The sequence below is a fragment of the Corynebacterium sp. H113 genome, from assembly GCF_037572315.1.
Classification (GTDB): Bacteria; Actinomycetota; Actinomycetes; order Mycobacteriales; family Mycobacteriaceae; genus Corynebacterium.
The window spans coordinates 229395-287065 of record NZ_JBBHKZ010000003.1 but is presented as its reverse complement, the minus strand read 5'-3'; the positions used below and the strand labels follow the sequence as shown (position 1 = coordinate 287065).

The 57671-nt window shown below is 56.6% G+C and carries 49 protein-coding genes (2 of these 49 cut by a window edge); 19 read left to right on the top strand and 30 right to left on the bottom strand.

The genetic code is table 11. The features are described 5' to 3' along the window. From recO to WG938_RS07925, 11 genes are all read right to left on the bottom strand, one after another. Positions 1 to 628, bottom strand: the 5' portion of a protein-coding gene (recO, locus tag WG938_RS07975; RefSeq protein WP_339979511.1) for a DNA repair protein RecO. Its footprint begins 83 nt before the window's first position; the window shows 628 of its 711 coding nt (coding positions 1-628); the start codon lies at positions 626 to 628; its stop codon lies off the left edge, out of view. A 38-nt stretch (positions 629 to 666) separates the two neighbouring features. Next, the gene (era, locus tag WG938_RS07970) at positions 667 to 1590 is read right to left on the bottom strand and encodes a GTPase Era (RefSeq protein ID WP_339979648.1); all 924 of its coding nucleotides are present in this window, start codon (positions 1588 to 1590) and stop codon (positions 667 to 669) included. Between the two features lie 22 nt (positions 1591 to 1612). Continuing rightward, positions 1613 to 2932 (bottom strand): hemolysin family protein, encoded by a 1320-nt coding sequence (locus WG938_RS07965; RefSeq protein WP_339979509.1) that lies wholly within the window; start codon positions 2930 to 2932, stop codon positions 1613 to 1615. After that, complete coding sequence (gene ybeY, locus WG938_RS07960) at positions 2929 to 3462, bottom strand: rRNA maturation RNase YbeY (RefSeq protein ID WP_339979506.1); 534 nt, start codon at positions 3460 to 3462, stop codon at positions 2929 to 2931. Before ybeY ends, WG938_RS07965 begins: the two co-directional genes overlap by 4 nt. Next, a complete protein-coding gene (locus WG938_RS07955; protein ID WP_339979504.1) occupies positions 3459 to 4445 on the bottom strand; it encodes a PhoH family protein in 987 nt (328 codons plus the stop codon). Before WG938_RS07955 ends, ybeY begins: the two co-directional genes overlap by 4 nt. A 72-nt stretch (positions 4446 to 4517) precedes the next feature. Then, complete coding sequence (locus WG938_RS07950; RefSeq protein ID WP_339979501.1) at positions 4518 to 5285, bottom strand: 16S rRNA (uracil(1498)-N(3))-methyltransferase; 768 nt, start codon at positions 5283 to 5285, stop codon at positions 4518 to 4520. A 24-nt stretch (positions 5286 to 5309) separates the two neighbouring features. Then, positions 5310 to 6443, bottom strand: a complete 1134-nt coding sequence (gene dnaJ, locus WG938_RS07945) for a molecular chaperone DnaJ (RefSeq protein WP_339979498.1) — start codon at positions 6441 to 6443, stop codon at positions 5310 to 5312. Positions 6444 to 6544: 101 nt separating this feature from the next. After that, entirely contained in the window at positions 6545 to 7576 is a 1032-nt protein-coding gene (gene hrcA / locus WG938_RS07940; RefSeq protein ID WP_339979496.1) for a heat-inducible transcriptional repressor HrcA, read from the bottom strand. Positions 7577 to 7681: 105 nt separating this feature from the next. Further along, complete coding sequence (gene hemW / locus WG938_RS07935; RefSeq protein WP_445292913.1) at positions 7682 to 8824, bottom strand: radical SAM family heme chaperone HemW; 1143 nt, start codon at positions 8822 to 8824, stop codon at positions 7682 to 7684. A gap of 5 nt (positions 8825 to 8829) precedes the next feature. Further along, entirely contained in the window at positions 8830 to 9510 is a 681-nt protein-coding gene (locus WG938_RS07930; protein WP_339979491.1) for a hypothetical protein, read from the bottom strand. Between the two features lie 114 nt (positions 9511 to 9624). After that, positions 9625 to 11457: an AMP-dependent synthetase/ligase gene (locus WG938_RS07925; protein WP_339979489.1), complete on the bottom strand. Its 1833-nt coding sequence runs from the start codon at positions 11455 to 11457 to the stop codon at positions 9625 to 9627. Between the two features lie 240 nt (positions 11458 to 11697). Here WG938_RS07925 and malQ point away from each other — a divergent pair, with 240 nt between their 5' ends. Both malQ and brnQ read left to right on the top strand, forming a co-directional pair. Beyond that, entirely contained in the window at positions 11698 to 13917 is a 2220-nt protein-coding gene (gene malQ, locus WG938_RS07920; RefSeq protein WP_339979487.1) for a 4-alpha-glucanotransferase, read from the top strand. A 114-nt stretch (positions 13918 to 14031) separates the two neighbouring features. Continuing rightward, complete coding sequence (gene brnQ / locus WG938_RS07915; protein ID WP_339979485.1) at positions 14032 to 15444, top strand: branched-chain amino acid transport system II carrier protein; 1413 nt, start codon at positions 14032 to 14034, stop codon at positions 15442 to 15444. A 260-nt stretch (positions 15445 to 15704) separates the two neighbouring features. Here the strand turns inward: brnQ and WG938_RS07910 are convergent, their stop codons facing one another. Together WG938_RS07910 and WG938_RS07905 are read right to left on the bottom strand one after the other, a co-directional pair. Beyond that, positions 15705 to 15938, bottom strand: coding sequence for a hypothetical protein (locus tag WG938_RS07910; protein WP_339979483.1), 234 nt, complete (start codon positions 15936 to 15938; stop codon positions 15705 to 15707). 74 nt (positions 15939 to 16012) lie between these two features. Next, positions 16013 to 18139: a M3 family metallopeptidase gene (locus tag WG938_RS07905; protein ID WP_339979481.1), complete on the bottom strand. Its 2127-nt coding sequence runs from the start codon at positions 18137 to 18139 to the stop codon at positions 16013 to 16015. 53 nt (positions 18140 to 18192) lie between these two features. Here WG938_RS07905 and WG938_RS07900 point away from each other — a divergent pair, with 53 nt between their 5' ends. Continuing rightward, complete coding sequence (locus tag WG938_RS07900; protein ID WP_339979479.1) at positions 18193 to 19533, top strand: carboxylesterase family protein; 1341 nt, start codon at positions 18193 to 18195, stop codon at positions 19531 to 19533. Between the two features lie 33 nt (positions 19534 to 19566). Here the strand turns inward: WG938_RS07900 and WG938_RS07895 are convergent, their stop codons facing one another. Then, positions 19567 to 19746, bottom strand: a complete 180-nt coding sequence (locus tag WG938_RS07895) for a hypothetical protein (RefSeq protein ID WP_339979477.1) — start codon at positions 19744 to 19746, stop codon at positions 19567 to 19569. 74 nt (positions 19747 to 19820) lie between these two features. On the opposite strand from WG938_RS07895, the gene WG938_RS07890 reads away from it, so the two are divergent. From WG938_RS07890 to WG938_RS07865, 6 genes are all read left to right on the top strand, one after another. Further along, positions 19821 to 20357, top strand: a complete 537-nt coding sequence (locus tag WG938_RS07890) for a PH domain-containing protein (protein ID WP_339979474.1) — start codon at positions 19821 to 19823, stop codon at positions 20355 to 20357. After that, complete coding sequence (locus WG938_RS07885; protein WP_339979647.1) at positions 20357 to 21817, top strand: PH domain-containing protein; 1461 nt, start codon at positions 20357 to 20359, stop codon at positions 21815 to 21817. Before WG938_RS07890 ends, WG938_RS07885 begins: the two co-directional genes overlap by 1 nt. Before the next feature lie 98 nt (positions 21818 to 21915). Further along, a complete protein-coding gene (gene treS / locus WG938_RS07880) occupies positions 21916 to 23688 on the top strand; it encodes a maltose alpha-D-glucosyltransferase (RefSeq protein WP_339979472.1) in 1773 nt (590 codons plus the stop codon). 5 nt (positions 23689 to 23693) lie between these two features. Further along, positions 23694 to 25136 (top strand): maltokinase N-terminal cap-like domain-containing protein, encoded by a 1443-nt coding sequence (locus WG938_RS07875; RefSeq protein WP_339979471.1) that lies wholly within the window; start codon positions 23694 to 23696, stop codon positions 25134 to 25136. A gap of 186 nt (positions 25137 to 25322) precedes the next feature. Further along, positions 25323 to 25670 (top strand): hypothetical protein, encoded by a 348-nt coding sequence (locus WG938_RS07870; RefSeq protein ID WP_339979469.1) that lies wholly within the window; start codon positions 25323 to 25325, stop codon positions 25668 to 25670. A 75-nt stretch (positions 25671 to 25745) separates the two neighbouring features. Further along, a complete protein-coding gene (locus WG938_RS07865; protein WP_339979466.1) occupies positions 25746 to 27692 on the top strand; it encodes an ABC transporter ATP-binding protein in 1947 nt (648 codons plus the stop codon). Between the two features lie 22 nt (positions 27693 to 27714). Here the strand turns inward: WG938_RS07865 and WG938_RS07860 are convergent, their stop codons facing one another. After that, positions 27715 to 28671 (bottom strand): diacylglycerol kinase, encoded by a 957-nt coding sequence (locus tag WG938_RS07860; RefSeq protein ID WP_445292912.1) that lies wholly within the window; start codon positions 28669 to 28671, stop codon positions 27715 to 27717. Between the two features lie 260 nt (positions 28672 to 28931). Between WG938_RS07860 and WG938_RS07855 the strand changes: the two genes are divergently transcribed. Continuing rightward, a complete protein-coding gene (locus WG938_RS07855; RefSeq protein ID WP_339979463.1) occupies positions 28932 to 30632 on the top strand; it encodes an FAD-binding oxidoreductase in 1701 nt (566 codons plus the stop codon). A 10-nt stretch (positions 30633 to 30642) separates the two neighbouring features. On the opposite strand, the gene WG938_RS07850 is transcribed toward WG938_RS07855, so the two are convergent. Continuing rightward, positions 30643 to 30792, bottom strand: coding sequence for a hypothetical protein (locus tag WG938_RS07850; RefSeq protein WP_339979461.1), 150 nt, complete (start codon positions 30790 to 30792; stop codon positions 30643 to 30645). A 291-nt stretch (positions 30793 to 31083) separates the two neighbouring features. Here WG938_RS07850 and WG938_RS07845 point away from each other — a divergent pair, with 291 nt between their 5' ends. Continuing rightward, positions 31084 to 32775, top strand: a complete 1692-nt coding sequence (locus WG938_RS07845; protein ID WP_339979458.1) for a glycerol-3-phosphate dehydrogenase/oxidase — start codon at positions 31084 to 31086, stop codon at positions 32773 to 32775. A 46-nt stretch (positions 32776 to 32821) separates the two neighbouring features. After that, a complete protein-coding gene (locus tag WG938_RS07840) occupies positions 32822 to 33988 on the top strand; it encodes a MalY/PatB family protein (protein WP_339979456.1) in 1167 nt (388 codons plus the stop codon). Here the strand turns inward: WG938_RS07840 and WG938_RS07835 are convergent. From WG938_RS07835 to WG938_RS07825, 3 genes are all read right to left on the bottom strand, one after another. Continuing rightward, entirely contained in the window at positions 33985 to 35301 is a 1317-nt protein-coding gene (locus tag WG938_RS07835; protein ID WP_339979454.1) for a phosphatase PAP2 family protein, read from the bottom strand. The two genes, WG938_RS07840 and WG938_RS07835, sit on opposite strands and share 4 nt — an antisense overlap. Before the next feature lie 222 nt (positions 35302 to 35523). Then, positions 35524 to 36390 carry a 3-hydroxybutyryl-CoA dehydrogenase gene (locus WG938_RS07830; protein WP_339979452.1) on the bottom strand — a complete coding sequence of 289 codons (867 nt, stop codon included), beginning with the start codon at positions 36388 to 36390 and terminating at the stop codon, positions 35524 to 35526. A gap of 165 nt (positions 36391 to 36555) precedes the next feature. Next, positions 36556 to 36879: a putative quinol monooxygenase gene (locus tag WG938_RS07825; protein WP_339979450.1), complete on the bottom strand. Its 324-nt coding sequence runs from the start codon at positions 36877 to 36879 to the stop codon at positions 36556 to 36558. 71 nt (positions 36880 to 36950) lie between these two features. On the opposite strand from WG938_RS07825, the gene WG938_RS07820 reads away from it, so the two are divergent. Further along, on the top strand, positions 36951 to 37523 hold the full coding sequence (locus WG938_RS07820; RefSeq protein ID WP_339979448.1) for a gamma carbonic anhydrase family protein: 573 nt from the start codon (positions 36951 to 36953) through the stop codon (positions 37521 to 37523). A gap of 21 nt (positions 37524 to 37544) precedes the next feature. Here WG938_RS07820 and WG938_RS07815 read toward each other — a convergent pair whose 3' ends face one another. Beyond that, positions 37545 to 38273 carry an isochorismatase family protein gene (locus tag WG938_RS07815; RefSeq protein WP_339979446.1) on the bottom strand — a complete coding sequence of 243 codons (729 nt, stop codon included), beginning with the start codon at positions 38271 to 38273 and terminating at the stop codon, positions 37545 to 37547. A gap of 129 nt (positions 38274 to 38402) precedes the next feature. Between WG938_RS07815 and WG938_RS07810 the strand changes: the two genes are divergently transcribed. After that, positions 38403 to 39467 (top strand): DUF808 domain-containing protein, encoded by a 1065-nt coding sequence (locus WG938_RS07810; protein ID WP_339979443.1) that lies wholly within the window; start codon positions 38403 to 38405, stop codon positions 39465 to 39467. A gap of 24 nt (positions 39468 to 39491) precedes the next feature. Here WG938_RS07810 and WG938_RS07805 read toward each other — a convergent pair whose 3' ends face one another. From WG938_RS07805 to WG938_RS07790, 4 genes are all read right to left on the bottom strand, one after another. After that, a complete protein-coding gene (locus tag WG938_RS07805; RefSeq protein ID WP_339979441.1) occupies positions 39492 to 39971 on the bottom strand; it encodes a YchJ family protein in 480 nt (159 codons plus the stop codon). Positions 39972 to 40094: 123 nt separating this feature from the next. Then, positions 40095 to 40895: a zinc transporter ZupT gene (zupT, locus tag WG938_RS07800; protein WP_339979439.1), complete on the bottom strand. Its 801-nt coding sequence runs from the start codon at positions 40893 to 40895 to the stop codon at positions 40095 to 40097. A gap of 30 nt (positions 40896 to 40925) precedes the next feature. Then, positions 40926 to 42362, bottom strand: coding sequence for a GuaB1 family IMP dehydrogenase-related protein (locus WG938_RS07795; protein WP_339979437.1), 1437 nt, complete (start codon positions 42360 to 42362; stop codon positions 40926 to 40928). Between the two features lie 40 nt (positions 42363 to 42402). Then, entirely contained in the window at positions 42403 to 45906 is a 3504-nt protein-coding gene (locus WG938_RS07790; RefSeq protein ID WP_339979434.1) for an indolepyruvate ferredoxin oxidoreductase family protein, read from the bottom strand. Positions 45907 to 46199: 293 nt separating this feature from the next. Here WG938_RS07790 and WG938_RS07785 point away from each other — a divergent pair, with 293 nt between their 5' ends. After that, positions 46200 to 46706: a SixA phosphatase family protein gene (locus WG938_RS07785; protein ID WP_339979432.1), complete on the top strand. Its 507-nt coding sequence runs from the start codon at positions 46200 to 46202 to the stop codon at positions 46704 to 46706. Between the two features lie 603 nt (positions 46707 to 47309). Here the strand turns inward: WG938_RS07785 and WG938_RS07780 are convergent. The 4 genes from WG938_RS07780 to WG938_RS07765 all read right to left on the bottom strand — a co-directional run bounded on the left by WG938_RS07780 (position 47310) and on the right by WG938_RS07765 (position 51115). Then, the gene (locus WG938_RS07780) at positions 47310 to 48923 is read right to left on the bottom strand and encodes a solute symporter family protein (protein ID WP_339979431.1); all 1614 of its coding nucleotides are present in this window, start codon (positions 48921 to 48923) and stop codon (positions 47310 to 47312) included. 1 nt (position 48924) lies between these two features. After that, positions 48925 to 49284: a DUF485 domain-containing protein gene (locus WG938_RS07775; RefSeq protein WP_339979430.1), complete on the bottom strand. Its 360-nt coding sequence runs from the start codon at positions 49282 to 49284 to the stop codon at positions 48925 to 48927. 433 nt (positions 49285 to 49717) lie between these two features. Next, positions 49718 to 50215 carry a 2'-5' RNA ligase family protein gene (locus WG938_RS07770; protein WP_339979427.1) on the bottom strand — a complete coding sequence of 166 codons (498 nt, stop codon included), beginning with the start codon at positions 50213 to 50215 and terminating at the stop codon, positions 49718 to 49720. A gap of 3 nt (positions 50216 to 50218) precedes the next feature. Then, complete coding sequence (locus WG938_RS07765; RefSeq protein ID WP_339979425.1) at positions 50219 to 51115, bottom strand: SDR family NAD(P)-dependent oxidoreductase; 897 nt, start codon at positions 51113 to 51115, stop codon at positions 50219 to 50221. On the opposite strand from WG938_RS07765, the gene WG938_RS07760 reads away from it, so the two are divergent. From WG938_RS07760 to WG938_RS07750, 3 genes are all read left to right on the top strand, one after another. Beyond that, a complete protein-coding gene (locus tag WG938_RS07760) occupies positions 51102 to 51962 on the top strand; it encodes a DUF1295 domain-containing protein (protein ID WP_339979423.1) in 861 nt (286 codons plus the stop codon). The genes WG938_RS07765 and WG938_RS07760 overlap by 14 nt on opposite strands. A 175-nt stretch (positions 51963 to 52137) precedes the next feature. After that, positions 52138 to 53943, top strand: a complete 1806-nt coding sequence (locus tag WG938_RS07755) for a serine hydrolase domain-containing protein (RefSeq protein ID WP_339979420.1) — start codon at positions 52138 to 52140, stop codon at positions 53941 to 53943. 97 nt (positions 53944 to 54040) lie between these two features. Next, positions 54041 to 54787: a hypothetical protein gene (locus WG938_RS07750; protein WP_339979417.1), complete on the top strand. Its 747-nt coding sequence runs from the start codon at positions 54041 to 54043 to the stop codon at positions 54785 to 54787. 187 nt (positions 54788 to 54974) lie between these two features. On the opposite strand, the gene WG938_RS07745 is transcribed toward WG938_RS07750, so the two are convergent. Together WG938_RS07745 and ychF are read right to left on the bottom strand one after the other, a co-directional pair. Next, the gene (locus tag WG938_RS07745) at positions 54975 to 55379 is read right to left on the bottom strand and encodes a hypothetical protein (protein ID WP_339979415.1); all 405 of its coding nucleotides are present in this window, start codon (positions 55377 to 55379) and stop codon (positions 54975 to 54977) included. A gap of 168 nt (positions 55380 to 55547) precedes the next feature. Beyond that, entirely contained in the window at positions 55548 to 56627 is a 1080-nt protein-coding gene (gene ychF / locus WG938_RS07740) for a redox-regulated ATPase YchF (protein WP_339979412.1), read from the bottom strand. Between the two features lie 338 nt (positions 56628 to 56965). Here ychF and WG938_RS07735 point away from each other — a divergent pair, with 338 nt between their 5' ends. After that, on the top strand, positions 56966 to 57671 hold the start of the coding sequence (locus tag WG938_RS07735; protein ID WP_339979410.1) for a sodium-dependent transporter. It continues 959 nt past the right edge of the window; 706 of the gene's 1665 nt are visible here — the first part of the coding sequence; the start codon lies at positions 56966 to 56968; the stop codon falls past the right edge of the window.

Genomic DNA, 57671 nt, shown 5'->3' with positions numbered 1-57671 from the left:
CCCGTGATCCCACATGAGCATCAGTAGTCGACAGGTCTCCCCTACTTAGATGCCACATCAGTCGCAGCACCTCAGTATCCACGCCTGTTCCAGGTGGCCTGCAGTTCGTACACACTGCCCCGCCCAACGCCGGTGAAAAGGCATGATGAGGTCCCGCCTTGCCACAGTTCGCGCACTCAAAAAGGCTCGGCGCCCAGCCCGTATGTTGCATGGCCTGCAAAATATAAGATGTCAGGGCAAGCCCTGGCGTATACGTCGTGACGTTGTCCAACGCTCCAACCGTCATGTCCCACAATTGCGGGTCCGGCTCCAGCACTAAACGCTCGGCGACTTCCAACACTGCACAGGCGCAGGTGTATCGGGCGTAGTCGTCGACAAGCGGAGCAGCCCAGGTGCGAATCGTGTCGACGCTGTTGATCGTGCCAAGGTTCCGCCCCGGATAAATCAGCGCGTCAATTTCCACGAATGGCGATAGGCGCGATCCGAATCTTGACTTCGCTCGTCGGACTCCCTTTGCGACGGCTCTCACCAAGCCGTGCTCCCGAGTGAAAAGGACGATAATCCGATCGGCTTCACCGAGGTCATGCCGGCGCACCACAATGGCGCGATCGCGAAATGGTTCAGCCACGAAGCAGCTCCCCTACCCAGGCGCACATACGCCAGAGGCTAGAAGCCCAGGCGTCCAAGCTGCTTCGGATCGGACTGCCAATCCTTCAACACCTTGATGCGCAGGTCCAGAAAGACGTTGGTGCCCATCAGCTCGATGAGTTCCTTACGCGCTTTCTGGATAGTCGACTTCAAACGACGACCATCGCGGCCTTGCAGAATCATCTTCTGGCCGGGACGCTCCACATAAATGACTGCGTGAACATCGGTGCAGTTAGGACGATCGCTTGGCAGAATTTCATCAATCTCGACCGCCACAGAGTGCGGAAGTTCGTCACGTAGGCCACCAAGAGCAGCCTCACGAATCAGCTCGGCCATGCGGGTGCGCTGATCCTCATCAGTGACATGCCCATCTGGGTACAACTTCGGACCTTCAGGCAGCTGCGAACCAATGACCTTCGCCAACGTCTCCAGGTTCTCCCCCGACGTAGCCGAAACTGGCACCAACTCGACGTCGCCAAGCAAAGCATGCAATTCGAGTAGACGCTCCATCACTTGGTCGCGCGAAGCCTTATCGACCTTCGTCACGATGCCCATCAGCGGCGTATTCGGACACGCTTCTTTCACGGAATCGAGAATCCAGCGGTCACCTGGGCCGATCTTTTCATCAGCAGGAACGGCCAGCGCAATGAGATCGACATCGGCATATGCCTCCGCCACCATGTCGTTCAGACGCTGACCGATGAGCTTGCGTGGCTTATGCAGACCCGGCGTATCGACGACCACAATCTGGCATTCCGGACGATGCACGACACCACGAACAACGTGGCGAGTCGTTTCCGGCTGGTCCGCGGTGATGGCGATCTTCTCGCCCACCAGCGCATTCGTCAGCGTTGACTTGCCAGTATTCGGGCGGCCAACGATGGACACGAAACCGGAACGAAAACCCTCTGGTGCCGAGTAGTCGTCAGCAGATCCGCCCATTCCGGCTGACGCCAGCATGTCCTCAAGATTCGCCATTAATGTCCTTTCCAGACTGCACTGGTTCCACAATTACCGCATGCACACGCATGCGACCACGACGATCGCGAGAACCTTCTGCCGTGAGTTTAAGGCCTGCGACCTCAACTTCCACACCCGGCAACGGGACTCGCCCTAATTCGTACGCAAGCAAACCGGAAACGGTGTCGACTTCTTCTTCCATCTCCGGTGAGAATTCCAGTTCGATGTCGTGCGCTTCGTGATACAACTCAGCCAACTCATGGATCCCCAGCCGCGCAACCACGCGGTACTTCGTGCCACCGAGTTCTTCAACTGGTGCGCGTTCCGCATCGTCATATTCGTCGGCAATCTCGCCGACGATCTCTTCCAAAATGTCTTCAATGGAAATGAGACCCGCGACGCCACCGTATTCATCGACAAGAATGGCGATGTGGTTGCGATCTCGCTGCATTTCGTCGAGCAGATCATCAAGTGGCTTCGAATCCGGAACGAACACAGCCTTACGCATCACCGCAGTCACCGGCACCCCTCGACCACCATCTGTGCGGTCATAGGTCTGCTGCACCAGATCCTTCAAGTACACGACACCGATGATGTCATCAACGCTGTCGCCAATAATCGGAATACGCGAATGTCCTGACCGCACGCACAGCGTCACCGCCTGACCACAGTGCTTATCCGCTTCGATCCACACCATCTCCGGGCGTGGCACCATCACGGAGCGTGCCGACGTCGATGCCAAATCAAACACCGACTGAATCATGCGACGCTCGTCGTACTCCACGATGCCGCGTTCCTGCGCAATATCGACCATCTCGCGCAGCTCAACTTCGCCTGAGAACGGCCCGTCCTGGAAACCGCCGCCTGGAGTGACAATATTGCCGACACCAATCAGCAGTTTTTCCACCGGGCCAAACAGCTTTGCGACGAACTCCACCGGAAGCGCCGACCCCAAAGAAATGGAGTACGGATTTCGCTTACCCAAAGTCCGCGACGTCACACCCAGCACGACGTAGGTAAACAAGCTCATGACCGTAATGGCGGCGAAAATTGCCCTCACATCGGACTCGATGAATTCAGACGCTACGACCGCAACGAGAATCGCAGCTGACACTTCGCACAACGTCCGAAGCAGCACAAGCACGTTCACATGCCGTGGACGATTATCCAACACCCGCAGGAGGGCTTTTGCCCCGGCGACTTCGTCGCGAAGCATTTCCATGACTCGGGCGCGAGAGATCTGCGAAAGAGCAGTTTCAACGGTGCTAAGCACACTGGCAATAACCAGGAGAACTACAACAATAACGATGACCCAAGGGCTCACCGGCCGTCAGCTCCCGAAGGGAAAGCTGCGGGAGTGATGGGCTTGGCTGGGAACTCGACGCCACGGGTTTCAATGTCGTCGTACCAATCGGCCAGCAGGCCGTTTTGGATCTTGAACATCTCGTGTTCTTCTTCAGCCGTGACGTGGTCATAGCCCAACAGATGCAACACACCGTGGACGGTCAGCAATACAAGTTCATGGCTCAGTGGGTGGCCAGCCTTTTCCGCCTGCTTCGCAGCAAACGTTGGGCACAGCACGATATCTCCGAGCATGGCAGGTCCAGGCGTGGCTGCATCGGGGCGACCAGAGCCGGGGGTCAGCTCGTCCATGGGGAAGCTCATGACATCGGTTGGACCTGGCAGATCCAACCAACGGACGTGCAAGTCCTCGATGGTGGCTTCATCGACGATGTGCAGCGACAGCTCAGCTGCTGGGTGTACATCCATGCGACCAAGTGCGTACTTGGCAACGTCAATGAGCGATTCCTCGTTAACACCAACACCGGACTCGTTAAAAACCTCAATAGTCACTTCCGTGCCTCCGATTTTTGTGCTTCGTATGCGTCGAAGTCGTCATATGCCTCCACGATCGAGGTGACTAGGGGGTTTCGCACCACGTCGGTCGATCCGAGTGCCGGGAAGGCAATACCTGGTACTCCATGCAGAACCTTACGGGCAACGGCCAGGCCGGACTTGGTGCCTCGCGGCAAGTCCACCTGGCTTGCGTCGCCGGTAATGACCATCTTGGAGCTAAACCCGAGTCGGGTTAGGAACATCTTCATCTGCGCTGGTGTCGTATTTTGCGCCTCATCGAGAATGATGAACGCGTTATTCAACGTGCGACCGCGCATGTACGCCAGCGGTGCCACCTCAATGACACCGGATTCCATGAGTTTAGGAATCATTTCGGGTTCCACCATGTCCCGCAGAGCGTCGTGAAGCGGGCGCAAGTATGGGTCGATCTTTTCGTGCAATGTGCCAGGCAGAAAGCCAAGATTCTCGCCAGCTTCGACGGCAGGGCGAGTCAGAATAATGCGCTCAACGCTTTTGTTTCGTAGCGCCTGGACTGCCTTGGCCATTGCCAAATAGGTCTTGCCGGTCCCCGCAGGGCCGATGCCGAACACAATTGAAAACTGGTCAATGGCATCGACGTAGCGCTTCTGGCCCTCGGTCTTTGGGCGCACTGTCTTTCCTCGATGCGACACAATCTCCGCCGCCAGAGTGCTGGTCGCATTACCGCCACGATCAACAATGCCAATCGCCCGGCGGACGGACTCTACGGACAGCTCATGTCCTCGGCTTGCCATTGATTCAAGCTCTTTAAAAGCCTGCGCAGCAGTCGCAACCTCATTCGGACGGCCCTTCACCGTGACCGTCGCGCCGCGAACATGCAGATCTGCGCCCAGCAGCTCGCCGAGCAGTCGCAAGTTTCGATCCGCCTCGCCCAGAACTATCGGGGCGAACTCAGGATCCAATTCGATAACTGCTGACGTGCGATAATCAATACTTTTCATTAGCCGTTAATCCTAGCCCTAAAACATGTGGCCCGGCGCGCTATATACGTCACGCGCATTACCTCTCGCCCACTACGGCCAACGATTCGTCAGCGGTCCTAGCGCACTAATCGCGCTCGCTCCCGCCAACGCCGTCCGCAGTACCGTCGGTCCCAACACCAGTGTGTGAGCACCGATCTCTGCGAACTGCTCGACCTCAGTCGGATCCACGCCACCTTCTGGCCCGACAATGAACATCACTTCGTCGCAATCGCGCGCCTGCGCCGCGAACTCTGCAAACGGGGCTGACGCGGACTCGTGCAGAACTGCAACCATGCCACCGCCTGCAATACACTCCTGTGCTCGCTTGACGACGCCGTGAGTATCGTGCAGCTCCAATACCGGTGGGATCCACGCCCGGCGCGCTTGCTTTGCCGCCTCACGCGCTGAGTGTGCCCACTTCTGGCGCGCCTTTTCCTGTTTGTTTCCTACCCACTTTGCGACGCAGTTTCGCGCCGACCACGGAATGATGCAGTCGACACCGACTTCTGTCATGAGGTCAACGGCAAGTTCCGCCCGATCAGATTTGGGTAGTGCTTGCACCACAGTGACGTGTGGCCCAGGGCGCTGCGCGATGCTGGACACTGCGACGTCGCACGCCACGGTCATCGAGTTGCCAGAGCCAGCGATACTGCGGATCTCCGCTTCGAGATACCCATCCGCACCATTGGTGAGCCCGATGAGCTCCCCGATGCCCAGGCGACGCACACCAATGTGCTTCGCCTCTGGGCCGTCGATGGTCACTGTGGCACCGACCTCAGGAAGCTCCGTGAAGTCGATGAGAAAGACAGGCAGCGTCATGGTTATCCGCAGGTGTGCTCGGTGCTATCGGCGGTTACGGAATCGAGAGAAGAAACCTCTGGAAGAGGTTTCATCTGCCACCTGGGTGTCTTCGCCACGGTGGTCGCGCAGCTTCTCCAGCAGTTCCCGGGACTTGCCGTCGAGCTTAGTTGGTACTTCCACATCGACATGAGCGATGAGGTTGCCGGCACCTTCACCACGCAGGCGTGGCATACCGCGGCCCTCCACACGAATGCTCTGCGCTGGCTGAGTGCCTGGCTCCACGTCAATGGAGAACGTCTCGCCAACAAGGTCCTCGACCTCGAAATCTGCGCCCAATGCAGCGTCGACCATGGGGACGCGCACAGTCATGTGCAAGTCGTCGCCTTCACGACGGAAGACTGGATGCGGTTCAGCATGAACTTCGACGTACAGGTCACCAGCTGGGCCACCACCTGGCCCAACTTCACCCTGACCAGCCATGCGGATACGCATGCCGTCGCCAATACCTGCCGGGATGTTGACCGTGAGGTCGCGACGAGAACGAACACGTCCGTCACCACTGCAGTTCGAGCATGGATCTGGAATGATCTCGCCAGTACCCGCACAGGTTGAACATGGGCGCGATGTCATGACATTGCCAAGGAACGAACGCTGCACCTGCTGAATTTCACCAGTGCCGTTACAGGTCTTACATGGCTGTGGCTTGGCCTTCGTCTTCGATCCAGTACCTTCACAGACGTCACACAACACAGCGGTGTCTACGGTGATGGGCTTACGAACACCGGTGAAGCACTCATCCAAACCGAGCGAGATGCGCAGCAGTGCATCAGCACCAGGCTGCACGCGCGAACGACGCTGACGTTGTCCGCCTGCGCCACCAAAGAATGCTTCGAAGACATCACCGAGTCCACCGCCACCAAAGCCACCGAACCCGCCACCGGCCATACCTCCAGTTGGATCCAATGGGTCGCCACCCAGGTCGACGATGCGTCGCTTTTCGGGATCAGACAGCACTTCATGTGCTTCCGATGCTTCGCGGAACTTTTCGGCAGCAGTTTCATCGTCCGGATTGCGGTCCGGGTGATACTTCAGCGCGAGCTTTCGGTACGCCTTCTTAATTTCTGCGTCCGAGGCATCTTTTTCTACTCCGAGAATGCCGTAGTAATCACGAGCCACCGTCAGATACTCCCTTAGGACCTATGCGATAAAACGAATATGGACAAAGTACAGATGAATGTACAAGCTAAATGAACAAACAAGCATTGTACGGGCTAGCTTCAATCTCCTAAAACCCGACCCACGTACTGTGCAACAGCAGCGACCGATGCGATTGTTCCCGGATAGTCCATATACGTCGGGCCAACAACACCCAGTCCACCCAAAATCGCCGAGCCCGTGCCATAGCCAGTCGACACAATCGAGGTGCCACGAAGCTCTTCATCTTCGTTTTCCTCACCGATGGATACCTGGACTCGGTGCAGGTCTTGCGCAGCCGACAACAGCTTCAAAACGACGACCTGCTCTTCCAACGCCTCCAACACCTGTGGCAACGTCGACGGCAAGGCTCCACGCATTGGCCCACGGGTCAGATTCGATGCACCTGCCAAGATCAAGCGGTCATTCGGGCGCTCGATCAGCGATTCCACGAGTACCGTCGCGCACCGAATCACAACATCACGCATCTCGGCTGGTGCGTTCGCAGCCAAGTCAGACATGGCAACTGCTGCTTCATTCAGCGTCTTGCCATCCATCGCGCGGTTGAGCTGCTCCCGCAATGCTGGAACTAACTCGGCATCCATAGGCGTTGCCAACTCGACATTGCGCTGCTCCACACGACCGGTGTCAGTAATAACAACCAGCAATAGGCGCACATCCGCCAACTGCACGACCTCGCAGTGTCGCACCCGAGACACCTGCAACGTCGGCACCTGCACCACGGCTACCTGTCGCGTGAGCTGGCTGAGCAGCTGCACGCTGCGTCGTAAGACGTCCTCCAAGTCGACGCCACCTTCAAGGAACTCCAAGATGGCACGGCGTTCCGGGACCGACAACGGTTTGACCTGAGAGATCGCATCCACGAACCGGCGGTAGCCCTTTTCCGTGGGAATGCGCCCCGACGAGGCATGCTCCTGCGTGATGTACCCCTCAGCCTCCAACACGGCCATGTCATTACGAATGGTTGCGGAGGACACCCCGAGGTTGTGGCGCTCGACAAGTGCTTTCGAACCGACAGGCTCCTGCGACGACACGAAATCGGCCACGATTGCTCGCAAAACTTCTTGACGACGACGTTCAGTCTGACTCGACATAGTGCGGTGACCTCCCCACTCGACCTGGCACGTGTGCATGAACTCCCTACATACTAGCGAGGAGACGCGCCAGGTGAGACGCACACAGATGACAACGCCTGTGCGTTAGCTCAACACATCAAGAATGATTGCGTCTGCCAGCAGCCGGCCAGCTTCTGTGAGCATCACCCGATTGTCGCGACGCTGCAGCATACCCGCTGCTACCTGCGCATCGACTCGACGAGTCTCGTCCGCCGTGAGCACCTCGGCTGCAATGCCTTCGTGGAGACGCAACCCAAGCATGATGTGCTCGACGTGCCGGTCTTCAACAGATAGTTCTTCCCGATCTGCGATCGGCAGCTCACCACCGGAAATCGTGGCTGCGTACCGCGCCGGGTGCTTCACGTTATAAAAACGCGTGCCGCCGAGATGCGAATGTGCCCCGGGACCTGCTCCCCACCAGTCGCCGTCACGCCAATAGAGCATGTTGTGTCGGCACTGCCCACCTGGTTTCGACCAATTCGATACCTCGTACCAGCCGAAGCCTGCACCGCTTAATGCCCGATCGATACGTTCGTAGCGGTCGGCGAGGTCGTCGTCGTCAGGCATTGGCAGCTCACCCTTGCGAACCTTGCGGAACATCGCAGTGCCCGGCTCCACAATGAGCGAATACGCAGAGACATGATCAACGTCGGCGGACAACACCGCATCGAGGGACGCGTCGAGATCAGACATCGACTCCCCCGGAGTGCCGTAAATAATGTCTAGGTTGACGTGCTCGAACCCAGCAGCCCGCGCCTCCCGCGCAGCCTCGACCGGACGACCCGGGGTGTGCGTGCGATCCAATGTCGCCAACACATGCGGAGCCACCGACTGCATTCCCAAACTCAACCGCGTGAAACCAGCTTCACGAATACCCGCAAAAAACTCCGGCGACGTCGACTCCGGATTCGACTCAGTCGTCACCTCGGCCCCATCGGCGAGGCCATAGGTGTTTCGGACCGCATCCAACAATCGCGCCAACCCCGACGCACCAAGAAGTGATGGCGTGCCACCACCTATGAACACGGTGTCGGCGGGACGAATATCGTCGCCACGCTCGGACTGCTTTGCGACGGCCATCTCTAGCTCATGAGCGATCGCATCAAGGTATGAGCCAGTTGAGGTCGACGAACCAAGCTCGCCCGCCGTGTAGGTGTTGAAATCGCAATAGCCACAACGGGTAGCGCAAAACGGAACGTGCACATACACGCCGAAAGCGTCAGTCACTGAACTCACGCGTGTTCCATAGTCTGGCGAGCAGCGCGCTTCTGGTTGATGCGACGCACGACGTCGTCGATACGTGAACGTTCAATGAGGAACGCTGGTGGCTTCCTGCCACGCAACGTCCGGGCGACTGCCGGATGCGTTTCGGGAACGGTCACACACCACGAGGCTGCGGCGCTCAACGCGCGACGGCCACAGTGCGCATACAGGTGTGGAAGCATCACTGCGCCAAGGTTTTCTACACCGCGAATGTTTTCGGCGGATAGCCAATCAGCGAGTTCATCGAGGTAGGTCGCCACAGCATCTGAACGTGCCGCCATGGCTTCGGTGACAGCAGGCACTGGCACCGGGTGCTGCAACGGCGTAGGGATGGCATTAAGGCGCTCGACATCAATCGCAACCGGAGCAGCCTCAGCTGGTCGAAGGTGGAACGGCGAAAACTCCCCACGACGGATACCCGATGTGAATGCCTGGCGAAGCCCTGCAAGCTCACCCACCAGCGGGCGGGCATCCTCCACTGCTTCATCGACAATGTCAGCCAATTCCAGCACGCATTCGTCGACCAAATCGCGATCAACATCAGCGATGGCCTGACTCAAATTGTTGATGTACTCAGCGACTTCATCACCGATGTCAAACAACTCTTGCGTAACTTCACGCAGACGGAGGCGGGCATCGTAATGATCCACCAGCAACCTCCTTGAAATCGGCTTTCCACACACATGCGCCCCCTACCTTAGGTGGGTAGAGGGCGCTAATGAGGGAGCAACACGGTTTGATAACGCGCGTTTTGAAACGGTTACTTACCGCTGGTACATCTGCTCAATCTCATGTGCGAAACGATCCATGACGACGTTGCGCTTAATCTTCATCGTCGGGGTCAGTTCACCGTCTTCTTCGGTCAGATCGCGTGGCAAAATATGGAACTTCTTGATGGCCTCCGCGTGCGAGACAAGCTCGTTTGCGGCGTTCACTGCATCCTGAATCTCGGCACGCAGCACAGCGTTAGTCGCCAGCTCGCGAATGCTGGTGTTTTCAGGCAAGCCGTGCTCGATCTTCCACTTCTTTGCCGCTTCTTCATCCAACGTGACCAAAACGGAAATGAACTTACGGCCGTCGCCAAGCACAACCGCCTGGGAAATCAGTGGGTGCGTACGCATCCGCTCTTCCAGTGGCGTTGGGGACACATTCTTACCACCAGCGGTGACAATGATTTCCTTCTTGCGACCGGTCACGCGAAGGTGTCCGGTCGGATCCAGCTCACCAATGTCGCCGGTGTAGAACCAGCCATCCTTCAGCGCCTCGGCAGTGGCCTTTTCGTTGTTCCAGTAGCCAGCGAAAACAACTGGGCCCTTGAGCATAATTTCGCCGTCGCCGGCGATGCGCACCGAGCAGCCACCACACGGGCGACCAACGGTGCCGATAACCTGGTCTTCAGGGTTGTTCACCGTGATAGCAGCTGCGGTTTCGGTCAGGCCGTAGCCTTCATAGACGTTGACACCCAAGCCACGGAAGAAGTGCGCCAAGTCGGTCGACAGTGCGGAACCACCAGAAATGGTCGTTGATACCGCATCACCCATGGCTGCCTTGATCTTGCGGAACAGCAGACGGTCATACAGAGCCAAGCGAGCCTTCAGCATTCGCGAAGGTCCCTGCGGGGTGTCCAATGCCTTCGAGTACTCAATTGCGGTTGCTTCGGCCCGCTCGAACATGGCCTGTCCAACTGGCCCCTTGTCCTTGGCAGTGGCATATGCCGAATCGCGGACCTTCTCGAAAACGCGCGGCACGCCAAGAATTAGGTGCGGGCGGGAACGCTGGAATTCAAGCGTCACCGTGGATGTATCAGCCCAGTGGGACTGCGTCGCACCGGAAACGATGGCAGCCAGCGACACGGCGTTTGCCAGCACGTGCGCCAGTGGCAGGAATGTCAGCACGCGGTTGCCTGGGCGGGCGATCAAACCAATTGGGTTGGTCAAGATGGTGCGTACTTCTGCCAGCCAGTTACTGTGCAGCAGCATGCAGCCTTTCGGGCGTCCCGTCGTGCCTGAGGTGTAGATAACAGATGCGAGATCATCGGCCTTTGTGTTGTTGATGCGCTTAGTGACTTCGTCGTCAGGAATATCGCGACCTTCGTACATCAACGTGTCTACGGCCGACGCATTGATCTCGACGACGCGACGCAGCTTCGACGATGTCTCCGTCACAGCGGACTTGCCGTTTTCGTCGACGACAAACAGCTTCACCTTGTCGGTGTGCTCACGAGCTTCGGTGATAGCAAAGACCGCACCAGAGTCTTCAACGATCCAGCGGATCTGATCACTCGAGGACGATCCGTACACAGGAACGATCGTGGCACCAGCCATCCAGATACCGATGTTCAGGAGATTCCACTCATAGCGCGTTTCCGACAGCAACACAACGCGGTCACCCGCCTGCACGCCATTTGCGATCAGCCCCTTGGCCACAGCAAAGGCTTCATCCCAGAACTCCTGAACCTGAACGTTTACCCATTCAAAGTTCTTCGGGCGGCTAAACAGAACCAGCTTCGGGCGCTTCGTGACAAGGTCGCGGAGAGAAGTGATAACCGTCTCATCTTCACCGATCACAAATTGTGCTTCGGTCGTGTATTCACGCATAGGCTCTTCCGTCTCCTTCAATAATGCAGTCCAGGGATGCAGAGTGCGATTGTGATGCAAATTACGTATCCCCAAACTTACGACACGATCCCGCTCGCGTTGTGGAATCCCAAAAAATATTCTCAAAAGAACACTACTGCAGATTTATTCCCGTTTCTGGAGCGTCTTTCTGCAACCAGTCCCCGACTTCGGTTCAACCTTCCCTTGACAGTTAACGCGCCTGAATCACCTTTCGCTGGCATGATGAAAAAGGTGACCACTCTCGACGCGACTATTCCCGTGACCTCCCCGCTGGCAGATTTGGCAAAAGATGTCGGCATCGCCACTAACTACTACGCCTTTGACGGCGAGTACGTAACGGTATCTCGCCGCACCATTTTGAAGGTGCTGGCGGCTCTAGACATTGATTTAGGCGATGACCCTACCGACGAGGAAGTAGAGGCAGCACGCACGGCGTGGGCCGATGATCGCTGGTCTCAGCTGTTACCACCGGCTGTTGTCACCCGTCGCGGTCGTTACAACACCGTCATCGTGCACGTCCCAGACGGCACCAAGGTCTCCGTCTCTGCCTTACTTAACGACGGCACCGTGCATCCATTTGCCCAAGTCGAGCACAACGTAGCACCTCGTGTCGTCGACGGCGTGTCTATTGGCGAAGCCGCCTTCGCAATTCCTGAAGATTTGCCTCTTGGCTGGCATCGCCTGCGCGCCGACAATGACGGCACGATTGCCGAATGTGATCTCGCAGTCACCCCTGAGCGACTGTCCACGGCAGACAAGTTCGTCGCAAAGCCGGCCTCTGGAATTATGGCGCAGCTGTACTCGGTTCGTTCGGACCGAAGCTGGGGCATTGGCGATCTGTCCACGCTCGCGGATTTGGTGGCGGAAGCTGCGAAGTACGCGGATGCTGATTTCGTGTTGATCAACCCGCTCCACGCAGCCGAGCCGTGTCCTCCAGTCGAAAACTCGCCGTACTTGCCGACGACTCGTCGCTACACCAATCCTCTGTATATCCGACCTGAGCTGATCCCAGAGTTCGGTTACTTGGACGAGGACGAGGCGGATGTTGCGCGTGCTACGGCTGCCGAGTTCCGCGAGTTGAACCACACGACCACCGAGATTGAGCGCAATCCTATTTACGCAGCGAAGCTGCGGGTGTTGCGCGCTGTCCATAGGGTGCCACTGTCCCCTGCTCGCGCGAGTGATTACGAGCGCTTCTTGGCTCAGGAAGGCCGTGGCATTTACGACTACGCGCAATGGTGCACTCAGCGTGAAATCGATTTGCGCCTGGCTGCGCGTGACGACGAATCGTTTGCAAGCAACTCCTTCGCAGATCACGTGGAGCCATTTGGGGCACATGAGGACATCGAGGCGTTCCGTCAGGAAACGATGGATTTCCATTGCTGGATGCAGTGGATTGTCGACGAGCAGCTGGCAAACGCACAGAAGGAAGCCACCGATGCCGGCATGCGCATCGGTGTGATGGCAGACCTGGCAGTCGGCGTTCACCCAGGCGGTGCCGACGCGGAAAATCTTGCAGAATGGCTTGCCCCAGATATTTCCGTGGGCGCCCCACCAGATGGTTTCAACCAGCAGGGCCAGGACTGGTCGCAGCCACCATGGAATCCACACAAGTTGGCAAAGGCTGGTTACCGCCCGTGGCGTGACATGCTGCGCACGATCCTGCGTCGCGCAGGTGGTATCCGCGTTGACCACATTCTTGGTCTGTTCCGCCTGTGGGTCATGCCACGCATGGAACCACCAACGGAGGGCACCTATGTGTACTTCGACCATGAGGCAATGGTCGGCATCCTGGCGTTGGAAGCTGAACTCGCGGACGCAGTCGTCATTGGCGAAGACTTGGGCACATTCGAACCGTGGGTGCAAGACTACCTTGCCGAACGTGGCGTGATGGGTACGTCCATCTTGTGGTTCGAGTCCGACGGTGATCACCCGAAGCCAGCCGAGCACTACCGCTCGTTGTGCTTGTCTTCAGTAACCACGCACGACTTGCCACCGACTGCTGGATACCTGGCCGGCGAGCACATTAAGCTGCGCGACCGCCTCGGTATTCTCCTCAGCGATGCCGACGAAGAAGAAAAGCGTGACTTCGCGTGGATTGCCAAGGTACTGGCCGCAGCACAGTCTGCCGGCTGTTTTGCAGACACCGATGCTGCCTACGTGAACTTCGAGGCATTGCAGCGCGATGATCTGCCTGACGTCGACATCCTTATCGAAGGTTTGCACAAGTACCTCGCACGCACTCCTTCGGCGCTGAAGTGCGCGGCGCTGACCGACTTGGTGTCGGACAAGCGCACCCAGAACCAGCCGGGCACGGTTCACGACCAGTACCCGAACTGGTGTGTTCCACTTACCGACGGCGACGGCAACGCAGTGTTGGTCAGCGACTTGGTCGACTACCCATCGTTTGCGGACGTCACAAAAGCGATGAACGGGTAGCTAGGCACACCACTCACCATGACTTAGGGTGTTCTCATACGCCCTGGTTATTGGTTCCACAGCGCGACCTGGTTACATAAAAGAATGCAAACAACGCAGTCTAAAAAGCCTTTGATGACCATCCTTGTCATTGGCTTAATGCTCTTCGCCATGTTCTTTGGTGCCGGCAACCTCATTTTCCCGCCACAACTTGGCGTCGAGGCCGGCACAAACTATGTACCCGCTATTGCTGGTTTCTTGTCCACCGGCGTGCTGCTACCAATGCTCGCAGTGATCGCTGTGGCCGTATCCGGCAACGGCATAGTCGATATTGCTACTCGCGCTGGCAAGGTTTTCGGTCTGGTTTTCTCCATCGCCGTTTACCTGTCCATCGGTGCTTTGTACGCCATTCCTCGCACCGCATCAGTCGCCTTTGAAACTGGTGCTGCCGGGCTGGTCGGCACTGATTCCGCCCTAGCATTGTTCCTCTTTACCGCGATCTTCTTCGCAGTATCTCTGTGGCTGTCGATCCGCCCAAGCGGCATCGTCGACTCCATCGGCCAGTGGTTGACCCCAGTACTCCTTATTCTCATCGTTGCACTTGTCATTGTGGGCACGATGACGCTGACCGGCACTCCCGGTGCGCCAACCGAAAAGTGGGCAGATGCTCCGTACACGACTGGTTTCCTCGAGGGCTACCTCACCATGGACTCTCTCGCAGCACTGGTCTTCGGCATTGTTGTCATTTCCTCACTGCGCCGCCAAGGCATCACTGGACAGTCGAAGGTTGTTACCTCCGCAATTTCCGCTGGTGTCATCGCGGTTATTTTGCTGGGCGCTGTGTACCTCGGCCTCGGTCAGCTTGGCCAGGGTGTCGAAGGTAGCTACGACAACGGTGCTCGGTTGCTTGCCGACGTCGCTACCCAGTCCTTCGGCTCCGCCGGCGCGTGGCTCTTCGCAGGTATCGTGCTGCTTGCGTGCTTGACCACTGCCGTTGGACTCATTACCGCTACCGCCGAGTTCTTTGGCGAGCTTGTGCCGAAGGTTGGCTACAACGGTTGGGCAATCATTTTCACCCTCGCTGGTTTGTTCATGGCTAACCTTGGCCTGAACACCATCATTGGTATTGCTATCCCACTCAACGTGTTCTTGTACCCAGCAGCTATGACGCTGGTATTCATCACCTTGATCCAGGCTGCGTCCAAGTTCAAGTTCGTGTGGTCGTACCGCGTTCCAGTCGCAGTTGCCATGGCGTTCGCCGTTCTGGATCTCGCGCGGACCATCGACTTCGATGTGGCTGAATACGTTCCAGCGCTGGCAAAGTTGCCACTGTACGAACAGTCCCTGTCGTGGGTCTTGCCAACTGTGGTGGCGTTTATCGTGTGCTTCTTCATTGACCGCTCCAAGGGTCTACCTGCACCACTTCCTGGTGTCCGCACCAAGAGCTACGACCTCGCGGAGGAAGACACTCTTACAGAGTCAGATGCAGTTGCTAGCGCAGGCAGTGCTGAAGCTGCCACCGAAAGCGCTGCTGCAAACACGAAGTAGGTAGCTTCGCTAGCGCCGCACAGCACGCAGAACCACACAGCAAACAGCCACTTATGACCGGCTGAGCAACATTTGAGGCGGAAAAACACTCAAAATTGTTGCCGACTCGGCCATAAGTGGCTGTGTTTTTGTTTCAGAGCACTCGCGCCCCGAGTACAAATGCAGTTTCGGGTGCTACCACTGGTACTGAGACAATGCCCCTGCAATGAGCACCAAGAGAATGAGGGCCACCAGTGCGAGCTTGACTCGTGAATTACGCATTAGTTGGTTTCCTCTTCCTTAAGAACAATTTTCTTACGTGGCGTGACTCGTTCCATTTCGTTTTCGACGATGATTTTGCCGAAAACCCGGCCAAACACTGTGTCGATTAGACCTACGAAAAGAAATGCAACGAAACCACCGACAGGCAGCAAGATAAGCAACATCACTGTTACTTGTCCGAGTACGGACAGCTGAGTCAGCCATTGCCCGACTGCGTCCACTACTTCGTTCACGGCCAGCAATGCTACCCCACCTGAATCCCTTGTGAGATACCGGTGGGGTCATCGCCACCTCCCCCTCAGCGATTCTATCCGGCAGTTCCAACGAGTCCGCGACGTTCCAACAACGGACGAATATCCTTGTCCCGGCCTCGGAAATTACGGTACGCCTCGGTGTAATCGATGGAGCCACCGCGCGACAGAATCAAGTCGCGGAAACGCTCACCTCCGGTTCGGGTCGCACCACCGTTGTCCGCAAACCAGCCGAAACCGTCTGCATCCAACACTTCGGCCCACAAGTACGAGTAGTACCCAGCGGAGTAACCACCAGCAAAAATATGGTTGAAGTAGGTCGATGTGTAGCGAGGCGTCAAGTGTTCTACCACCAGTCGATAATCCTCGAGAGCTTCCCGCTCGAACTCCGCGACCACCTGCATAGCCGACTGTGATTCCGCCTTCGTAGCCACTGCTTGAGCCTGTTCCAGCGTCAACGAATGCCACGCCAAGTCGATAGCAGAGGCGCCCAAGTATTCGACCGTCGCAAAGCCTTCGCCTGCGGTGCGCGCAGTTTTGACCTTTGCGACGAGCTCGTCCCGAATCAACTCTCCGGTGTCTGCGTGGAATGCGTAGTTGTTCAGGATCGACGGCTCGAGTGCCCAGTTTTCGTTGATCTGGCTTGGAAATTCCACGAAGTCGCGAGGCACGTTCGTACCGGAGAACGTTGGGTAGCGAACATCCGACAATAGGCCATGGAGCGCATGACCAAACTCGTGGAAGAGAGTGATGACTTCGTCCATGGTGAGCAGGGCCTGTTCGCCCTCCGCTGGTTCCGCGATATTGAGCACGTTCACGACCACCGGGCGGGTGTCCAGAAGTCGCGACTGGTCCATGAACGAGCTCATCCACGCACCACCGCGCTTCGTCGGGCGTGAGTAGTAGTCGGTGATGATGAGGCCGATGCCGGCATCACCAGCGTCGGTGACTTCCCACACCGTTGTGCCCGGCGCGTAACCGGTGAGATCGTCACGGCGGGTCATCGTGATTCCGTACAGCTGGTTGGCCGCGTAGAAAACTCCATCCTCCATGACCCGGTCGAGCTGGAAGTACTGGCGCAGCTCCTCTTCATCGACGGCGAACTCATCGGCGCGACGCAACTGCGCCCAGTAGGGCCAGTCAGCGGCGGTGACTTCTGCTTCGCCAGCGTCAGCAGCTAAGTCGGCAACGCGCTTGTACTCGCCCTCAGCGTTGGCCACTGCAGCAGGTGCGAGATCGGTCAACAGCTTTTTTGCTGCGGCAGCAGAACCAGCGGTTTCGTCAGCAATGACATAGTCAGCGTGAGTGTCGTACCCCAGCAAACGGGCACGTTCCGCGCGCAGCTGCACCATTTCCAGCACGATGTCGGCATTCGCGTCGCCACCGCGAGCACGAGATGCTTCGTACACCTTGGCTCGGGTCGCAGGGCTCTTCAGATCAGCAAGGATGGGCTGAGCCGTTGGCAGGTCCAACGGAATGAGCCAGCCACATTCCTTGTCACTCTTCTTGGCATAACGGGCAAGCGAATCCTTAGCGGACGGGGACAGCCCATCGAGTTCGGCTTCATCGTTAATCTCGACTGCGAGGTCATTTGTGGTGTTCAACAAGTTCTCGCCAAAAGCAGTAGACAGCTGCGACAGACGTGAATTGAGTTCCCTGAGGCGCTTCTTGTCGACGTCGTCAAGATCGGCACCGGCCCGCTGGAACTGGCGACGAATTTTGTCCAACAAACGACGGGCTTCCGCGGAGTCGGCATCGTCACCGGTCGGAGCTGCAACCTGCTTAATACGCTCCCACAGCTCTTTATTCAGCCGAATCGAATCGAGATGAGCGGCGACTTCCGGAGCCACGACCGTTTCGATAGCCATACGCTCGTCAGTGGCATCAGTGCCCGCGACATTGAAGAAGTATGCGGCAACGCGTTCCAGCATACGACCGGACTTTTCCATCGCTTCAATCGTGTTTTCGAAGGTAGGTGTCTCAGGATTAGCGATAATTGCAGCGATCTCGGCTTCGTGGTCTACGAAAGCGGTACGGAAAGCAGGGATAACGTGTTCGTCGCTGATGGCAGCGAAATCTGGCAAACCATACGGCAACGTAGATGGCACCAAAAGCGGATTGTCGGCTACAGGGCGAATGTTCTGACTCGGCTGATCTTGCTGTGCGTTCTGTGCGTCGTTCATAGAGTTCCACTGTAGCGCCGTCGATGTTGACATAGGTTAGGTATATGAAGCCCATGACAGTGACGGCACCCGCTGGCGTACTCACGGGGCTGTGCGACGAAGAACAGACGCTACGTGTCTTTTCCATCCCCTTCGCGTACGCCGAGCCCTATCAGCCATCCGTTCCGCTACGTCCTACCGCGGATCGGCCACGCACCCATGACGGGACGAGTCGACGTATGGATCGCTACGCTGAGCTCGTCCTGTCGGTCACCGCGCCGATGGCTGATCCAGATACTCCAAAGCCGATTTTGCTGTGGATTCATGGAGGTCGCTACGAAATTGGTCATCCTTCCGAACCGTGGTGCGATGGTGGTCATTTTGCTCGGAATGGTGTGGTCATGGTGTCGCTCGGCTATCGCAAGCGACTTGCTGGATTCTGGCGAGACACTCCCCTCGACGATGCTGACACCGATGGAGAGTTAGCCACCGACCTTTCCGCCACCGAGCCGTACCGCGGTGTCGGGGATCTCGTTAACGCTCTCCAGTGGGTTCGCGACAACGCTGCTGCTTTCGGAGGCGATCCCTCCAACATCACTATTTCCGGTCAATCTGCTGGTGCTGCTCTGGCGCTGATGGTTGCCGGCGATCCCCGCACTCGAGGTCAGATTCAGCGAGTGATAGCTATGTCGCCGGCCTTTTCCAGATCGTCAGGTTCTGCTTTTCGACGGTCCCTCCTGTCCACCGCACTCGGACGTAAGGCGACATCGTCAGCACTGGCAGCGGTCGGCCCTGTTCAGGCTGAGCGGGCTTACCGATTAATGGCAGCACCCGCCCCAACGGATCCGGCGGTCGGCCCGCGACTATCCGAGTTCACGCCGACCGTGCCTACTCTCGTCACAGCGACCAGCGAGGAATTTCACGCAACGTGGCAGCTCACGGCAATTGACAGAATCCCGGGATCTGAATACTTCGCTCGAGCTTTTTCACGGCGAATCGGAAACCGTGGGGCCTTCCCGACAGATTTCTACAAGGAACGCCCTTTCGCCTCGATGGTGGGCGATTCGGCAATCCGCTCCAATGCAGTTCGGGTGGCCGATGCCACCGCGAATGCTGGTCTTCCAACGTGGGTTGGCGAATTCCGCCCGGGCAACGGCGTCGGCACTGGGCCTGATGGGAAGCCAACCACTGGCGCTCCACACTGTATTGAGTTGCCACGTTTCTTCGGTCGCGAAGCCGGGCACCCATTTCACGACCAAGTCGTGTCATTTATCAGGACCGGCTCACCTGGCTGGGAAACCTACGACGAGCCCGCCCGCCTATCCCATATTTGGTCTGGTGGCGGTGCTGAGTGCGAGGAGTCGTCGGAAAGCGATCCATGGAAGGCAGTGCGCGAACTATTTGTGAAAAGCTAGCTGCCGCCCCTGGTCAGCACTAGCTCGCCAGCCTTAGCTCGCCAGCACGACCTGGAACAGCTGCCAGCACGACAGCAAGGTGATCAGCGTGATGAGAACAGCCCAGATCAGCTTGTATTTGCTGAAGAAGTTGTCGTCGGATTCCCCGCGCGGATGGTCCTCCGAATCCGGATTGTTGGGATCGAAATCATCGTCGAAACGTCGAATAATCATGGCCCCATCATGCCAGTTCGCCACGTGAAAATGCAGACACTTCTACAGCCACTGTGGCAGGTAGTGTTGAAACTATGAACACCAATAACCCACAGGTGGATCTCCTAAATCCCGATGACCCTCGGCTCATTCAGGTGTCCCCAAAGTACGCCACCGTGCGTCGAATCACAGCCGCAATCTTGTTCGGGCCACTACTCATTGCAGCCGTCATCGTGGCGATTTTGTCGATGACCATCATTCCTGCCGCGGATGCACCGTATTTGACGTTAGTTGCATGGATTGGGGCGGCCCTTGTGCTCGTACTGTGGGTGTGGGATTTCTGGTTGATTGGCCGGCAAGTTTCTGCGCATCGCTACCTCGAAGGCGCCGAGGATTTTTTCGTCGCCAAGGGCCGCTGGTGGCGCAGCGTCACGGTTGTACCTTACGGCCGTATTCAGTTCGTTGATCTCACCGAAGGCCCCCTGCTTCGCGCATTCGGACTGGCACGCTTGAAGCTCAACACCGCATCGGTGACATCAGATGCCGCCATCGTTGGTATTCCACGCGAAGAGGCACAAGCGATTCGCGAACGACTATCCAACCGGGCTCGCGAACGCATGGCAGGTCTGTGATGGAAACGCAGCGTCACCAAGTTCATCCGCTCACACCTATCCTGACCGGCATTCGCTTCATCGTGCTCGCTGGCGTGGCCATCCTGGCGAATTCCTTTGAATTAGTCAGGTTGTTTTTCACATGGTTGCGCGAAGATACTCTGTGGGCAATGCTCGCCCTCACTGGCGGCTTTGTGTTGTTGGTCCTTGTCGTCGGCCTATTTTCCTGGATTTCCTGGAAGTACCGCTTCTACGAGCTTTCCGACGAAGAAGTCCGCATTGGTGCAGGTTGGCTTTTCAGGACTCGTCGTAACGCGCGGTTCGACCGAGTTCAGGCAATCGATATTAATCAGCCACTACTCGCCAGGCTCGTGGGATTGGCAGAACTGAAAGTCGAAACAGCCGGTGGTCAGAATTCTGATCTGACCATTAAGTATCTCAAGGTTGATCAATGTAAGGCGCTTCGCCAAGAGATCTTGGAGGCAACTCGCAGAGGGAAGCAGGAAGCTGCGCTTTCGCCAACGGAAACTGACGGTGAATCCTGGGCCCTAGCACCTTCCCATGGGAAGACAGAAAGCGTGACGGCGGACGGTGAGACGGCAGCCAGTGTTGAGCCACAGCACGAGACTGTCCTCAACGGTCCCGTCGATCCGGTCACGCTATTCGTTTCGCTGATCCTCGGTCCGATTCTGCTGCTCGGTGTTCTCTTCGCCGTTGGGCTCGTTGTCGTTGGCATTATCATCGTGGTTCTCGCAGCCACGAAGCTATCGTGGGCCGGCGTCGTCGGTGTCGCTGGGGGCTCTCTTCTCACCACTGGAATCAGTTTGGCTATCTACCTCGCTACAATCGTGATGGTTGTCTGGGGCCTGTGGAGCACGTCGTACGGATTCACTCTTTCCACTGACGATGAGGCTGAACGGCTCCACATTCGCGCCGGGCTGCTGTCGACGCGTCGGCAAACAATTCCTATCCATCGGCTCCACGGATTCCGTGTCATCCAACCACTGTGGTGGAAACGCCGTCAGTGGGCGAAAGCGCATATGTCTGTGGCAGGGTACGGCGCTGATGAGCAAGCCCCAACAGCCCTCATCCCAGTCGATGACACCGTGCGGGTCGATGAAACTGTCGACCAAATCATTGACCGAATCACTGAACAGCCACGCCTTGCACCAGAGTTAACGCTGGCCTCTCCACGTCAAGCACGGTGGTTATCCCCAATCGACTGGAAACAACAGAAAGTCATTGTTGGTCCGCGTGCACTCGTCGTCACGCATGGTCGGTTGTGGAATGTCACCACTATTGTTCCGTGGGATCGAATTCAGGGTTTTACGACACACACCGGACCAATTTCGAAGGCACTGGGATTAGTCACTGTTGAAATTGATATGGTTCCAGGCCCGGTTAAGCCTAAAGCGCGACAGTTGTCTCTCGCGGATGCTGAAAAGCTTGTGAGCATTGTGAATGCTCGACATGTGCGCTAGTTCGCCACCTGTCTTTAATCGCGTTTACGGTGGGATTCTGCGCCAGTTTCCACAAAATTCCACTGCGCTGATCGCCATTTCCTCCTACCGTGGTTTGCATGAATGATTGGTACCGCAGTGCAGTTTTCTACGAAGTGCTGGTTCGCGCATTCAACGATTCAGATAACAACGGGTCTGGCGACCTGCGCGGATTAACCGAGAAACTCGACTACGTGCAATGGCTCGGAGTCGATTGTCTCTGGCTTCCGCCTTTCTACGATTCCCCGCTCCGCGATGGTGGCTACGACATTCGCGATTTCCGCGCAGTGCTTCCGGAGTTCGGTACCGTCGACGATTTCAAAACGCTTCTCGACGAAGCCCATGCCCGTGGCATCCGCGTGATTACCGACTTGGTCATGAATCACACCTCCGATACCCACGAGTGGTTCCAAGAATCACGAATGAACCCGGATGGCCCTTACGGCGACTTTTACGTATGGACAGATGATCCCGAGCAGTACTCCGGTGCCCGCATTATCTTCGTCGACACCGAAGAATCCAACTGGACCTACGATCCAGTTCGCGGTCAGTACTACTGGCACCGTTTCTTCTCCCACCAGCCGGACTTGAACTACGACAATCCAGCCGTGCAGGAAGCAATGCTCGACGTCCTCCGCTTCTGGTCCGACCTTGGCATTGATGGTTTCCGATTGGATGCTGTGCCGTACCTCTTCGAGCGAGAAGGCACTAACTGTGAGAACTTGCCTGAAACGCATGATTTCTTGAAGCGCTGCCGCGCCGTCATGGATAACGAGTACCCAGGTCGCGTGCTGCTCGCAGAAGCGAACCAATGGCCAGAAGATGTCGTCGAGTACTTCGGCGACCCGGCCACTGGTGGCGATGAGTGCCACATGGCATTCCACTTCCCGCTGATGCCTCGTATTTTCATGGCGGTTCGCAAGGAATCCCGCTTCCCTATTTCTGAGATCCTCGAGTCCACCCCGGACATCCCAGAAACTGCGCAATGGGGAATCTTCCTGCGAAATCACGATGAGCTAACTCTGGAAATGGTCACCGATGCAGAACGCGACTACATGTATCGCGAGTATGCGAAGGACCCTCGAATGAAAGCGAACATAGGCATTCGACGTCGTCTAGCTCCGTTGCTCGATAATGACCGCAACCAGCTGGAGCTATTTAACGCGATGTTGCTGTCGCTGCCTGGCTCACCAGTTCTCTACTATGGCGATGAAATCGGCATGGGCGACAATATTTGGCTGGGCGACCGCGATGGTGTTCGCACCCCAATGCAGTGGTCCCCAGACCGCAACGCCGGTTTCTCCAAGTGTGATCCGGGACGGCTGTACTTGCCGACGGTTCAAGATGCGACATACGGATACCAGGCCATCAATGTCGAGAATCAATCCACGTCAAAGAACTCTTTGCTGAACTGGGTGCGGCGATTGATTCATGTGCGCAAGCGGTACAACGCGTTCGGGTTGGGTGATTTCCGAGAACTCGACAACGCAAACCCAAGCGTGTTCACGTACCTACGCGAGTACGACGGCGAGCGCATTTTGTGTGTCAATAACCTGTCTAAGTATCCGCAGGCAGTCGAGCTCGATCTATCTGAGTTCGCACGCAGCACACCGATCGAACTAACCGGATCCATTCCGTTCCCAACAATCGATTCGACACCGTACCAAGTCACCTTGCCGGGTCACGGTTTCTACTGGTTCGAGTTGGAAGCACCACCCGAAGCTCCCTCCGTGGAAGCGTCTTCTGCTGCGCCGACGGTTCCTGTAGCGCAAGCTATTTCTGACGCACCAGTTCCAGCGACTGCCACCGGCAACACCACTGATGTTCCCACCACAGATTCGAAGAAGGGCTAATTGCGATGAGCCACGTTGAGATTCCCTCCACAGACCTAATCGCTGCTGAGTTGGCGCATACGCTGCCTTCCTTGCGATTCTTCGCCGATAAGGCTGCCGACATCGAGGCAATTGAGATTATCGATTCGTCACCAGCAATCCGTGACCACGCCACGGCGCCAGATGTTGACATGGTGATTGTTGCTGTGCGAACGGCAGCTGCGTCGCCGACGTACCAGCTTCCCATCGCCTGGGCACACGGATTGCCAGACCATGAGACGTCGACACCACCTGCCATGTTGGTCAACGGCGACGGTGTCATCGGCTATGACGCGCTCGGCGATGCCGACTGCGTCACGGCACTGGGACAAGAACTACTAAAGACCGGCTCGCTGGGCGCGATGAAGCTTCGTCGCGTTCCTGGTACGGAGTTGAATGTGCCGGAGCATGGTCGTCCAATGGGGGTCGAGCAGTCCAATACATCGGTCATCTTCGACGATGCCGTGATGTGCAAATTCTTCCGCCGCCTACATCCAGGCACGAATGCCGATGTCGAGTTGCTCGCTGCCCTTTCTACGTCCAACTGCGAATCCGTACCGCACCTTTTCGGTTGGATCGAATTAGAGATCGGCGACGACTCCAACACGGATACCTATACCACCGCCATGTTGCAGTCCTTCTTGCCGAACTCTGCAGACGGCTGGGCAATGGCGCTGACCTCTGTGCGCGATGTAATTCGCGACCCACTGACCGACATCGGCGACCTCGGTACTGACTTCGATACTGAAGCATTGCAACTCGGTCAAGCCGTTGCAGAAGTCCATGCCCACCTGGCCGCTGCCCTGCCTGCTAATCGCACGGTATCCGGAGAGGAACTCGTCGCTCCCATGCGTGAGCGCCTCACTCACGTCGCACAGCTTGTTCCAGAAATCGCCGAGCGTGCAGACGCAGCAGAAAAGGTCTTCGTCGCTGCAGCCGAAGCTGTGTCGAAGGACGGAGTCGTCGTCCAGCGAATTCATGGCGACCTGCACCTGGGGCAAGTCTTACGTACGCCACGACACTGGCTGCTCATTGACTTCGAGGGGGAGCCGTCGCGTCCGTGGGAGGAGCGCCGTCTACCGGATCACCCACTACGCGACATCGCAGGTATGATCCGTTCTTTCGACTACGCCGCGCACTTCCCGCTTCTCGCAGGACGCGATGATTCCGCTACCGCTCGCCAGCGCGTCGCCGAGTGGGCTTCACGTAATATCGCTGAATTTCTTCGCGGTTACTCGCAGATCGACCCGGATGCAGAAGTGTCGACCTCCGCTCCCGATTCCGGATCGCTTTTCGACGAGCGCCTCCTGAACGCTTTCATCCTCGATAAAGCCATTTACGAGTGCTTGTATGAAGCCCAGAATCGCCCAGATTGGCTGGAGCTGCCTTTGGCTGCGGTGCAGCGTCTTCTCAACGAAGACTTGACATAAAGTAGACCGCTTAGTCTAGAGTGGGGTCAGGTCCAGAAGGAAAGTGACTTTTGCCCGGGACAAAGCCGTCCACTTTCCTGGCAACCGCGGTGCGAGCCCACGGTACCCTTCCACTCCCGGGGATACGACCTGCCACCGTGCACACCGCACGGTCGGAAGCACTCGACTCTGGAAGGTTCTACCCGCATGACTACTGCAATCCTCAACACTCCTTACGCAGCGCCCAAGGCACTCACCCCACCGCCTAACGACGACGCAGTCACGCTTCTCGTCGCCGATACCTACGCCACTGCTCTGGGCGACATCTTGGTCACCGTCGAACCGGACTCCGGTCGCCGAGTTGATCTGCATAAGCCTGGCGAATTCCACTGGGTTACCCGCTGTGCGCACGGCATTGTGGTGGACCGTGCTGCAGTGTGGGCGGAGCCGTCGTCACGCGCGCAGACTGAGCCACGGAAAGTCACGGTGTGGATTGAAAACGTCGCCCATGGCACCTGGTGGACGGATAGCGCAACGAACGCAGTTGTTTACTAATCAGCCATTGGCACTACAGTTGGCATCGTCCTTACTTCGACGTCTATCTACGCTCTGCGCGAAGGAGCTTTCGTAGTGCAATCACTTGCGCGAATTCTCGGCACCACCAAGGTGCTGTGGCCTTTTTACGTCGGCATTATTGTGTGCTCACTGCTCACCGCGGTGGCCACACTAATCAGCCCATTCCTGGTGCGCGATGCAACAGATGCGATCGTGTCTGCTATCTCTGATTCTGGCCCGAATGGCCCGGCACAAAGTGTGCTCGAAAAGGCTACGACGACAGTGTTGTGGCTGACAGCGGGCTTGCTCATTGCTGACTTGTCGCAGACCATCATCCACAATATTGGTGGCTACTTGGGCGATATTATGACCGCCCGGATGCGCGAAATCTTGTCGACGCGCTATTTCGCAAAGCTTCTCGGCTTGCCACAGCGCTACTTCGACAACCAGGTGACAGGCACGATTATCGCCCGCCTGGAGCGATCAATTACGAACATCACGCAGTTCCTCCAGACGTTCTCTAACAACTTCTTCCCCATGCTGCTCACTATCGCCGCAGTATTGGCGATTACTGGTTGGCACTACTGGCCGCTGGCCGTCCTACTGGTGTTGGTGTTCCCCACCTACATGTGGTTGACGGCTCTGACTTCGAAGAAATGGCAAAAGATCGAGGGCGAGAAAAACAAGGAGATCGACGCCGCTGGTGGTCGTTTCGCCGAGGTTATCGGCCAAGTGAAGGTTACTCGTTCTTTCACTGCCGAGATGCGTGAGATTTTCAACTTTGGTCGGCACTTCGACACGACAGTGTCGTTGTCGCGCAAGCAGTCCTCGTGGTGGCACCAGATGGACTCCATTCGCGGTGCCATCTTGAATCTCATCTTCGCTGGCATCTATGTGATGATTTTCCTGCGCACCCTCCACGGCGAGTTCACCATCGGCACCATGATTATGCTGATTCAGCTGGTCAATATGGCCCGCCAACCAGCAACGATGATGAGCTTCATTGTTGATGCTGCACAACGCGCAATTGCTGGCTCCAAGGACTACTTCCACGTCATGGAGCTAGATCCAGAGCCTTCGGCAACGAAGGCTCTGCTCGATGCGGCTGAAACCAACGGCGAAATCCGTACTGGTGCACAGGGCTTCGATCAGCCAGGCACGAAGTTGAGTGTCGACGGCGTCACTGACGCACTGGCATTCAATAACGTCACCTTCGAGTACGAAAAAGACAACGCAGTGTTGACCGATGTGACGTTCTCCGCTGCGCCGGGCGAAAAGATCGCTCTCGTCGGTGAGTCCGGTGGTGGCAAATCCACCATTGTGAATTTGCTGCTCGGCTTCTACCAGCCAACCAAGGGCGACATTACGGTGTGCGACACCTCTGCAGCCACCATGTCAATCTCGGATCTACGAGCCACCACCGGCGTCGTCTTCCAGGACGCGGCACTGTTCTCCGGCACAATCCGGGAAAACATCGCGTACGGTCGCCCGGCAGCCTCCGACGAGGAAATTATTGACGCCGCCCGGCGCGCAAACGCTCATGACTTCGTCGTGAAGTTCAAGGACGGCTACGACACCATGATCGGCGAACGCGGACTCAAACTCTCTGGTGGCCAGAAGCAGCGAATCGCGATTGCCCGCGCGATCCTGAAGGACGCTCCAGTGCTGATTTTGGACGAGGCAACGTCTGCTCTCGATACCAAGGCAGAGCGCGAAGTTCAGCACGGTCTCGAGCAGTTGATGGAGGGTCGTACAACTCTCATCATTGCGCACCGCTTGTCGACGATTTCGGATGTAGACACCATCGTCACATTGAAGGATGGCCACGTGCATGAGATCGGCTCCCCAGCTGAGCTTGCCCAATCCGGTGGTATCTACGCCGAGCTGCTGCGCCTGACTGCATCGGCATCGGCTGCAGACCGCAAGCGTCTACGCGAGTTCGGCCTCAAAGACGGCATGACCGACGACGAAGAGGACGCTGACGTTGATGTCGACAACGACACCGCCGACGCGAGCCGCTAGCGCCCCGGTGGTCTAGCTTCGGCTACGGGCGCGGCACCAAAAACTTGCCCGCGCCCGGCACGATCTCCACCGTCACTGGAAGCTTCGCCATGTACTCGCCGTCAGCATAAACGCTCAGATCCTCACCATTGCCCACGTACTCTACGTGGGCCTTTTTCGCTCTATGCGTTGTCACTTCGTCGTACTCAACATGCTTCCCCGAGAACACGCTGCTCAGCGCCCGCCCCGCACGAAGTCGGCTAGCTTTGCCGACGACCGTAATGTCCATCACCCCATCGCAATGGTTCGCTGCCGGACAAATCAGCATGCCACCTCCGTACGATCGGGTGTTGCCGAATGCAGCCAAGGTGATCTCGTCATCGAGCACGACATCGTCGTCAAGCGTGATCCGAAACGGCAACGCCTTGAAGTTGACGAACTCGCGTGCGAGAGCCAAATGATAACGGTTCTTTCCGTGTGGCCAGGACATCGTGTTCGCGCGGTCCGTGACTAGCGAGTCAAAGCCGGAGCACATGATCGTGCCGAACCACATTTGCTTGCCCTCTGCATCAGTGATGCGGGCGAGGTCTGTATGAGTCCAAAAACCGTCGGCGATGACGCGCGCAGCGGCGCGGGCATCATGGCGAGGAATCGAGTACTCGCGTGCATGGTCGTTTCCAGTTCCCGACGGAATGAGCCCAAGTGGCATGCCACTGCCCGCTTGTTCCTGCAATGCAAGATTGACTAGACCATCGCCGCCCACGACCACGAGCGCGTCAAAGCGGTCATCAGCGATGACCTCGGACATCATGTGGCGAGCATCATCAGGGCTGGAACCTTGCAGCGTAACGACGTCGACATCACGTTCTACGAATGCCTCGACCGCATGCTGAGCTGCTCGATGTGCCATACCTGAGCCGGCTAATGGATTGACGACGAGCGCCACCGTCTCAATCTGAGCGAAACCCAGCGGATAGGCATTGCCCGACAGCCCATGCACGAGTGGCTTTCCTGGTGTTTGCACATCATCCGCACTGTGTGACGATGAAGAGTCGTCAATCACGTGGCCTCCTCAATCAAGCTTCACCGAAACAGCTTTCCTATGCTGACAGAAACTAGCGGATTGAGATAACTTTGGGACAATTTTCGAAAAATTGTAAATTCAGAGCCAATTTTAGGGATGCTAGAACGCGCAACTGCTAAGACTTGTTTTTATACACACTGCGTTTCTTACACACAGCGTTAGGCGGAGATCGCTCAATGACAATCGACGACCACCCTGGTAAGCCACTACACCGAATGCGATGGTGGGGTTGGGGAACTGACGGACACGACAAGCCACTTACGCCGAGTGCCATCGCTCTCTTGGAGCGGGATATCGAGATGGATCGGCACGCTTCGAATCCCCCACCGGCCATCGACGACGTCACCATTCCCGACAGTCGTTTGACCTCCGATGCTGTGGAGGCGATTCAATCCGTTGTCGGCGCCGACAACGTCGCTGTCGACCACGACACCCGAGTACAGCACAGCGTCGGGCGCAGCTACCCTGACCTCGTCCGATTGCGTGCCGCCGATTTGCCTGATGCCCCGGACGCAGTCGTCTATCCACAGACCGAAGAAGCACTGCTCGAGCTCCTTCAGCTCTGCTCCGAACAGAAAATCGCTGTTGTTGCCTTTGGCGGAGGAACATCCGTGGTTGGCGGTGTGGAGTCATCCTCCGCTGGGTTCACCGCTGCAATTGCAGTATCGACCGCAGCTTTTAACAAGGTGCTGCACATTGATCGCGAGGCCGAAACAGCCACAGTCCAGTGTGGCGTATATGGACCGGACCTCGAGAAAACCCTGAACGACGAGGGCTTCACCTGCGGTCATTTCCCACAGTCTTTCGAGTTCTCCACGGTCGGCGGTTGGGTGTCGTGCCGCTCTGCTGGGCAAGAGTCGTCCGGGTATGGACGAATTGATCGAAACGTCATCGGACTTCGTGTAGTCACCCCACAGGGCATCATGCAATTCCGGGACATGCCGTCGTCAGCCGCTGGCCCCGATCCACGTGAGCTATTTCTGGGGTCAGAGGGGACACTGGGAATCATTACCCAGGTTACGTTGCAGCTGCATCGGAAGACCAAGAAGATGCTCTTCGATACATACTTCTTCCCCAACTTTGAAGCGGGTACTCGCGCGCTTCAGCAGCTCGAGCAGTCCGGAGCAACACCACACCTGGCACGGCTATCCGATGAAAAAGAGACAGCCTTTGGCATCGCACAACTTGGAAACTCCACGATTCAAACGAGACTGAAGAAGTATCTTCAACTTCGTGGCATGTCGACCCCTTGTATGGCTATCTTCGGTTTCACTGACAGCTCTGGACGCGCAGCCCGCCTCGCACGGGAGAAGCTCGCACTGGCGTTTGCACGACAGCACTGCGTACGCCTTGGCAGTGTCCCGGGAATGATGTGGGTAGACCATCGATTCACCTCCCCATATCTGCGCGATGTCCTCATGACCAAGCGTGTTGGTGTCGACACCTTGGAAACAGCAACGACCTGGGGTAACGTCGCAAAGCTGAAAGCCGAAGTCACGAGCGCGATGGAAGCAGCAGCGCAGAAACACGGCACGCCAGCCTACGTTTTCTGCCATATTTCGCACACGTACCGCACAGGATGTTCGCTGTACTTCACGTACTTCTTCCGGGAAAAGGAAGGCGAAGAAATTCAGCAGTGGATCGATATCAAGACTGCTGCCGGTGATGCCATCATGAGTCATGACGGGACGATTACTCATCATCACGGCATTGGCCGCGATCACTGTCCACAGTTCTACGAAGAGAACACCGAACTATTTGCTCAGGCGCTCCGCGCGGTGAAACGCGAGTTCGATCCGGCCGGAATTCTCAACCCAGGAAAGCTAGCGAGCGGCCCGCGAACGTTGAACGAGGCCTACAGCCAAGACCCCAGCTAGTGGTTTCGAATTAGGAAATAAGAGTCACGAGATCACTGGAAAGGATCTCGGGACTCGACGGTCCGTCATAAATGAACAGCGAAACGTACTCGTCGAGAGTGAATGGAGAAATCGACGCGACTGGCGTGGTTTCCGCAGCAGCTTGGATAGCAGAAGACATGGTGTTGTTGCCTAAAAGTCAGAGTGCAGGTCAATTGATTGATCTGAAACGTCCGCGTGGCAAACTCAAAAAGGCAGCTGTGTAGCAGGCATAACCTGCGCGCACACTAGCCGAGACTTCTACGGAGTTGCGACGCGGACAGGAGACAACAACACAGCTGCGACGATGGATCGCGGTGGAACAATGCCAGCGAATTTTCCATCAGCGTGTCTCCTTCCTAACTCGGCAACTCTTTCCTTTTTCACACTACCTAAAAGCCAGCTCATCCTAAAAACCGTATTGGAGATTTTGGTGCCTAAGCACAATTCACAGCGCACACTCCCACAGTCAACGCGTCCACAGCCAACGCACTCATCTGCCTTGAATGCGAGCCGTCGCAACGCAGAATGGCAGGAGCTGAAGAGAATCTCCGCCAGTTCAACAGTTGATGAGCAACCCGATCTTGTCATCATCGGTGCCGGAGTGACAGGCGCTGGAATCGCTCTCGATGCGGCGTCGCGAGGTCTGAAAACAGTTCTTGTGGATGCACACGACCTAGCATTCGGCACCTCTCGGTGGTCGTCGAAACTCGTGCACGGTGGGCTGAGGTACTTGGCGTCAGGAAATGTCGGAATCGCCCAAAGATCTGCAAACGAACGTCGCGTCTTGATGGAGAAGACCGCACCGCATCTCGTACGTGCAATCCCCCAGGTGGTCCCCGTTTACGCAGGCCAACCACTAGGAAAGGCACTTCTACCGCGAATCGGATTCATCGCAGGTGATGTTCTACGAGTGTTGTCTCGTACGTCAGCCACAACGCTGCCACGGTCGCGCACGGTATCGGCGAAACGGGTCGCTCAGCTCGTGCCCGGAGTGAAGAACACATCGCTTCGCTGTGGCCACCTGAACTATGACGGACAGCTTATCGACGACGCTCGTCTTGTGGTCGCCATCGCCCGAACCGCGGCAAGCTACGGCGCGAAAGTGCTCACAAAAGTGAAAGCATCCGATGTAGACGGAACGTCGCTGACGTTGACCGATACCCTCTCTGGCGAGACTCTTCGACTCCGCGCGCGACAAGTAGTCAATGCCACGGGTGTGTGGGCTGGCGATCTCGCGCCGGAAATCAGGGTGCGCCCATCGCGGGGCACGCACATTGTCGTTGACTCCGCCAAGCTGGGAAATTCGTCGTCATCATTGACAGTTCCCGTTCCTGGTTCGAGCAGCCGATTTTGTTTCACGTTGCCCTCTCAGCACGGTCGCACTTACATCGGCATCACCGACGAGCCTCTTGACGGTCCGATTCCCGATGTTCCCGCAACGCCTGACTCGGACATCGACTTCATTCTCGGCGTCATTAATCAAGCTCTCGACACCCCGTTGACTAGGGACGATGTCATTGGCGCATTCTCAGGTCTGCGACCGCTCATTGATGTGATTTCCGATGGGGATGATTCACCAAGCACTGCGGACCTATCCCGAAACCATGCCCTTATCACCTCAGAAAACGGGCTCATCTCCATTACCGGTGGAAAGCTCACTGAATACCGCTTGATGGCTGAAGAAGTTGTCGACGCTGTGGTCAAGCAACTCAGCGAACAATCAACGGGACAGCCAGGACGCAATGTGGCCGACCGCATTCAGCCTTGCCTCACCCGCGATGTTCCGCTCGTTGGCGCTCCTGGCGGCCCTCTCGCCCAGTCACAGCAACCGATGCCACAAAATTCCTCCCAGGCGTCAGACATCCCTGATTCAGTCACAGCCCGGTTCGGTACAGAAGCTGCAAAAGTGATTTCTCAGTGCCCATTGTCACGACCATGCGATCCCGTGGCAGAAGGCGTAGACATCACCAGGGCGGAGTTCGCATGGCATGTCACCCATGAAGGCGCCCTTACTGTTGAGGATCTTGTGGATAGGCGAAGCAGGATTGGGCTAGTCGCATCGGATCGAGACAAAGTCCTCGAATGTGCGCGCGAGGTTTTGCAACTAACCGACACCAAATAGACAACTCCGTCTATACATCGCCACCTATTTGTGTACAGTTGCCAACATGAATGACGTTACCTTTCCCGATGTCGACACCCTTCGCCGTCGTGGCACGGTGAAGTGGACAGCGTACCCAGCCGATGTCCTGCCGTTATGGGTTGCCGAAACTGATGCAGTCACGTGCCCGGCGGTTCTCACAGCGGTGCGCGAAGCAGTGGATCGTGAGTACCTCGGCTACCCCTCGCAAGATACGTCAGCCCTGCAGAACGCAACAGCTCAGTGGTACCAGCAGCGCTATGGCTGGCAACCGAATGCGGAGCACATTTTCCCTGTCGCGGATGTCGTTCGAGGTGTCGTCCTCGCAGTGAAGTACTTGACGGCACCGGGGTCTGCCGTTGTTGTGCCTACACCGGCGTACATGCCCTTCTTCGAAGTCGGCCCCACGGCCGAGCGGGACACTCTCTTCGTGCCAACCGTGCAGACTGCCGACTACACCGGCCCCGATCTCGACGCCCTTGAAACTCATTTCAAGAACGGCGCAGGCTCAGTCATCCTGTCCGCTCCCAATAACCCACTGGGGTTCACCTACGCGCCCGAGGTACTCCGCCGCCTCACCGATCTTGCGGCGCAGTACAACGCCAGGGTCATCTCCGACGAGATCCATGCACCTGTTGTCTTGCACGGAAAGCACGTTCCCACTGCCAGCGTGTCGGAGACCGCAGCTGCTGTCACTATCACGGTGACCGCGACGTCCAAGGGCTGGAATACCGCCGGTTTGAAGTGCGCACAGTTGATACTTAACGACGACGATGCCACTACCTGGCAAAAACTCCCCCACGCTGCGAGAGAGGGGATGTCAACACTCGGCCTCGTGGCCGCAACCGCTGCCTATACGCATGGCGAAGCCTGGCTGGACAACTTCCTCGACTCGCTCCGCACCAACCAGGAGACTCTCGCCCGTCGCTTACCCGAGGTAGCGCCCGGCGCAAAGTTCACCCCAAACGCTGCATCATTCCTGGCCTGGCTTGATCTCCGCGGAGTCGACGCGATCGCACAGTCCGGCGTCGAACCACAACAGTGGCTTCTCGACAACGCACGAGTCGCCGTCAACCCCGGTCTCGCATTCGGAGACGAAGGGGCCGGTCATGTTCGCTTGAACTTTGCGACGTCGCCAAGCATCCTCAACGACGCGCTTGACCGGATTGGCAACGCTATCGCAGCTGCAAATTAGCCCTGGATGTTAAGCGAACCATCCGCGTTGACGGTGACCTGGGCTGCGAGCGCACGTGCCATATTGATGCGCACATGGTTTGCTTCGCCGTCGGTACGGTCGAGCGGGTAGCCCGAATCGATTGCGGTGCGGGCCAGTACCTCGTTGCGCTGCTGTTCAGTCAGCTCAGGGAAACGAGTTTCCAGCAACCCCGCGTAGCGTGCAGGAACCTGAATGTCCTGGCCAGCTGGGCCAATCTGCGGGAAGCCGTAGGTCATGCGCTCGGTGTAGACACGCACTGCGTCGGCGTTGGACATGTACGGGGTGTCCGTCGCAACGCATTCTTCGAGGGTGGAGCCACAGCGCCACTCGAGCTCTGCACGCAGCTCTGCGGCGGCAGCTTCGATGAGTGGACGGAACTCAGGGTCAGCCCAACGATCGGCAGCTGCCTGGTTGCCCATCATGCGACCGCCCATGACATCCAGTGGGTAATGCACACCCATGACGAGACGCGAATGACCCGCGTCGGATGCGCGCACCTGAATCTGTGGGGCGAGCTCCGGAAGCATGACGCTCAGCAGCGAACCAGTCCACATCACCTTGTTGGTGTGTCCCGATGGGTATGCAGGAGTGGTCGAGTACGGATCGTCCTCGCCCTCGCGGTAGTAGCGCTCAATACGATCTGGTGCGACAACGAACGGACGGTCGTAGTCGTAGGTGTACTTCTCAATGAAAGATGAGTTCGCGATTCCGCCTGCGCGGGCCAAATTGCCGGACAGCAAGGCCTTCGTCTTCGGCAAACGATCTTCATTGAAAGCATCGCGGAAGTGCTGGCCAAGGTTCTGACCGAACGCGATGGACATATTCATCAACGGATCGTTGTGGTCATCGTCGAGAGCTTGTTCGACCAGGGCAGGATCGTTCTTCGCTGCATTGTTGACCTGGATGACCGTTTCCAAGTTCTGATCCATAATCTCAGGATGATTGTCCTTCACATCTACAAACGGATCGACGATGTAGAGGTAAGACCACTTATCGGTTGCGAAATCCGATGGGAAGGAGCGAGCAACTTCCGACGGAAGGTACGGACGAGGCGTCGGAGAACCGTCTGCAGCCTGCTCTACTGGCAGAGCGTCGGCAAGCCCAGGGATCGTAGGAATTGGACGCCAACTTGGAACTTGTGGCAGATCCGGGCGAGCTGGCGCTGCGGAAGCTTCAGGCGTGAAGGTGAACGGCGCAGGCGCTCCGAAACATACACTTGCAGACAAAACCGTGGCACACACACGAATTCCAAAGCGCGAACGGAAACCAGAGGTCTGGGAACGAGCAGCCACGCCGTACTCCTTTATGTAGTAATAACTTTTGTTCATACGACACAATGGTGAGCGTTATTAACAACTACCTAAAGGGTAAATGAATTTCAGGTTAATTTAGTCGAGGGCGTGGCGTTACTCGATGTGCACCGATGTGCTCTAGACACGAAAACACCAGGGAATGCACTCCCTGGTGTTTCACGTATCCACATTCTGAGCCCCTAGTCGGGCTCACATCCACTCCTACTTCGAGTAGTCGTAGAAACCCTTGCCGGACTTACGTCCGAGGTGACCAGCCTCGACCATGCGCTTCAGCAGTGGTGGAGCTGCGTAGTTAGCATCTGCGTACTCATCGAACATGGCGTCACCAATGAACTTGATGGTATCCAGACCAATCATGTCGGACAGCGTCAGCGGCCCCATTGGGTGCGCACATCCGTTAACCATGCCGGTATCGATATCCTCTGCCGATGCGACACCATCCTGCAACATGCGCATTGCCGAGAACAGGTATGGAACCAACAAAGCGTTCACAATGAAGCCCGAACGGTCCGTCGCACGAATGACCTTCTTGCCGAGCGCCTCGGATGCGTAAGCATACGCACGCTCCGCCTGAACCTCACCGGTGGTCAGCGTGACGACGTGCTCGACCAGTGGCAACACTGGCACAGGGTTGAAGAAGTGCAGACCCATCACGCGCTCAGGATTCTTCGTTGCTGCCGCAATCGACTGCACAGGAAGAGATGACGTGTTGGTTGCGAGAATCGCATTCGGATCCTCAATGACCTCATCCAGCTGGGAGAACACGGATGCCTTGATCTCTGGGTTCTCCACGATGGCTTCAATCACCAGCTGGCGATCGGCGAAATCCTTGAAATCAGTGGTGTAGGAAATGCGGTCGAGAGTCGCATCTCGGTCAGCCTGCTCCATCTTTCCGCGGGACACTGCCTTGTCCAACGACTTTTCGAGACGCGCACGGCCAGCATCCAGGAATTCCTGCTTCGCCTCCCATACAAGAACGTCGCTACCAGCCTTGGCACATACCTCGATGATGCCAGAGCCCATTTGGCCAGCACCAACAACACCAACACGAGTGATTTCGTTTGCCATGAAGTCTCTTCCTTTTCCCGAAAAGTAACGCGAGATTTACGCTTTCGATTTCTACGCTAGCGCCCGCGCTGACTCTGCGAGTGACATTTGGCAAACGACTTGATTTTCTACACCTGCACGATGGCACGGCGGGGTTTTGCGACAGCAACCCCACCGTTGGTGACGCTAATTCACCTCTAGCTCACCCATGCGGTCCCAGTCGGCCTTACCTTCCAAGGACTGCGACACAATGCGTGGCGTCTCCACCAGAAGTGGGCGCATGGTCTCCATGGCCTTCTGGAAGTGGTCAGAATTGACGTGCGCGCCAGCTGCGTCATCGTCAAATGCCTCGACGAGCACGTATTCCTGTGGGTTTTCTACTGACCGCGACCAGTCGAACCACTTGTTTCCAGATTCCGCGCGCGTCGCAGTAGTGAACTCAGCGACATGCTCCATCCAAGAGTCGGCGTATTCAGGCTTCACATTGAACTTCACGACGATAAAAATCATGAGGCCACTCTATCCCCATGAATTAGGAATTTCCGGGACGTGCGCAAACTTCCCTGGCACAATCGCACAGTATGAGCAACGAAACTATTTCTGCCCCTGCCCCAGTCATTCTCCCCTGCAACGGAAAGATTCCTCGTATCCACAAGGATGCGTGGATTGCACCTGGCGCGGTCATTATCGGCGACGTCGAAATCGGCGCTGACTCTTCTGTGTTTTACGGTTGCGTCCTGCGTGGCGATATCAACTCGATCCGTATCGGCGAGCGCACCAATATCCAGGACAATTCCACTATTCACGTCGATGAGGACGCAGAAACCATCATTGGTGACGACGTCACTGTCGGCCACATGGCCCTCATCCACGGCACCACAGTTGAAAACGGCACGCTGGTTGGCATGAAGTCCGCGCTGCTCTCCCACTCGAAGGTAGGCACCGGCTCTCTCATCGCTGCCGGCGCCGTCGTCCTCGAGGGCCAGGAAATCCCGGCTCGATCCCTCGCTGCTGGCATTCCGGCGAAGGTACGCCGCGAACTTGACGACGACGCCGTGGCAGGTTTCATCACCCATGCGGGCAAGTACGTCGACACGTCTCGCCTACACAAGGAACTATCCCCAATTTCGTTGGATGACGTTCGCTTCGGCTAGGCCCGCCCTCGTTGCCCCCTGCTAGCGAATAATCTCGGCGCCGGCTGCTTCCATTTCTGCAAGAGCAGCGTCGCCAGACTCCGCAGACACGGCTGCGATCTGATCAGTGAAGACTCGAACAGTGAAGCCTTCCTTCAGCGCATCGAGAACTGTTGCCCGGACGCAGTGATCCGTGGCGACTCCGACAACATCGAGGTTTTGGACCTCAGTGGAACGAAGTGCCTCTGCGAGTGGTACTTGTGCCTCAGTGACACCTTCAAAACCTGAGTAGGCGGCTTCGTAGGCACCCTTCGCTACATCAATGCGCACTGCCTGCGGATTGATAACGGCGAAGTAATCCAGTGCACGGTGCATTTCGGCATGAATCTCGGAACCCGCTTCGCTCTCAGCACAGTGTCGTGGCCAAGAATTAACGAAATCTGGGTTCTCAGACCAGTGCTCGCCTGGATCGATATGAGCATCGCGAGTCGTGACGATAACCGAGTACTTTCCAGCACTTCCTGCAACATGGCGATAGGTGTTACGGAACGCCTGAATCGCGCCATCAACCCCCAGCGCCCCACCTTCAGCGAAATCATTCTGCGCATCAACGACAACCAATGCGAACACTGGACGAGTGTTGCGCTGTGGTTCGTTCGTTTCTGCTTGCGCATTCGGCTCGTCGGGAAGCTTCCCCAAACCTGCCTGCACCTGGGCGTAGGTTTCGGCGAAAGAGGGGCGGCGTGAAGTGGGCTGCTGTGGATCCGTCATAGTTCAAGGATTCTGCCATGTCGTGCACGTACGGGTGAAGTTGCCGGTGGTTTGACTGTTTTACAGATAATATGACCGCATGCAATCCCAGAACGTGACCTATCAGCAATTGCACCGAGGAGACATCGCATGAGTGGTGGCCTAGTCGCCCTTCTTGATGACATCGCAATGATCGCTAAGGCTGCCGCAGCCTCGACTGATGACATCGCAGCCGCTGCCTCTAAAGCTGGTGCGAAGGCAGCTGGCGTGGTCGTTGACGATGCCGCTGTGACGCCACAGTTCGTTGACGGCATTCAGCCTAAACGCGAAATTCCGATGATTTGGCGAATCGCGAAGGGGTCGCTGGTCAACAAGTTGTTGATTATCCTCCCAATCGCATTGCTGCTCAGCCAGTTCCTGCCGTGGGCGCTCACCCCCATTCTGATGCTTGGTGGGTCCTACTTGTGCTTCGAGGGCATGGAGAAAGTTTGGGAGAAGATCGCGCACAAGCGCAATCCCGACGCTGATCTGCACGCTGCAGCCGAGGACAAGTCTCCTCGCGACGAAGACACACTTGTGAAGACCGCGATCTTCACCGACCTGATTTTGTCGGCAGAGATCATGGTGATTTCGCTGAATGAGGTTGCTGACCAGCCGATCGTGAATCGCACGATCATTCTCATTGTCGTAGCCATTGCACTGACCTTGTTGGTCTACGGTGTCGTCGGGTTGCTGGTGAAGATGGATGACATCGGCCTGCACATGGCAAAGAAGCACACAGGTTTTGCCGCAAAGTTCGGCATGGGCCTGGTCAAGGCCATGCCTGTTGTGCTGTCCACAATTGGTGTCATTGGCACGTTTGCAATGCTGTGGGTGGGTGGCCACATCATGCTGGTCGGTCTGGACGAGTTGGGCTGGCACTGGCCATACGCGCAGGTTCACCACCTAGAAACAATGGTTCCAGCTGGCTTCCTCGCCTGGCTAGTCAACACTGCCGGATCCCTGGTGTTTGGTGCGATTTGGGGTTCCATCATCGTCGCTGTTCTCCACGTACTGCCATTCGGCCACAAAAAGTCGCACGATAACGCAACGGATCACTCCGATGGTGACTCCGCACCGTCGGATAAGCGCACCGATGGTCGCGCTGTTATCTCCAGCGTTACTCCAGGTGGCGCAATTGCTGCACGTGAGGACGCAAACAAGGAAACAGCCTAGCCTGGCTCACCACTCCAGCAGGAGTCACTTCCTATTGAGGGCGACGTTGTCAATGGACACGTCGCCCTCGATGTACATCCAGCGCTTTGCCCGCATCTCAAATGTGGAGCGCTCCCAGAACTCTCCGCGTCCCTGCGCGTCAGTAAAGTACGCGCGGAACTCGACAATGCCAGATCGCTGACCCACCCCACCGTCGACCGTGTCGAGGATCTCCAGCCCCAGCCATTCCACGCCATCATCAAACGTGATGAGCTCAGGTCGTCGCCTCGGATGCCATGTCTTCCACAAGTAGTCAGCTTCATGGGCTGCATACGCGCTGTATCGCGCCCGCATCAACTCCACTGCAGTCTCAGCCTGCCGTTCAAACCGATGCAACGGCGCACAACAATCCCCATACGTGACGACGGTTCCTTCGGCCGAGCTCGCACCATCCCCCGGGATTGAGCATGGACAAGGGTCGGAATCTGCAAGGCGGATTCGCTGAAAAAGTGGTGTTGATGACATGTGTGCTCCATTCCCCCCGATAGAAGCGTTAACGAATAGAACTTCACTGTAGCCAGTTTCGGCAATTCCCGCGGGCTGTCGACCGGAGTGCTCACGGATCACAGTGCCTGCGAACCACAGTGCTTATGCCAGAAACAGCAGCAGACTCACTGCCATGACTGCCATGCCTAGAACTAAGCCGTAAATGGCAGTGTGGTGTTTTCCAGTAGCGATTGCCGTTGGCAGTAGTTCGTCCAAGGAGATAAACACCATGACACCGGCGACCATCCCGAAGGCAATGCCCATCGCGGCTGGCCCCAGAAACGGCATGAGCAGCAAATAACCCACCAGAGCACCAGCAGGTTCAGCCAAGCCCGAAAGGAAAGACCAGCGAATGGCTTTCGCACGGCTCCCCGATGCCTGCGCCACAGGTACCGCGACAGCAATTCCCTCAGGGATGTTGTGGATAGCGATAGCCACAGCAACTGGCACTGCAAGAGTTGGATCTTCCAGAGCAGCGATGAACGTCGCAAAGCCCTCCGGAAAGTTGTGGATGGCGATAGCCAGGGCAGTCATCGCACCCATCTTCATCAGGGTGCGACGTTGTGCGGCGAGTTTGGGGTCCGCTTGGACGCCTGGTTCGTGGGGGTTAATGGGTTCTGGAACAAGGCGGTCAATGACGGCAATGACAGCGATGCCGGCGAAGAATGCACCTGCAGCAGCCCAGTTGCCACCTACATTTCCGAAAGACTCGCCAAGCTTGTCGATTGCCTCGGGGAAAATTTCGAGGAACGATACATACAACATCACGCCCGCGGAAAAACCCAGCGCACCAGCCATAAACCGCGGGCCTGGATTTTTGCGCAGCACAGAAACGAGGCCGCCGATACCTGTAGAGAGGCCGGCAGCCATCGTTAACGCGAATGCGAAAAGTACGTCTGTCATGTGTGGTGAGTTGCTTTCTGAAGTCGCCAGCTAGCGGCTAGTTGCGCGAGGCTCTCCCTCGGCAAAACCTGCAGCAGACTGTACACCCACCACTGCGCGCTCGTGAAACTGCTTCACATTTGCAGAACCTGCGTATGTACAGGACGAACGCACTCCTGACACAATCTTGTCCACCAGGTCTTCTACCCCACCACGACCGCCTTCAAAGTAAATGCGCGCCGAGGAGATTCCTTCCTCAAACATCTGTCGACGGGCTTTCTCAAATGCCTCTACCGATGCGTTGCGATGCTCGACGGCACGGTGCGAAGCCATGCCGAAGGACTCCTTGTACGGCGAACCATCAACATCAAAGTGGAGATCTCCGGGCGACTCATGGGTACCGGCAAACCACGAACCGATCATGACATTGGATGCGCCTGCCGCAAGTGCCAACGCGACATCGCGGGGATGCCGCACACCTCCGTCAGCCCACACGCTCGCGCCAAGCTCGTTGGCTGCCGCGGCGCATTCCAAGACCGCCGAAAACTGTGGTCGCCCCACACCGGTCTGCATGCGCGTTGTGCACATAGCTCCTGGCCCGACACCCACCTTGACGATGTCCGCACCTGCCCGAACCAGATCGCGCACTCCCTGCGCAGTCACCACATTTCCTGCTACGACGGGAACCTTAGGGTCAAGTGCGCGGATTCGTCGCAAAGCATCAATTGTTGATTCTTGATGTCCATGCGCCGTATCCACGACCAACACATCGGCTCCAGCAGCCAATAGTGTGCGGGTGCGACCTTCCACATCACCGTTGATGCCAATGGCAGCGCCGACACGCAGCTGGTTCTGCGCATCCACGGCCGGCGTGTACACCGTCGCGCGCAGCGCCGCCTTGCGCGTCAGAATTCCGGCGAGAGCTCCCTCTGGCGTGACGACAGGTGCCAATTTTCGACCTGACGACACAAGGAGATCAAACGCCTCGCGAGGCTCGATGGTGTCCGGGAGCGTCATCAGGCTCGTACTCATGAGTGTGCCGACTTGCGCGAAATTGTCTACGCCTTCCAAGTCGCGGGCAGTGATCAACCCCACCGGAATTTCACCATCGACGACAATGGCCGCCCCGTGCGCACGTTTCGGCAGCAGATGCCGGGCGTAGCCTGCCGTGTGGTGAGGCTTCACGGTAATCGGGGTATCGAAAACCAAATGCGCCGCTTTGACCTTGGCAATGGTCTCTGCGGCAATTTCAGCAGGGACGTCCTGCGGCAAAATGGCGAGGCCACCCCGACGAGCAATCGTCTCAGCCATCCGACGACCCGACACTGCAGTCATATTCGCAACAACCAACGGAATGGTTGTGCCCGTTCCGTCATTGGTAGACAGATCGACGCTCATGCGTGATCCCACGTCCGACCGGGACGGAACCATGAAAACGTCGTTGTAGGTCAGTTCGTATGGCGGGGTGACATCGTTAAGGAACTTCACGAACCTCAGCGTACCCAGGTCCGTGAGGTACCGCCCGGGTTTAAAACAGCTCTTGGCGCTGCTTTGCTAGCTCCTCTCGGTATTCCTTCGCGGTACGAAGCTTGATGGTGTCGAAACCGCGAACCAGATCAGGCAGCGCTGCTGCGGTTGCAGCGCGAGTGAGCCAGTTCAGGTCAAGATCAGGGGTGCTCTCGATGTGCTCGATCAACGAGTCAACGAACTGCTCGTATTCCGCCAACAGCTCACGCTCCAGTTGACGCTCGTGGGTCTTGCCAAAAACATCAAACCGAGTGCCGCGAAGCTTCTTACCCTTCGACAGCGTCTTCAACACTGGTTGAGCCCACGGTCCGAGCGTCATTTTGTTCTTCATTCCCATTGCTCGAAGCATTGGTGGGTGAAGGCGGATCGACATTTTCGCGTCAGGGCCAAAATCAGCTGCAATGTCGGCGGCGACCGATGGGTCCGTCGCCAAGCGAGCAACTTCGTACTCATCCTTGTACGCCATGAGCTTGTGCAAGTAGCGGGCTACCGACTCTGCGAGCATGGTGGATCCCGGCGCGATGGTTGCTTCTGCGCGTCGAACCGCATCGACTCGTTCCGCGTAACGACGAGCGTATTCGGCATCCTGGTACTTAGTCAGCTCAGCGATTCGGAGATCAATGATCTCCGGCAACGTCTGCGTTGGCGCAGGCTTTGGTGCCGGACGGAGAGACACCAATGTCTTTTCCAGGCTCTGCGGGGCAGCGATCGCCTGGCGACCGCGGCGGAAAGACTGGATATTGCGGTCGACTGCAACACCGTTGAGGTCGATGGCCTTTTCGATCGCCTCCGCGGAAATTGGCAGCGCTCCCGCCTGGTACGCAGCACCAACGAGCACCATGTTCGCAGCGCTGGAATCGCCGAAAAGCTCTTCCGACAAGGCAATCGGGTCGAGCTGCACCAGGCGGCGAGTGGACTCCGCGATTCGGCCGGAAATCTCGTCAGCCTGTGGATACGTAGTTTTCGTGTCGGTCACCATCTGGCCAGTTGGGACCTTGGTGGTGGACAGCACAGCAGTGGTGCGATCGGTGGATGCAGCCTTCAAGTTTGTGCTGTCAGCGCCGACCAGACCGTCAGCACACAGGTAGAGGTCAGCCTCTCCCTTGCCGATCTTGGCAGCCTGTGGTGTTGGGCGCGCCGAAATCTTCACGTCAGACACCACCGCGCCACCCTTCTGGGCGAGTCCCGTCATATCTAAGGTTCGCGAGTAGCTACCGTCGATAACTGCTGCCGTTGCCAACACCGCAGACACCGTGACAACGCCGGTTCCTCCGATACCGGTTATGCGCATGCCGAAACCGCCGGCATCGTCAAGCGAAATAGGGTTTGTTGGCGTTGGTAGATCCTGATCGGAAAGTTCCGGCGCGTTGACCTTTTTCACGATGTTCAATCCCTGCTTGCGTTCGCCAGCTTCTGGGATCGAGACTGTCATGAATGATGGGCAATCGCCCTCCAAGCAGGAGAAGTCGAGGTTACAGGTCGACTGATCGATTCGGGTCTTGCGACCAAATTCGGTATCAACAGGGTGGACGGACAGGCAGTTGGACTTCTCACCGCAGTCGCCACAGCCCTCACAAATGCGCTCATTGATGACGACCCGCTGATTCGGGGTTGGGAACGCACCGCGCTTACGCTTGCGGCGCTTTTCCGCTGCGCAGTGCTGGTCATGGACCAAGACAGTCACGCCAGGGGTCGCTGCGAGTTCGCGCTGTACATCGGCGAGATCGCGTCGGTGGCGCACCTCGATGCCCGATGGAAGCCCCAGCTTCTTGGTCTGCGCGACATTGTCGGTCGTGACGACGATGCGCCCGACCTTCTCCGCCTTCAACAAGTGCAGAGTCTCGACGAGGGTCTTGCCTCCCACTGGGTCCTGACCACCGGTCATGGCGACTGTGCCGTTGAACAGGAGCTTGTAGGTGATGTTCACACCAGCAGCGACAGCAGCACGGACTGCTAGCGATCCAGAGTGGTCGAAGGTGCCGTCGCCGAGGTTCTGCACGAAGTGCTTCTCCTTGACGAACGGTGCCATACCAATCCACTGCGCGCCTTCTCCGCCCATCTGGGTCACGCCGATGATGTTGCCGACCTGCTTTTCTGGCTGGAGCAACACCATTGCGTGGCAACCGATACCAGCGCCGACCAGCGAATCGTCGGACACCTTTGTCGACGAGTTGTGTGGGCAACCACTGCAGAAGTACGGCGTGCGCTGCGCGAGTGGCAGGTTGATGCGTGTGCGCTTGTTGGACTCACGCTCAACCCAGCGCTGTGCTGCCTCAATGCCGTGGACAGTACCGAGTCGATGCGCGAGGCCAGTAGTCACCGAATCAATGTCCAGCTCACCGAAGCGAGAGAAGAGCGTCGAGCCGTCTTCATTGGACTTGCCACGCACGTTAGGGGTGCGCGGGTGATCGTAGAGGATCTCACGAATCATCGTTTCAATGAAGTCACGCTTCTCTTCGACGACGATGACTTCATCAAGGCCTTCGACGAAGCGGAATAGCATGTCCCGCTCCATTGGGTATACCATGCCGAGCTTCAGCAGGCGAATGCCTCGACGGTTCATCTCGTCTTCGTCGATGCCCATGCGCAGCATCGCTGAACGCACATCAAGATAGGTCTTACCTGCTGCGACGATACCGATGCGGTCGTCGCCGGTGTAGGTCACCATCTTGTTGATGCCATTGAGACGCGCGTACTCCAGTGCACGTGGAATACGAGTGGTCAACTGGTTCTGCTCCAGCTCCATGAGCGATTTGCCCAACAATCGTCCGCTTGGGATGTGCGGGCTGTCCCCTAGTGGTTCCAAAACTGGAGTGATGCGGTCTGGAGATACTTCGGCTGTCGACGAACCGTCGGCAACGTGCGCCGAAATCTTCAGCGACGTCCACAGGCCGGAGGTGCGCGACATCAGGGCTGCATGGATGCCCATATCGAGGATGTCTTGCGAATCAGATGGATACAGGATTGGCATGTACAAGTCAGCCAACGCCATCTCGGAGGCACATGGAACTGTCGACGACTTCGCCCCTGGATCATCACCGACCAGCGCTACGGCTCCGCCGCGATGATTCGTGCCGATCAAGTTCGCGTGGCGAAGCGCATCGGCAGCGCGGTCGAGACCTGGTGCCTTGCCGTACCAGTAGCCCACTACTCCATCGAGTGGTGCCTTCGGCGCTGCGAGCTGCGACCCCATGACCGAGGTCGCGCCGATTTCTTCGTTGAGAGCTGGTCTGTGGACGACGTCGTAAGGATCCAGGAATCGCTTTGCTTTGCCAGCGATTTCGAGGTCGTAGCCGGCAAGTGGCGAGCCTTCGTAGCCGGAGATCAGGGATGCCGTGCGCAATCCCAAGCGTCGGTCAAGCGCGGCGCGGTCGCGCACCATGCGGGCGAGCGCCGAGATGCCGGTAAGGAATACGGTTCCTTCTTCGCGTGTGTAGCGGTCTTCCAGGGAGAAGCCGCGACCGTCGAATTCATTCTTTTGAGGTGGGTCAATTACGGAGGTCATGGTGTCACCAAACCTTTGGTTACGGCCCTATGGGTTGGGGGCCTTGACTGTGAAGCACTATTCGTTTTGAAGCACTGCGTTGGACGAGTCTCGTTAGATTTACCTTCGGGGTGTGATGGCAGTCACTAACTCTTAGTGAACGCACCATACCGCAAAGTTGTGACCCTGAACACACTTTTTGGAGATATATTTTTGGATCCCATAGCTTCACTTCTGCGCCACCTGCTTTGCGACGATCCCAGCCACCAATCAACAAAGCCATGACCAGGCATTTTCCCAGGTATGATGCGGGCATGAGTGCGAAGACTTTAATCGTGATGCGACATGCGAAATCCTCTTGGAAGACCGGCAAACCAGACTTTCAACGACCGTTGAATAAGCGGGGCCGTCGTGACGCACCTGCTGCCGGGGCATGGCTGGGCAAACGCTGGGACATTGAGCGAGTGCTGTGCTCGTCTTCGGCGCGAACCCGTGAGACATGGGCACGCGCAGTGGACGGTGGAGCGCGAGCGCAGGAAGTGACGTTCCATGACGAAATTTATGAGGTCAATGGCGCGGAGAACATTGAGCTAGCGAGAACCCTTCCCGAATCAGTGTCGGTCGCTTTGCTGCTCGGACACTTCCCAGGAGTTGAGGAGATGGTAAGGGAAATTGCGGCAGAAGATGACCATCCAGGATGGGCGCAAATGGACGTTAAATTCCCCACGAGCGCAATTGCAGTTGTTGAGTTTGAGGGTGAATGGGCGAAACTTGGCGCGCAAAAAGCGAAACTTGTCGAATATGTTGTTCCACGCGGTTAAAGCACTGTGAACTGGGCATTTTCGAAGGTGAGCTTCGCCACGGTGACTCGCAAAACTGCCGGCGAGTTGATGAACGGCCAGCGCGAACTGGCCTCAGCACGAGGGTTCCACCGTCACCATCAGGATCACAGCCGACCAGACTACTTCCCCTCAGATACTGGTCTGCCCCCTCGGAATGCTTCGCCTGAATAGCTACGACTTTATTCCCTAGAGACCCGACGCCACTATCGCCTCAATCATTCGCGCCTCTGACCACTTCAAATCGGCTCGATGGCTCTTCTGCGGCCCAGCCCCGGGAATCGCGACCTGGGGTTTTACCACACCAACCCGGGCTGCACAGGAGCTACCGAGCCGATTGGAAAGCACAGACACGCTTTAGCTTTGGCTTACCCTCGCGAGCGCCCTCCCCGCGCCTCCCCGGTGCCCGCTCCCCGTTTTCTCGTGACCACAGCTTCACGACGACACCGTCGTCAAGCGAAACCGCACACGAAACATCAAGCACCTGCGTTCCCCTCCACACACAGCAAAGCGGGCCCGAAGTACATGTGAACTCCAGGCCCGCTCGTATGCGAGTGATTTACCTAGCTCAAAACCAGCGATCTATTAGTGCTCGACTGGCTTTTCGACGCCCACACCCGTGAGGGAGCGAACTTCCATCTCAGCGCGCTTGAGTGGGAAGTTGTCAGGCTTGCCAATCAAGGTACCGATGATACCCAGGATGAAGCCGGTTGGGATTGCGACGATCGATGGGTTCGTCAGTGGGAACCATGCGAAGTCAGCGTTTGGCAGCATCGAGGTCTCTGCGCCGGATACTGCTGGCGAGAAGATGATGAGGATGATGGAAGTCAGCAGGCCACCGTAGATGGAGAATAGAGCACCCATGGTGTTGAACTTCTTCCAGTACAGCGAGTACAGGATGGTTGGCAGGTTAGCCGCAGCAGCAATACCGAAGGCGAGTGCAACCAGGAACGCGATGTTTTGACCCATAGCACCGATGCCCAGGACGATTGCCAGGATACCGATGACAACAACAGTGATGCGGGAAACGCGAACCTGCTCTTCTTCCGTAGCCTTGCCGTCACGGATGACAGAGTTGTAAATGTCGTGAGCAACCGACGCAGATGCGGTAATTGCGAGACCAGCAACAACAGCGAGGATCGTCGCAAAGGCAACAGCGGAAATACATGCCATAAAGATGGTGCCGCCAACCTTCGAGGACAGCAGCAGAACAGCGGAGTTGGCGCCACCTGGAGCGTTAGCAATCTGCTCCGGGCCAACCAGTGCGGCTGCGCCGTAGCCCATGACGACGGTCATGAGGAAGAAGATCGCGACGATAACGATGGTCCAGGTGATGGAGCGACGTGCTTCCTTAGCGGTTGGCACGGTGTAGAAGCGCATCAGTACGTGTGGCAGACCCGAGGTACCGAAGACCAGCGCGAGGCCGAGGGAGATGAAGTCCAGCTTGGTCAGTTCATTCTTGCCGTACTGCAGACCAGGGTTCAGGATTGAATCGCCCTTAGGGTGGTTTGCAACTGCGGACTCGAGAACTGCGTTGAAGCCACCCTTGACCGCAACAAACGTCAGGATCGTAATAATGACGGAGCCACCAACGAGGAGGACTGCCTTAATCATCTGAACGTAGGTAGTGCCCTTCATGCCGCCGATGAGGACGTATACGATCATCAGAACACCCACGATGGCTACAACTGCAGACTGTGCAGTCTTGCCTTCAACGCCGAGCAACAGTGCAACGAGGCCACCAGCACCCGCCATCTGCGCAATGAGGTAGAACAGCGAAATCGCAAGCGTCGAAATAGCTGCGGCCATACGAACTGGCTTCTGCTTCAGTCGGAAGGACAGAACGTCCGCCATGGTGAATCGACCAGTGTTACGCAGCGGCTCAGCAACGAGCACCAGCGCAACCAGCAGAGCAATAAGGAAGGCAACCGAGTACAGGAAGCCGTCGTAACCATTCAGTGCAATCGCGCCAGTAACACCGAGGAATGCTGCTGCGGAGAGGTAGTCACCGGAAATAGCGAGGCCGTTCTGGTAACCGGAGAAGGATGCGCCACCGGTGTAGAAGTCAGAACCCTTCTGGGAGGTCTGGCGAGTAGCGCGAACGACGATCGTCATCGTTGCCACGATGAACAGGATAAAGATCGAGATGTTGAGCAGTGGATTACCCGTAGAAATCTGCTCAGCTGCAAGAAGCTGCATATTAGTTCACCTGGCCTTCGTGAGATCCGGTCGAGCGTGGGGTGTTCTCCAGCTTTTCGCGGATAGCTGCGGTGGCTGGGTCAAGCTTGTTGTCGGCAAATCGGACATATGCCCACGTGACCAGGCCAGCAGTGACGAACTGCAGCAGACCAAGGATCATGCCGACGTTAATAGCGCCGTAAACGCGAGTTGATACAAAGTCAGACGCATACGTTGCGGTGACGATGTAGAAGATGAACCACGCCAAGAAGGCGATGGTGACTGGGTACGCGAACTTGCGGAAGGTTCCGCGCAGCTCGTCAAACTCCTGAGATTCACTCATTTCGAGGAACTCTTCCGGAGTTGGGGCAGAAGGATTCATTATCCACCTCTCACTAGATAGTGACCTAAGCCACGTTGTTAAGACTATGTGAGACGCTATACAGCAGATTTATCGTTGTCACATCATTGCAGTTCACGGGTGTATTGAGGTGTAAATCACACCATTTGCAACCATGTGAAGATCCCCGTAAATGCAAAGCTTGCGAATTTCTCAGTTTCCTCTTAGCCCCGGAAGGATAGGGTTTCTATGCATATATTTGCAGTTATCCGGACATCTGAACAGGACCCAAGGCTCAATTAGGCCACGCGAATTCACCTCCAAAAGTTGGGGGTAGGCTTTTCGGCGCCCACCCGATCTACGAGTGAACACAAGCCAACGTTAACGCCGTTGTACTGCGACCCAGGTCACATTTTTTACCGTGGCAAATTTGGCTAACCCTGTTCGCCTGAGGCCACAAAGCGCGTACATACTCTCACGCCAAAATTGTCATTTCCTTGGTCAACGGACGCCAAAAGGCCGCGCAATCTGCGGTCAGTTCTTTGAAGTGGGGCGACGTGACTTCGTCGAGCGCGCGAATGTATTCGGGAACGATGTCGCGGGGCAATCGCAGCCCCATGGTGAGGTGCGGAGTCCACCGCAATCCCCTACCATCCGGGTTCATTCCACTGAGCGTTCGCGCCGCTTCCTCCAGTTCATCGGTGGTTTCGAGAAGCCACGCAACAGTCTGTTTCCGCTTCGTACCAAACACCACAGTTCCGACTCGGCGGAACTGCGCAGGAATTACCGGAGGCAACAACTCGGCAGCCTTTGCGACGACGCGCATATCCATCATCGGCGAAAACGTAACGGTGATGTGCGGTGTCTGATGCTGAACGGGAAATCCACGCTCGGCCAGCGCAGCGAAGATGCTGCGTACTTCTTGCTCTTGCTCTTCGGGCAGGTACAGCAGGATATTGTCGGGAGATGCCATTGGCTACTTCGCTAACTGGGTTTCGCTTGCTGCGAAATCCCATAATTGCTGTGCTAACGCGTCATCAGTTGCCTTCTTCGCCGGACGAACAACGGTTGGGTACCCACGCAGTCCACCGATCCCATCGGGACCAATGAAACTACAGGGCGGCAAAGACTGAGTCGCCGCGTACAACGTTGTCAGGGCTGCTTGTTGTGTGGGATTGGCCAGTAGAGAAGAAGCTGGGGCAACAATCTTCTTTCCCCATGATGTTCGCGCAGGATTACCCATGGCAGTGTTTGCCCAGCCTGGATGAGAAATCTGCACGTCTACGCCACGTCTGTCAGCCTGCAGGCGTCGCGTGAGTTCATGCGCCCACAATAGATTCCCGAGCTTGGACTGGCTATACGCAGCCACTTGATGCCATGGTCGGTTCCGAAAATGTGGATCCGAAAAGTCGAACTTTCCAAAGCGATGCATGGTCGAAGCGACGATGACGACCCTGCGCAGCACACGGTCGAGAATCAGGTTCGTGAATAAGAATGGCCCGAGAACGTTGACACCAAGATGCCATTCGAAGCCATCGCGGGTTTCAGTCCGGTGTGTAGTGGAACCACCCGCGTTATTGACCAGGACATCGATTCGATGACCGCACTCAAGTACCTGAGTGGCCGCGGCGCGCACGCTACGCAGATCAGCGAGGTCCAGCTCCACCACTTCGGCGTTTTCCAATTGGGCAGCGATGTCGTCGCCACGCTCGGTGTTTCGTACCGCGAGAATCAGATGGGCGCCAGCAGCGCATGCAGCGCGGGCAGTTTCAAGTCCAAGTCCACGGGTAGCGCCAGTAATAAGCCAAGTTTGCCCGGTGAGATCTGGCATGTCTGCCAGGGTCCACACATGCCGGGATGTGGCGTTGCGCATCGTAGATTCTCCTTACCAACACCCACACAGTAGCAAACAGCACAATCTCTACCAGCCATTTTACTTTCCCTTCACGGCTACGATGGAGATTGTGTTCCCCAGCATTTCACTGAACCTACTCATGTACTCCTGGTTGGTTCTAGCTTTCGTGGCCCTTTGTGCGTTGTGGTTTATCGACGCACCCTACGGTCGCCGTGCCCGATCTGGCTGGGGGCCGGGCGTACCCAATCAGCTTGCGTGGTTCCTCATGGAAGCTGTCGTACTCGTCAGCTTTTTCGCAGTGCTTGTTTTAGCAGACACGACACCAACGAAAACCACGCTGTTCATGGCCACGCTGCTGACAATTCACTACGTCAATCGCGCACTGATTTATCCATGGCGGACGAAAACACAAGGCAAAACGATGCCGTTATCCGTCATGCTCATGTCAGCGCTATTCAATACCGTCAACGGTTCGTTTTTAGGTGCTGACCTGTTACGTCTCAACCGCGGGGTCGACTGGTTCTCCGACCCACGATTCATCATCGGTTTTGCTCTCTTTGTCATTGGAATGTCTCTCAACTGGCACAGCGACAATATTCTGTTGAGCCTGCGAGCACCCGGCGAGACTGATTACAAAATCCCTCATGGCGGCGCGTTCCGCTGGGTCACCAGCCCGAATCTGCTGGGCGAAATAGTCGAGTGGATCGGCTTCGCCATCCTCACGTGGAGCCTCGCGGGACTTACTTTTGCAGTTTGGACGTGCGCGAATCTCATTCCGCGCGCCCGCAGCAATCAGCGGTGGTACCACGAGCATTTCCCCGACTACCCCGCTTCACGACGAATCCTGCTGCCCGGGGTTTGGTGACGAACTGACGGCTGAAATACGAGAACGCGCCAGAACCGAGCCAGCAGGGGCAATCTTACCTCAGTCGGACCGGAAATACCCTTGATATCCTGGGGTTACCGCCGTTGAAAGAGTTGCCATGTCAAAGACCTTGACTTTTCGGAACTATATCGTCCTTACATTAGCCTTCCTATTATTGGCCCTTGGGTGTCCCTCCCCCTCCTACGCAGCGCCACCTACCACCCCGCCACCCGGCGACGAAAAGGCGGTAACAGCTCTACTAAATGACTTCTACGGGCCCCGCAAAGAAGCAACCGCTGCCGTAGCTATCGGCTACTTCGATGCCAAAGACTCGGTCAGTGCCTATTACGGTCACACGGATATTGAAAACTCAATTCCAACAACCCAGGAATCTGTATTCGAGTGGGGATCCGTAACAAAAATGTTGGTCTGGGTAGCATTGATGCAACTCGAAGAGCAGGGTCGGATCGATCTCAATGATGACGCAAGTACGTACCTCGATGACACCGGCTTGACCTTCGACAAGCCGTTCACCATCCAGGACCTCATGAACCATCAAGCTGGATTCGCGGAGATTCCTTATCCCCCTGAAACTGAACACCCCGACGAAATCCTGGAACTCGAGGAAGCTCTAAAGCACTACCAGCCTGCCCAGATCTACGAACCGAAAACGATCACTTCGTATTCGAACTACGGCGCCGCATTGGCGGCGTTGATCGTCGAAAAGATCGGTAAACAGAGTTTCTCTGACTATGTTCAGAAAGAGATCTTTGCTCCACTCGAGATGACCGATACCTCGATTTCGCCTGACCAAAGCGATAATCCATCGGTGTCGAAACGTCGTGACGCAAACAAGTCATATCAATTGCTCGAAGGCGTCGATGAACGCTACGGCACAGCTCGCTCCTATATTCAGCTCTATCCAGCTGGCTCCGCAATCGGCACACTGAAAGATTTCATGACCTTCGGACAGGCACTTGTCCCCGGTTCCGAACAATCACACACGCTTTTCGACGAACCGGAAACGCTCACCACCTTCTTTGCTGGCAGCACCTTCTATAAGGGAACCGACATCATTCAGAACTCACACGGAATGTGGCAACTTCCGTATGGGAATGGTGTGCTGGGGCATGGTGGAAATACTCAAGGCTATACCTCCACCATTTTCGTTGATCCAGATTCTGCTCGTGGCATCGTCGTCATGACAAATGAGGTCGGAGAGACAAGCTATTCCTACGGATTGCTACAAGAGTTCTTTGGTGATTACGTTCCCGGAGATATCGAACCAAGTACCGGAGAACCGCCAGGTCTTACCGGTGTCTACACGAATGCACGGGCGAACATCCCCAACGATGCGAACAAGTTCCTGCGATATATGAGCGGAATCTTGCCACTGAAAAAAGATACGGACGCAAATACCTATCGGTTGGCTATTGGACCTGGAAAAGTCCAGCACATTGCAGGTAACGTCTACTCTTTCGATTCCGGCAATGGACTCAGTACTTTGCTGGTGATGAACCACGACACTGATACGCCAATAATGCAGACGTATACCGGAGACAACGTCAAGGAAAACACTGCAGCATTTGCCGCTCGCTGGTTAAGTGTCTTGTTGTTCCTTGTGGCGTCCATCGTCTCTGTGGTTGCGCTGCTTGTCCTTGTTATCCGCAAACTGTGGTCCTTTTTCCGGAAGAAGCACGATACGGAAAGTGGAGCTTCCCACATCACGGCGACATCACTCTTGTTCCACGCGCTGCAGGCGGCGCTGGGTGTCTCCGTGTTCGCGCTTCTTTTCGGCGCCCTCGGAACCGATGCGGGTGTCGCACGCATTTTGGCTATAGTCAACGGCCTTCTCACCGTGGCACTTGTTGCAGTGTGGTTAGTTAGACCGTTGCAGAAGAAGCGACCCACCGTGCTGCAGACCATCATCGTGCTCATTAGCGTTGCGACGGTCCTGTATTGGCGTTGGTTCTTGGCTTAGTCTTTAATCGCGCCGTTTCTGGGAGCTACATCCATATTTCTTAATTGAATTCATGAACTCTGCTTCCTGTTACCGTTGGTGGCTTACGGTGGGTGTCATGGAGGCAAAGAAATTACTCGTGACATCTGGTTCCTTTTTACTCATTGCTACTTTTAGCGTGGCGTGCGGATCTACCGACGACGTCAGCACTCCTGCATCCGTAGAGGCACAGCAGGAAAACATTGAGAGATCAGCATCTGATTCGAAAGACACTGCCACCACAGCGTCTTCGCCTGCAGGCAAAGGTCCTCAGCCGACCCGAGGTTCATCTTCGGGCGGGGGTTCGTCGGAAAGCTTAACTGAAAAGACAACGGATGCGGACGGCTCCGGTGACAAGTCTGACGACGCAGCGGTGCTCGACGACATGGAGGAAGTTGATTCGATTAATTACTCGGTAGCGAGTGTCACCGGCGGCGCTGGGGTCAACTTCACAACGCCTGACGGAAATATTTCCTGCTCCATTGCTCCGCTTCGGGCGGCTTGCTACATCCGAGAGGATTCCATTTCATGGGACATGGCCGATAGAGGCAACGACGGTATTAGCGATCAAGTACCTGATTCCGATTTGATCGGCTGGAGTGACGACATCGGTGCACCTACCTCCGGTGCCCCAAAAACGTGGGCACTCCAAGGGGAGTTCCCGAGGGACAGTGAAACCTTGCCGAATAACACCAAACTGACCGTTGCTCTTTCATCGCGGCCGGATGCAACTAACATCACCTGCGGAGTCAAAGACAACCAAATGACATGCGTGACCGATAAGCATGGCTTCACCATCAGCAAGAGTGATTATTCAGTCTGGTAAGAGGAACCAATATTGGGCGCGGAACCTGTTGTGCGTCAGAAAAACCAGGTTGGTGAACAACGAGGGCGTGCAAAACGTGGCCACAGTACCGTCCCTTACTTTTTCGAGGGAAGGCATCCCACATCGGGGAATGGCATCCCACAATGCATAACGCTGTAAGGGATCGTCGGGGCCAAAAACAGTTGGCCTACTTGGCCAATTCGCCGTGGCGGCATCGCAAGCGGTATTCCCGGTAAATCAAGATACATGTCCCCGGACCGAAGAAACCAAGTAAGAGCGCACCTACAACAATGCCGGAAACACCACTACGCCAGCCCCAAACACCGGGTGCGACGATACCCGAAATCATTGCGAGCGCCCCAGTAACGGCAAACGCGGCACATCCGACGATCATCGCTATACGGGCAGCCTGAGATGTACCTCCCAGGGCTTTTGCCATTCCTACCGCGAGCCCCATAAAGCCAAACGCAATGCCCATGGCTCCCATCCAGAGATTGTCAGCGAGCAGCAGAAATACACCGCAGGCGACAAAAGCTGCACCAACGGCAAGAAGTTTTATTGCTTCGCGAATCTCGCCCCTATCTACGGCCATGCCTTAAATCTCGCGCGTCAATCTCCACCACCTTGGTTCGTGGGCTCACAATCACCCAGCCACCATAGCAAGGCTACCAATGCGACAACCGTCGAATTGCTGGAGGCCTAGATCGAGGGGCGACAGTCAACGAAACTGATAGCTTTTCCCTTTCTTAAGGGGCGAGACTTAGACATTGAACTTAAACTCCACGACGTCACCGTCATGCATGATGTAGTCCTTGCCTTCCATGCGGAGCTTGCCCTGCGCCTTAGCTTCGGCCATGGAACCGGTCTCGACAAGGTCGTCGAAGGACACAATTTCAGCCTTAATAAAGCCACGCTCGAAGTCCGAGTGGATAACGCCAGCAGCCTGCGGAGCAGTCGCGCCCTTCGGAATAGTCCACGCACGAGCTTCCTTCGGACCAGCCGTCAGGTAAGTCTGCAGTCCCAGCGTGCGGAAACCAGCACGTGCCAGCGAGTTCAAACCAGGTTCGGTCTGGCCGATCTCAGCAAGCAACTCAGCACGAGACTCCTCGTCCAATTCCAGCAGGTCGGACTCTGCCTTTGCATCGAGGAATACACAATCGGCAGGTTCGACAGCGGATGCCAGTTCTGCTTTCTTGTCGTCGTCGGCAAGCACTTCCTCGTCCGCGTTGAATACATAGAGGAATGGCTTCGCCGTCAGCAGGTGTAGCTCGCGAAGCTTCGACATATCGACATCGCTTGCAGCAGCAAACAGCGTGCGGCCTTCTTCGAGCACCTCGAGAGCCTTCTTCACTGCCTCAACTTCGCCGGCCTTTTCCTTATCCTTCTTGGCTTCCTTCTCCAAGCGTGGAATGGCCTTTTCGATGGTCTGAATATCCGCGAGGATCAGCTCAGTCTCGATCACGCCGATATCCGATGCTGGATCGACGCGACCGTCGACGTGCACGACGTCATCATCAGCGAAAACGCGAACAACCTGGCAGATTGCATCAGCTTCACGAATATTCGCCAGGAACTTATTACCCAGACCTTCACCCTCGGACGCACCCTTCACAATGCCCGCAATATCCACGAAAGACACCGTTGCAGGCAAAATGCGCTCCGAACCGAATACCTCGGCGAGCTTGTCCAGACGGGGATCTGGCAACTCAACCACACCGACATTCGGTTCGATGGTGGCGAACGGGTAGTTAGCAGCAAGCACATCATTGCGCGTCAGCGCATTAAAAAGAGTTGACTTGCCGACATTGGGCAGACCGACGATTCCAAGTGTAAGGCTCACGCGTCTCATCTTACGGGCACGTCAATCGGATTCAGCAACAGCCACACTTTCCGGCTTGTCTCCCCCGCACTCGTCCGCCCAATTCAGTGCGCGACACACATTATTGTCCGGCTTTACGACGATCCTCACCACGCAATAACTATAGGAATGGTTCGAAAATGAAGTGCAAGAATCTTAGAAGCTCCTGAATAACGTTGTTAGGCAAAAATATTTCTCGGAATTGCCTCTTACTTGCACGTTTTCCAGGACAGGCACCCCCAGCCAAAAGTATGGTAATTCGCAATCCTTGTCTCACCTGATAAATTTTTATCCATATTTTGAGAATGGAGTTCCATACCATGAGCAATGCATCACGCGGCACATCCGCCGCTGCACAAGGAGATAAGAAGGGAAGAGAGGTGTTCTCGACCCGCGCTGCGTTCCTCTTTGCCGCAATCGGCTCCGCAGTTGGCCTCGGTAACATCTGGCGCTTCCCATACGTCGCATACGAGTCAGGCGGCGGCGCGTTTCTTATCCCGTACCTGGTCGCACTCTTGACCGCAGGTATTCCACTGCTATTCCTCGACTTTGCACTGGGCCACCGTTTCCGTGGCTCTGCTCCAAAGGTGTTCCGCCGTATTAAGCCTTGGGCTGAGCCAATTGGCTGGATCCAGGTGCTGGTGTCCTTCTTCATTACCGTGTACTACGCAGTAATTGTTGCGTGGGCTTTCATTTACGCTTGGAAGTCCGTTGGCAAGAGCTGGGGCGATGACCCAGAAGCTCACTTCGCTGGCGAATTCCTGAAGGCAGACACTGAGTCCCTCATGTCGCTTGACTTCGTATGGCCAATTGCCATTGTGCTGCTCCTGCTGTGGGTGGGCATCATCGCTGTTCTGGCACTGGGCGTCGACAAGGGCATCGGCAAGGTTTCCTTGCTCTTCATCCCACTGCTGGCAGTACTGTTCATTGGCGTTGTCGTGTATGCGCTGACCCTCGACGGCGCAGCAGAAGGCCTCAATGCCTTCTTCACGCCGAACTGGAGCGCACTGAGCGATACCTCTGTGT

Bases quoted from the DNA above. Each gene is read 5' to 3' on its own strand.
- WG938_RS07820 (WP_339979448.1), top strand. From the start codon at position 36,951: ATGAGCAACGAAACTATTTCTGCCCCTGCCCCAGTCATTCTCCCCTGC.
- brnQ (WP_339979485.1), top strand. From the start codon at position 14,032: ATGACCATCCTTGTCATTGGCTTAATGCTCTTCGCCATGTTCTTTGGT.
- WG938_RS07855 (WP_339979463.1), top strand. From the start codon at position 28,932: ATGACAATCGACGACCACCCTGGTAAGCCACTACACCGAATGCGATGG.
- WG938_RS07955 (WP_339979504.1), bottom strand. From the start codon at position 4,445: ATGAAAAGTATTGATTATCGCACGTCAGCAGTTATCGAATTGGATCCT.
- WG938_RS07900 (WP_339979479.1), top strand. From the start codon at position 18,193: ATGACAGTGACGGCACCCGCTGGCGTACTCACGGGGCTGTGCGACGAA.
- malQ (WP_339979487.1), top strand. From the start codon at position 11,698: ATGATGAAAAAGGTGACCACTCTCGACGCGACTATTCCCGTGACCTCC.
- WG938_RS07840 (WP_339979456.1), top strand. From the start codon at position 32,822: ATGAATGACGTTACCTTTCCCGATGTCGACACCCTTCGCCGTCGTGGC.
- WG938_RS07830 (WP_339979452.1), bottom strand. From the start codon at position 36,390: ATGGCAAACGAAATCACTCGTGTTGGTGTTGTTGGTGCTGGCCAAATG.
- WG938_RS07870 (WP_339979469.1), top strand. From the start codon at position 25,323: ATGACTACTGCAATCCTCAACACTCCTTACGCAGCGCCCAAGGCACTC.
- zupT (WP_339979439.1), bottom strand. From the start codon at position 40,895: ATGACAGACGTACTTTTCGCATTCGCGTTAACGATGGCTGCCGGCCTC.
- WG938_RS07810 (WP_339979443.1), top strand. From the start codon at position 38,403: ATGAGTGGTGGCCTAGTCGCCCTTCTTGATGACATCGCAATGATCGCT.
- WG938_RS07745 (WP_339979415.1), bottom strand. From the start codon at position 55,379: ATGGCCGTAGATAGGGGCGAGATTCGCGAAGCAATAAAACTTCTTGCC.
- WG938_RS07850 (WP_339979461.1), bottom strand. From the start codon at position 30,792: ATGTCTTCTGCTATCCAAGCTGCTGCGGAAACCACGCCAGTCGCGTCG.
- WG938_RS07750 (WP_339979417.1), top strand. From the start codon at position 54,041: ATGGAGGCAAAGAAATTACTCGTGACATCTGGTTCCTTTTTACTCATT.
- WG938_RS07825 (WP_339979450.1), bottom strand. From the start codon at position 36,879: ATGATTTTTATCGTCGTGAAGTTCAATGTGAAGCCTGAATACGCCGAC.
- WG938_RS07775 (WP_339979430.1), bottom strand. From the start codon at position 49,284: ATGAATCCTTCTGCCCCAACTCCGGAAGAGTTCCTCGAAATGAGTGAA.
- WG938_RS07805 (WP_339979441.1), bottom strand. From the start codon at position 39,971: ATGTCATCAACACCACTTTTTCAGCGAATCCGCCTTGCAGATTCCGAC.
- WG938_RS07875 (WP_339979471.1), top strand. From the start codon at position 23,694: ATGAGCCACGTTGAGATTCCCTCCACAGACCTAATCGCTGCTGAGTTG.
- WG938_RS07790 (WP_339979434.1), bottom strand. From the start codon at position 45,906: ATGACCTCCGTAATTGACCCACCTCAAAAGAATGAATTCGACGGTCGC.
- hrcA (WP_339979496.1), bottom strand. From the start codon at position 7,576: ATGTCGAGTCAGACTGAACGTCGTCGTCAAGAAGTTTTGCGAGCAATC.
- WG938_RS07815 (WP_339979446.1), bottom strand. From the start codon at position 38,273: ATGACGGATCCACAGCAGCCCACTTCACGCCGCCCCTCTTTCGCCGAA.
- treS (WP_339979472.1), top strand. From the start codon at position 21,916: ATGAATGATTGGTACCGCAGTGCAGTTTTCTACGAAGTGCTGGTTCGC.
- WG938_RS07780 (WP_339979431.1), bottom strand. From the start codon at position 48,923: ATGCAGCTTCTTGCAGCTGAGCAGATTTCTACGGGTAATCCACTGCTC.
- WG938_RS07950 (WP_339979501.1), bottom strand. From the start codon at position 5,285: ATGACGCTGCCTGTCTTTCTCATCGACTTCACGGAGCTTCCTGAGGTC.
- WG938_RS07895 (WP_339979477.1), bottom strand. From the start codon at position 19,746: ATGATTATTCGACGTTTCGACGATGATTTCGATCCCAACAATCCGGAT.
- WG938_RS07765 (WP_339979425.1), bottom strand. From the start codon at position 51,115: ATGCGCAACGCCACATCCCGGCATGTGTGGACCCTGGCAGACATGCCA.
- era (WP_339979648.1), bottom strand. From the start codon at position 1,590: ATGGGCGGATCTGCTGACGACTACTCGGCACCAGAGGGTTTTCGTTCC.
- WG938_RS07770 (WP_339979427.1), bottom strand. From the start codon at position 50,215: ATGGCATCTCCCGACAATATCCTGCTGTACCTGCCCGAAGAGCAAGAG.
- WG938_RS07785 (WP_339979432.1), top strand. From the start codon at position 46,200: ATGAGTGCGAAGACTTTAATCGTGATGCGACATGCGAAATCCTCTTGG.
- WG938_RS07890 (WP_339979474.1), top strand. From the start codon at position 19,821: ATGAACACCAATAACCCACAGGTGGATCTCCTAAATCCCGATGACCCT.
- WG938_RS07925 (WP_339979489.1), bottom strand. From the start codon at position 11,457: ATGCGTGAATACACGACCGAAGCACAATTTGTGATCGGTGAAGATGAG.
- WG938_RS07905 (WP_339979481.1), bottom strand. From the start codon at position 18,139: ATGAACGACGCACAGAACGCACAGCAAGATCAGCCGAGTCAGAACATT.
- WG938_RS07885 (WP_339979647.1), top strand. From the start codon at position 20,357: ATGGAAACGCAGCGTCACCAAGTTCATCCGCTCACACCTATCCTGACC.